This is a genomic window from Variovorax ureilyticus, from assembly GCF_037889935.1.
In the GTDB taxonomy this organism is placed as follows: Bacteria; Pseudomonadota; Gammaproteobacteria; order Burkholderiales; family Burkholderiaceae_C; genus Variovorax; species Variovorax ureilyticus.
This window is the reverse complement of sequence record NZ_JBBKZU010000022.1, coordinates 56958-103088: the sequence shown is the minus strand read 5'-3', so window position 1 is coordinate 103088 and position 46131 is coordinate 56958. Positions and strand designations below refer to the sequence as shown.

The window sequence follows — 46131 nt, the reverse complement described above, 5'->3', positions numbered from 1 at the left end:
CATCGCATGGGAGAACTTCAGGCCCAGCACCTCGGTGTAGAAGGTGGTCGTCTCGCGCGCGTCGCGGCAGCGGTACGCGGCATGGTGGAGTTTCTTGCACAGCATGGCGTCTTCCTCGATGGGGATCAGTGGGTGATGGATGTCACGTCGCCAGTCGTTTGCCAGCGCGGAGCGAAGAACGCGGCGGGCCGCAGGATGCGCGACTCCTGCCGCACCAGCAGCGGAAGCATCTTGCGCACGTAGCCTTGGAAGCCGGGGTCGGCCAGCAGCGCGGCGCGGCGCTCACTGCGCTCATCCAGACTCTCGTACGCCCAGAGATGGACGACCTGGTTGAGCTCGCCGACCTCGCTCTGGTAGTACCCGACGAGCCGGCCGAGCATGCGTAGCTGGACCGCAAGTCCCTCCGCCTCGTACAGCGCAAGGTACTCGCGCACCTTGCCCGGGTGGGTGGTGTAGGTGCGTTGCTCGACCAACACGGTTCAACCCTGCGCGACGGCGTTGTCGATCGCGCCGAAGATCGAGGCGCCCTCGGCATCAAGCATCTCGATGCGCACGCGGTCGCCGTAGCGCAGCCATGGCGTCGTCGCGCTGCCGGCGGAGAGCTCCTCGTCCGCGCGCTTCTCGGCGAGGCAGGCGTAGCCGGTCTCCGGGTCGAGGTTCGACACCGCGCCAGCGCCGATGATCGTGCCCGCGCTCAGGCTGCGCGTGCGTGCCGCATGCGCGATGAGCGTGGTGTAGGTGAAGAACATGTCGCGCGCTGTGTTGGCGCGGCCCATCGGCTGGCCGTTGATCGACGAGAGGATCGGCAGGTCGAGCTTCTCGCCGTCCCAGGCCGCGCCGAGTTCGTCCGGCGTCACGGCCACCGGCGAGAACGAGCTCGTCGGCTTGGCCTGCATGAAGCCGAAGCCCTTGGGCAGCTCGGTGCGCGTGATCGTGCGCAGCGTGAAGTCGTTGAGCAGCATCAGCAGCTTGATGTGGCCCGAGGCCTGCGCGGCGGTCGTGCCCATCGGCACGTCGCCCACCACCACCGCGAGCTCGGCCTCGTAGTCCAGGCCCAGTGACTCGTCCGGAACGACCATCGGATCGCGCGGACCGATGAAGCGGTCCGACAGGCCCTGGTACATCAGCGGGTCGGTCTTGTAGTTCGGCGGCATGTCCGCGCCGCGCGCCTTGCGTGCCTTCTCCATGTGATGCAGGTACACCGAGCCGTCGAGGAACTGGAATGCGCGCGGCAGCGGACTCGCGAGCTGCTGCGGATCGATCGCGAAGCATTGCGGCGCATCGCCCCGGGTCAGCGCGTCGTAGACCTCGCCGAGCATGGGCGCGACGCGATCCCAATCTTCGATGGCCTGCTGCAGCGTGGCGGCGATCTGCGGGACCCGCACGCCGCGCGAGAGGTCGCGGCTGACCACGATCAAGGTGCCATCACGACCGCCTACCTTGAGGCTTGCCAGTTTCACGTGAGTTTCTCCAGAAGCGTTGTTCGCGGTGAATTCTCCAAAATGCAGCGTCGCGATACGGCGAAATTTCCGGCCAGCGGAAAAGACTTGCGCGGTCGCTTCTCGACCAGGTGGTTGCGTCTGTGGCCACCGCTGCGTTTTTTATCCTGAACGTTCCGTTTTCATTTCCATCCAGCGGAAAACCAGACACTCCGCCGCCAAGCGATCCACAGAATGAGCCTCGATGAATGCCGGGGAGTCAACTGTGAGCTCGGCCTATCAATCAAGTCGGACCGGTGCCCCCTCGCCGCGTTGCTCGGGTTGCGCGGCCATGTTGGCGGCCGAGCTCAGGAGGTGAACTCCGTTTTCGGCGTTGCTCTGAATCAGGCGGCGTTCGCCTGACATATGTAAGGAGACTCAATGAAAAGACGCAATGCTCTTTGTGCGCTGGCCTCCGCCGGTGGACTCTTCGCGATACCCGCGGCATTCGCCCAAAACACAAGCAGATCCATGTTGACTCTGCTGGTCGGCTTCGGCGCCGGCTCGGTGCCCGATTTGGTGGCGCGCGTGATCGGCAGACCCATGAGCGAAACCTTGGGGCGCACTTTGCTCGTGGACAACAGGGCTGGCGTGGCGGGTCAACTGGCGCTCGTTGCGCTCAAGCAGGCTCCCGCCGACGGATCTGCTATTGCCATCACGCCGCTGGCGGCTCTGACGCTGTACCCCAGTACCTATGCGAAGCTGCCCTATGACCCTGTCACGGACTTCACCCCGATCTGCACTGTAGGGGTTACCGATTTCGCCTTCGTCGTCTCCGCCAATCATCCGGCCCGGACGTTGCAAGAGTTTGTGATCTGGTCGCGGGCCAATCCGGGCAAAGGCAGCATCGGCAATCCCGGCACGGGATCGTCCCCTCACTTCGTGGCATGGGCTTTCGCTGCGGCCGCCGGCCTGGACACCGAGCACGTTCCCTATCGACTGCCCACGCAGATCTCGCAGGAGCTGGTAGGCGGCACTGTCGCTGCCGGCATCGCATCCTCGTCACTCTTCGGCGAACTGGTAAAGGCCGGCAGGCTGCGTGTCCTGGCAACCAGCGGACCGCAACGCGGCGTGATGTACCCGGAAGTGCCAACCTTCGCCGAAGCTGGTTACCCAACGGTGATCGGCCAGGAGTGGTACACGCTGTTCACGCACAGTGGCGCGGCGCTCGGCCAGATCGCATCCATCTCAGCCGCCGCGCAAGGCTTGCGCGCCCGCGAAGAGGTACACAAGGCGATGCTCGATCTCGGGCTGGCCCTCGACATCCGCGACGCGAACTGGATAACCAAGCGCATGGCCGAGGAGACGGCGCGCTGGCGCGAAGTGGCCACGCGCGCAGGCTTCAAGGCGCTGTAGACGGGCAACCTTCTTTCATCTTCATCCAAATGGAAAAAAGAGTCACTTTTCAATCCGGAGAGTTCACCCTCGCTGGCGTGCTTCATGTTCCGGAGGGTCTATCACCTGGTGAAAGGCGGCCCGGCATCATCGTCCTGCACGGCTTCGGCGGCAACAAGGAAGGCCCGCCGCACGTGGGCGAGTGCAGGCTGCACGAGTCGCTTGGCTACGTCGCGCTGCGCTTCGACATGCGAGGCTGCGGCGAAAGCGGCGGCGCTAAGGGTCGGGTTCTCTGCGAGGAGCAGGTGCAAGACACCGCCAGCGCCGTGACGTGGCTCGGGCAGCAGGACTTCGTGGACCCCGGTGCGATCGTGGTGAGTGGCCAGAGCAACGGCGGCGCGGTGGCGATCTATTCCGGCGCGATGGATCCGCGCGTAGCGGCCGTGATCTCCATCGGCGGCTGGGGTGACCGAGCGCGCAAGCTGGAATGGCAGAACCGGGCAGACGGAGCCTGGGAGCGCTTGCTGCGGCTGATGCAGGAGGGCCGAGATCTGCGGGAGCGCACCCGCGAGACCCTGATGATCAAACGGTGGGACATCGTGCCCGTGCCGGAATCGATCCGCCACCTCTTGCCGCCCGGCTGCGTCATGGACTTCCCGGTCGATACGCCGCAGAGCATCTACGACTTCCGGCCGGAAGAGGTCGCCGCCCGCATCGCACCACGGCCTTTCCTCATTGTCCACGGCGCGAACGACAGCGTGACCCATGTCTTCGAAGCCATCCGGCTGTTTCAGGCGGTCGAGGGCAAAGCGGAGATGGCCATCCTGAAAGGCGATCACTTCCCGTTCGTGGAGCCGGACCCGCTGCTGGATGGCGTGGTGGCGCAGTGGCTCGCCAGGAACGTGCCGATCGCTGCCACCAAGTCGCCCTCTTCCGAGACTCTCGATCCGCCCCCGACCGAGCCGACCAACCGAATTCATCAACCGACACCATGAACGACTTCAAGACTTCGCCCGCAATCAATGCGGCCACGCTGCCCGGCGACTACAAACCCGTTCGCCGACTCGTCACCGGTGAAGATGCGGAGGGCCGCTCCTACTTCGTTTTCGACGGGCCGGCACCCAACTGCGTCGTCGATCCGGGTGTGCCGAAGGCACAGGTGATCTGGGCGACGGGTGAAGCTGCCGCGAAAGGCGACGATCCAGCACCCGCCGGGCAACGCTTCGGCTTCCACTCGCCCGGGGGTTCCGTATTCCGCATCGCCGAGTTTCCTCCCGACGCGCAGGCCGATCGCGAAGGACTGGCTCGCTTCCTCGATCAAGAAGGTGTGGGAGACAACAACCAGCCCCGGCACTTCTGGTTTCACAAGACGCGGACGCTGGACTACGCGATGTGCCTAGAAGGCGAGATCGTCGCGCTGCTCGACAAGGAGGAACGCGTGATGCGCCCAGGCGACGTGCTCGTGCAGCGCGCCACCAACCACAGCTGGTCGAACCGGTCGGACAAGCCATGCCGCATGGCGTTCATCCTGATCGGCCTCGCTGACGGCGAAAACCCCTGACCTCGCAGCGGCTCGCGCAACTCCCGTGCGCACCGCACACCACCAACCGTCGATCCAAAGAGTAGTCAACATGCAAGCCAACGACTTGTCTCTCCTCAGTCCCGAAACCCGCCGTGCTCTGGACATACCCGGACGCCTCTGGATTGCTGGCGAACCCCAGGAGGCGAACGAGCACCTGCCGGTCATCGACCCCAGCAGCGGCCGCCAAGTCGGCGCCATCGCTGATGGTGACGCCTGGAGCGTGGACGCCGCAATTCGGGCCGCCCGTGAGGCGTTCGATCGCGGGCCGTGGCGGCGAATGCCCGGCAGCGAACGTGAGGCGCGGCTGCGTCGCCTTGCCGATCTCATGGAGCGGGACGCGCAACTACTGGCCGAACTGGAAACTGTCGACGTCGGGATGCCGATGTGGATGTCCCGCGGTCTGAACGTCGCCGGCGCGATCGGGGTTCTCCGCTTCATGGCGAACCTTGCAGGGCGTACGTACGGCAAGACGGTTCCCGTACACACGCCGGATCCGGAAGCGGCGTACTTCGGCTACACCCGACGTGAACCTCTCGGAGTGATCGGCGCAATCATCCCGTGGAACGTGCCACTCATGCTCGCGACGTGGAAGCTTGCGCCCGCGCTTGCGGCAGGCTGCAGCATCGTACTGAAGCCGTCAGAAGACGCGAGCTGCTCCGTATTGCACCTGGCTCGCCTGGCTTCCGAGGCGGGAATCCCCTCGGGCGTGGTGAACGTGGTGACGGGACGGGGGGTGACCGCAGGGGCCGCGCTCGCGGCACACCCCGGCGTCAACAAGATTACGTTCACGGGGTCGACGGCCACCGGTAAGCAAATCGCCCGTGCTGCTGCGGAGAACGTGACTCAGGTATCGCTGGAACTGGGCGGGAAGTCCCCGCAGATCCTGTTCAGCGACGCTGATCTTGACAAGGCGATTCCCTCGATCGCGAACAGCGTTTTTCTCAACTCGGGTCAAGTCTGCGTGGCCGGCTCCCGTGTGTATATCGAACGCGCCATCTACGACGAAGCGATGGAACGGCTCGTGCGACATGTGCGCGAGCTGCGGATCGGGTGCGGCCTTGACCCGCAGACTCAGTTGGGCCCTCTGGTCAGTGCGAAGCAGCAAGACCGCGTGCTCAGATTTCTCGATGACGCTGTTGCTTCGGGCGTCCAGATGCTCACCGGCGACTACAAGGTGGACGGGCCGGGCTTCTACGTGCGGCCGACTGTCGCGGCACCAAAGGACGAGCGGACTGCGATCGTTCGCCAGGAGGTCTTCGGCCCGGTTGTGACCGCGGCGCCGTTCAGCGGCATCGATGAGGCCGTGGCACTGGCCAACGACACCGATTACGGCCTCGCCGCAATGGTCTGGACTCGCGATCTCGGCAGGATGCATTCGATCGTGCCTCAGCTCCAATGCGGACGTGTGGCCGTGAACACGGAACCCTTCCCGTACCCGGCGCTACCTGAAGGCGGCCGCAAGGCGTCCGGTTATGGCCGGGATAACGGGGAGGAGGCCTTCGAGTCCTACCTCGACACAAAGGCCGTGCTGCTGCGTTACGCGTGACTGCACGGCTCCAGGTGACGCCGCTTTAAGCGGGTGTGACTATCAACACCTCGCCGCGGACTTCTTGCATGTCGCTACTCGGCCCGAATGTGCCGGGCGCGGATGACCTCTGCCCAGCGATGCTGCTCCGATTGCCACAGTGCCTCGAAAGACCCGGGATCGGTGAATGCCGGTTCGGTGGCAGTCTTCTGGAAGAACTGCTTCATCTCGGGGCTCTGGACCGCCTTGGTCAGCGCGTGGCTCAGCTGCTTCACGAGGGTGGCGGGCATGCGCGGCGGGCCTGCCAATCCCATCCAGAAATCGGCCGGCGCATCGAAGATCCTGTCCTCGACGAGCGACGGCACGTCCGGCAGCAAGGGCGAGCGCTTTGCGGAAACGATCCCCAAGGGCGTGAGACGGCCGGACTTGCGGCACACCGGCGCTTAGTGGGAAGCCCCAATCTCCCTCATGGACTCCATGAACGGCCAGTAGACCATGACACTTTGGGTGGACCCAAGAAAGTTCAGCGCACCGCCGACGAACAGTGAACGCTTCATGGCTGATCCCGACAAGAAGCGTGCTGCTCCAGAACTTCCGCTGCCAGCCGAAGCTGTGTGAAGACGCGTTGAGTGTGGCTACCCGGTCCGGGAATCGTTTCTCTAGGAAGGAGATTCAATCATGTAGACGAGCCCAACTCGAAGAGTCCTTTGTATCTAACCCAACATCTTTACAGGAGACGTTCTTGAAAACCTCGATTCTTACAGCTTCCGTAGTGACTATTGCAATTAGTTTGAGCGCCTGCGCGTCCGGGCCCCTTGGAAAGCCAACGACCGCGCTCACGAAAGAGGAGTGCACAGCGCACCTTTCACAGCGCGTGCCTGTCGGACACAAGCAAGATCAGGCTATGCAAAAGGATTTGGCCTGCGCAGAAATCGTCAAGAAGTAAGGCTCAGAGTTGGACTCGACTTGAGAATCAAGTCCCAACCCGTCCGCGCAACAGGGTCAAGTCCAACTTCAGTTCGAAGAGTCGATCGTGCCGCTGGCCAGTCCAGAGTTCATCCGGCAGCACCGCTTGAAACAGGTCGATCAACTCCTCACCCTGAAGCTGATCCAGAGCAATGTCAGTGTGGTGCAGTGGTCCGACTGGTTCGCGCAGTTCAGCGACAAGCAAGCGCCGGACTGGTTTGCCATACGTTTTGATCGAGCACAGATGTCACTTGATGCAGCGACCCAAGGCCTGGGTGTCGCACTTGAAAGCGCGACGATCGCTGCGAAGCACATCGCCGAACGCAAGCTGAAGCCCGTGTTCGGTCTCGACCGGGCCGTGAAGGTCAAAGTCCATTTCGCGGTGTATCCACCTCGGCATGCTCAGCGACCGACGGTAAAGGCCTTCTTGGAGTGGGTTCATCGAGAGGCCGCGCTGAGCTAGTTTTCACGTTGCAATAGGTTGTTCACCGGGAAGAGTCTGGGAGACCGGAGTGACCAAGCTTCAGCACATCCCAGAGGAAACAACCAGGCGAACAGTCACAAGAATGCCGGATTGACACCGATTCGCCTCTTGAGAACCTGCATCGACTTTGCTCACCTATCAGCGGGACAGCACACTATTCCAACGCAACGCCCGCTCGCTTCGCCGCTGCGCTCCAAACGATCATGTCCTCCTGGATGCGCTTGGCCAACTGGTCGGGGCTGCCTGCTGCGAGTCGCAGTCCGTCCCTCTCAATACGAGCTTTCATATCGGCACTTTGCAAAGCGTGAACGAGAGCGTTGTTCAGCTTGGCGATTATCGGCTGTGGAGTTTTGGCCGGTGCAAGCAGGCCAAGCCAAACCATTGCATCAAAGCCGTCCACTCCGGCCTCTTTCAGCGTGGGAACTTCTGGCGCGGTCGCAACGCGCTTGTCTCCGGTGACGGCAAATCCGCGAAGCTTGCCAGAGACCACCAGCGGGTGGGCGGATCCAACACTGTCGAAGGCAAAATCGACCTCCCCGGACTGCAGCCCTGTCAAGAAGCCTGACGTGGTCTTGTAAGGAACGTGGGTCGCTTTCACCCCTGTCTTCTGCTCAAAGATCTGACCCAGGAGATGGCCACCGCTTCCCTCACCCAGCGTGCCGTAATTGAGTTTACCCGGATGTGCCCTGCCATAAGCAATCAGTTCCTGAACGTTCGAGGCGGGCAGCGAAGTTGCACCGATGAGATAGTAGGGGTACTCAACCGCCAATCCAATCGGTGCGAAGTCTTTGATCGGGTCATATGGCGGCTTCTTTCGCGCGACAGGCGCAATGACGTGGCCACTGGACGTGAAAAGCAGTGTGTACCCATCCGCGGGAGCCTGCACGACAGCCTGAGTCCCCACTATGGCGGCCGCCCCAGGGCGGTTCTCGATCACCACCGGCTGCTTCAGGGCTTCGCTGAGCTTCTGGCCCAGCATGCGGGCGTAGTTGTCGGTTGCATTCCCTGCCCCATACGGCACGATGATCCGGATGGGACGGCTAGGGTAATTGTCTTGCGCATGGGACGTCAGGAGCGATCCCATGGCAAGGATAAACAGCAGTATGCTTTTCATAGGAACATTGATGAGGTGAGGTGATGAAGGCTAGACCAGCACGTACAGCTTTCGTATCGGCTCCTTGACGACCCAGGTGCCGCGCGTATTCGGGTCAAACACGAGCGTGTCGCCGGGGTTCATCTCAATTGCATGACCCGAGTCGTCCGTAAACACGGCGCTCCCAATCAGGATATGCATGATTTCTCCGAGCTCCACCTCCCGGTTGAACGTGCCGACGGACGCCTCCCAAACCCCGAACCGCGCATGTCCGCGTCCTTCCATGGTCAATGCCTTCGATCTTCGCTCGGACACTCCCTTCTCTTCCATCACCACGTTTGGTTGGAGAGCCAATGGCATATCAAGTAGTTGCCCTTGAGTGAATTTCTGAATTTTCATTTCCGCCTTTTGAGTTACCGAGTTTGCGTTCCCACAGTCATGTCAGCCGCGTCACGCTACTGACTGGGACGCAACTCTCGGAAAGGAGAATGGCGTGTCGTCCGCAAATCTTCGCAGCACGTTCTCCGTGATTTGCGATACGTTGTTCGCGTAGCCGTTGTGCGCGAGCGCTGCGCCCCAAGTGATGGATCCGGTGGAAAAGACCGCTCCTCCGTTGAGGCATTCATAAAAGATCAGGTCGGCATGACACTTCTCGGACTCTTGTCCGTTGACGGTCGGATGGGAATACATGATCTCCTCCGGCACCAGGCTGTAATACCTCGTGTGTCCCTCGGACCGCGCCAGCACCAACGCATGAGGAGGTGTGCCGAGCCGAATGTCTGCCCGATCGATCTCGTCGCCTGCGGCGCCCCCGCCGGCGCTTCCGAAATCACCAATGACCTCGTCTTCGACGCCATCAAAGATGAACGCCACTCGCGGGTCGCGACTCTCCTTTCTTCTGCGGTAGTAGGACGATGCGTCAAAGCCGGTCGCCACCGTTCCTACACCAACAAGGGTTTGTGGCGCACGGCCGATTCGACGCCAGGTTCCCCCATACTCGCCGGTGAAACTGTGATAGCTCTCCCCCGCGGGCGTCTCCCAATATCTCGCCCCCGTCTCGGCTCGCCGCAACTCCATGACCCATGGCTTCTCAGGATGATAGGCACAGCGCCAGTAGAAGCCGTTGCCTCCCATGTACATCAGTCTGCCTCCCCGGGCCTGATATGCGACCATCGCATCCCACATCCGCGTGGTCCAGTACTCGGGATGAGCACCAGTCATGACCACGTTGTAGCCATCAAGTGCTGACATTCCGTCTTGATGCAGTAGGTCGTCACTGATGACATCAAATTCGAATGATTTTTCATCGAGCCAGTCAATAAGATGGGTGTCGCCATTCAAGGCCCATGCGCGGCCCAGCAAATGCATGCTGAAGACGGGACGCAGACGTGAAGAGTAGTAGACGCCATACCCGTCAGAGTGGGTGTCATACATCGACAGACCTAACTCTCGATGCTCTCCGAGATATTGCTCCCAGGGCTGAACGACGGCGAAGTTGCCCGATTTCATTTCCATGCCGGCTTCGTCGAGCCGATAGTGGGAGTTCGAGTAGGCCATGTACGTCGCTGTTGAAGCGAGGAAAGCGATCTTCTTTCGCTTCCCGTCTCGCTTGGGCGACACGACGAAGGCGATCCGCTCAGTCACCTCACCACTGGTACATCGCGCGGCATACAAGCCGCTTTCCAGATCGTCGGGGATCCGGTAGCTGAAATCGGTCTCCCACTGTGCATCCCCCAGACCATCATCATGAAAGTGAATTGCTGCAAAGTGGTCTGGGTTCTGGGTCCAAGCCATTGCCGTCGCGTCCCACCGGATTCCAGGCACGCCTCGGGCGGGCAGGTTGCAAAGCAGCCCGCCTCGCGACGCAAGCCGGGCGTCCTCAATATGGTCGCTGTCAATCCTCTTGCTGAAATCCCATTCCATCTGAGGCGCGACAGAATAGCGCCGCGAGTGCGGTGGCTGGAGAATCTGTCTGGCATCGGCCTCAAGAGCAATGCCGGGGAGCAAGGTCAGAGAGTCGAGACGCCCATTGAACGCGTGCAGGACCTCGTTTCGAGAGCCTCGGGTGCGCAAGGAAGCACCTAGGACGAGAGAGATGTCGCTGCAGTTCACCGAGCCCTTCAGCCCGATCATTCCCCTCGTCGATGCCGCGGTGTTCCTTGCGTGCAGCGGACTTACCGGTGTCTGCGAGATGCGCGCCTCCGAGGAGTCGTGGTCCACGACCACGGCCACGGTGTACCACTGGCGCGAGACCATCGGAACCGACATTTCAACGGTCCAGCACTTGTCTCCGTCGGCTTCCGTCCAGACGAGACATCCTGCCGGATTCAACGAGAGCTTGAAGCCCCTTTGGCATTTTTCATCCCATCGACCAAAGACCGTCTGCCAGGCTCCATTGCCCGGCAGGGTCGGCATCAGCCCGAGGATCCAACTGCGAACAACCCCACATGTTTCTGGATAAGGGTCGACCAGGGCATAGGTGCCAATGTAGGTTTCCTGCTTGCGCCCCGCTATGGGGCCAGCAATATCGCGCTCCACGACAGTTTCCTTGAGCCCTGGGGCCCCGGGCGCGGCATCTCCGCAACGTATCTTCACCAGATCAACAGAGTACTCTTCGATTCCTTGGCAGCTGACCTTGAAGTCGATTGATTCGCCTGGCATCGCAGTCCAAGATGAGGGGTATCCCAATATTTCGTACATCGCTATTTCGTGGCGTGAGAAGGTTGAAACTGGTGAGGGAGCGTCGCGTCAGCTATTCAAGATCTTCTGGCCAGGGGTGCGTCGTATGTATGGACCACCTGATCTTCAGCATCTGCCATTGCGCCTGCGCGAGCGAAGAGAAGCGACCCTCCAGGATCGTGATTGGGTCGCCGCGCCTTGCTCCTAGAACGCCGATCGCCCATTCTTTGTAGAGGACTGTGCAGACGATCACATGCTTGCCTTCCAGAGGTTCGATCCGGAGGCGGTTCAGGACGCGGTTCAGCTCCAATGGCCTGGTGTGCGTGTTCGTCGTTCGGAACTGACGCAGCAGTTGCGCGTCTTCGGCTTTGATCTCATACATGGCATCTCCTAGGAACGGACGTTGTCCACGCCGGTTCAAATGGGTTGATCGCTGACGAAGCCGAGTCGCTTCGCACCTGCTCGTTTGAATCCATGACCTGCATTCCTCACGTAAGTCCGCCTAACTGAACCGGTCCAGCAGCGAGTACCAGGCCACTCCCGCCGTGATGTAAAAGTGCTGTAGACCGTGCAGCGGGATTGGGCGGATGGGTGAGATGGGAAAGGGGAATTCATCGACGCTCCCCGTCATCCGAGTTGCCACGTGCTTTCCCATGGCAGTGGCCATGGCAATCCCGCGCCCGTTGTAGCCAAGGGCTATCGTGAGCCCCGGCGCGGGTTCGTGCACATGGGGCATCGAGTCACGGGTAATTGCCACCCGGCCGGACCAGCGGTACTGGTATCTCACCGAACCCAGCTGCGGAAAGAGCAGTTTCACGGATTGCTCCAGATGCGCGAAATCGGCCGGCCCCGTCGGGTCAGCGAAGTTGCCGCGCCCTCCCATCAGCAAGCGCCCCTGCGCATCCCGACGGAAGTACAGCAGGAGCCGCTGCGTGGTGGAGCCAGTCTCGCCCCCGGTCAGAATGGACTGCGCCGCCGCGCCCTTCAGGGGCTCGGTGGCCACGATGAAGCTGTTGGCAGCGAGCAAAGTTCGGTTGAGTTGCGGCCACAGCGCGCCCGTATAGCCGTTGGTCGCCACCAGTACACGTTCGGCGCTCACCGTCTGGCCTTCTGCGGTGTTGACGATCCATCGTCCTCCCTGACGTTGCAGACTGCTCACCGGTGTATGAGCATGGATTCGCGCGCCGCGGGCCAACGCCGCACGCGCCAAGCCGCGCGTGAAGGCCAGAGGCTGGATACTGCCGGCGCGCGGATCGAGCCACCCCCCGGCGAAAGCCTCGCTTCCGACCCGACGCGCCACCTCAACGCGATCCAGCACCTGCGTCTGAACGCCGCGACGGCGCCACTGCTCCGCGCGGGCGTGCAGGCCTGCGACGGCTTGAGAGGAATGGGCCACCTGCAGCCAGCCGCGCCGCGATGGCTGGCAGTCAATGCCATGGCGCTCAATCAAATCGAACACCAGATCACCAGAGCGACTCGCGGCTTCAATTAGCCGCTCGCCCCGACTGGCCCCAAACAGCCGCAACAGGGTATCGGGGTCGTGTTTCAACGTGGGATTGACCTGCCCACCGTTTCGACCGGAAGCGCCCCACCCTGGCTCGCAGGCTTCGAGTACGCACGCAGACACTCCGGCCTCGGCGAGATGCAGGGCGGCAGAAAGGCCGGTGAAGCCACCGCCGACGATCGCCACGTCGGTTTCTATCGATTCCTGGAGCGGTGGCGTGTGCGGCGCCGGCGGAGCGGTGGCTGCCCATACCGATTCGGCAGCAGCAGGTCGATGTTCCATTTTCATTTTTGGTGTTTCAGGACCCGCCGCAGGATTTCGCCTGCCATTGCGGGCAAACAGAGGCCAGGAGTTGCAGTCGACCGACCGTGAACCCTCGACTTGCAGGGGGCCGCAGTCAATTTCCACCCCGTTCCGCGCGTCGGATTCGCGTCCAGAACGGAACGCTGCACCCAAAGGGGCGGATGCCATTGCTTGGTCCGGCGCAAGCTGGGAAAACCACGCGATGGTGATGAAGGGCCGAACAGCCGGTGCGAATGAGCGATGTCACATTAAGAGAAGTTTGGCTTTTGTGCATCGAATATACGAAACACCGTACCGATCCTCAATGCGCTAGAATCGCATATCGATACGAATGACCTAGTGTTAACCCTCATCAGACGCAAGCCTCATGAAAAAAAGCTCCGCTTCGGACGGTTCTGACCTGCTGTTTAACCAGTCGCTCGAGAAAGGGCTGGCTGTTCTGCGCGCTTTCAATGCACAGCGCCCAACGATGACGCTCCAGGAGGTGGCTGCGTCAACGCAGATGTCCAAGAGCTCCGCCCAGCGCATGGTCCACACGCTTGAGCAACTTGGATATGTCCGCAAGCATCCACAGACGCGACGCTACCAATTGACTCCTCGCGTCATGCAGATCGGCTTCAACTACTTGGCCGCAAACGCTCTGATCGACATGGCGACACCCTTCCTGTCCGAGCTCGCGCTGCGCACTGGGGAGACGTGCAACCTCACGGAGCCCGACGGCACGGACATGACGTACGTCGCACGGTTCGTCAGCGCCAAATTCGTGCCCATTCACATGCCCATCGGTAGCCGCATTCCGATGTACTGCACTGCGTCGGGCCGCGCCTTCCTGAGCGCATTGCCCGATAACGATGCGCGCCAATTGCTGTTGCAGTCGCAGCGTATCGCGCATACGGAGCACACAAAAACCGATCTCGAGGAGATCATGGGTCTGGTTCACGTGGCTCGCCGCCAAGGCTACGCCATCAATCGGGAGGAGATTTACCTCGGCGATATGAACGTCGCCGCCGCAGTCATCGGCGCGCAAGGAATCCCGATGGGCGCGGTTCATGTGGTGGCACCGACCAGCCGTTGGAGCATGGCCGAAGCGGAGCTAAGGCTCGCGCCGGCGGCGCTCGAATGCGCGCGCGCAATCAGCAACTCTGTGCGTACCCTGGGTTGATCGGCGCGCCTCCAGGAACGACAGCGAGCATGTGCAACTAACCGATGCTGCGCAAGTCGCTCGGCCGCCGCGCATGGATTGGCCAGGATGGGCCGGGGGGCGCAGGCCGAGGCGGTGGCGCCTGAAAAGCTAGGCTCATGCGGAAATGGCCGCGCCAGCGGGTATCGGAGGCAGCAACAGACGCCGCCCCGTTCGGAGTTGCTTGCAGCACGTTCAATGTTGCACATGCCGCACGCATGGCGCATGGAACTCCCGGCCCACAAATGCGCGAGCGTAGAGGAAGTTGTTGAATGCGGTCTTGCCGAGCGCATCCATGTCGACCCGGGCCCTTCGCGTCGCATGGAAAGCAAGGGCGCGTCCAGGATTGAGCAGGGACTGATTGCGCAACTCGAAACCGGCTCGATGGATTGTCTCCGTGCTCATGGCGTGCTCCTTGATGATGAGCACAGGCCGGGCCACACGGCCATTGGAGACCAGCATGACATCCAGCGGCCAGGATTTGTTCTCGAACCCGCGCGACGAGGCCACGGTGATGGCGGCATGGCCCTCGTTCCTGACCGGCGACGAGCGACCCGCCGAGGCGCTGCGTACCCTGGTGGACGCCTCATGGCAGCGTTGCCTCGAGACGCAGGTCGGCCCTCGGGCCCGCAGCGGTCCGCTACCACTCTCCGATGGCGATCTCTACCTGCGTGCGCGAGCTTCGAAACTTGATCGAGGGCGCGGTGCTGCTGTGCGACGGCCCAAACCTGACGCACGACAAACTGCCTGCCGAGTTCCTGGAATGCCTCGGCGCCGCCACGCCCGTGCCTGTCGGCACCGGCGACACGGTGTTCAGCATGGCAGAAGGGAAAGAAGTCCTCATTCGCCGAGCCATCAGCGCCAGCGACGGCAATCTCACCTCGGCGGCACGCCGGCTGCAAATCGCCAAGAGCACGCTGTACGCCAAGATGCAACGTTACGGGATCTCGCGATGGCAGATCTTGGATGAGGTGAGCGGGGCACGGGCAATTGGGCCGTCTGCATCGCGCATCCGGCCCATCGCATGGTACCGCCACAACCAAAGAAGAAAGCCGAGGATCGATATACGCGCACATTCGTTCGCGGCGAAAGCATCCGCGCCTAGATTCGGGTGCGTCGCCTTGCGCTCACTGCGAGGGACCATCCCGTTTCGCACCATGAGCGCCGTTCTTCCTTCCGCTTCCTCCTCCAAATCTTCCAATCCCCCGCCTTTCGAGTCATCTCGCACGAATACTTCTTTGCTTGATCGACCCCTGCGCACCAGACGCATCGCCGATGCCACGGAGGGCGGCATCTCGCTCCGTGGCGGCGCCCGCCCTTGGTGGCGTTCGTCGGTGCTGCCCTGGCTGCTGCCGGTGCTGCTCATCACGGTCTGGCAGTTCCTCAGCAGCACGGGCCGGCTGCCTGCATCGGTCCTTCCCGCACCCTCGGACGTGGTGCGCGCCGCATGGGCGCTCGCGCAGCGCGGCGAGCTGCAGCGCGACATCCTCGTGAGCCTGCGGCGCGTGGCGATCGGCTTCTTCTCCGGTGCGGCGGCGGGGCTGGTGCTCGGCTTCGTCGTCGGGCTTTCGACACTGGCGCACGATGCGCTCGACCGCTCGCTGCAGATGGTGCGCACCATTCCGCACCTCGCACTGGTGCCGCTGATGATCCTGTGGTTCGGCATCGGCGAAGAGCCGCGCGTGCTGCTGGTCGCGATGGGCTCGCTGTTCCCGGTCTACATCAACACGGTGAGCGGCATTCGCAACGTGGATCCGAAGCTGGTCGAGCTCGGCCGCTCCTACGGCCTCGGCCCACTCGGCCTCGTCGCGACGGTGGTGTTCCCGGCCGCCCTGCCCGCGATCCTCACCGGCATCCGCTACGCGCTGGGCGTGGCGTGGCTCACGCTGGTGGTCGGCGAGACGATCGCATCGCGCGACGGCATCGGCTACCTCGTGCAGAACGCACGCGAGCTGCTGCGCACCGACATCATCCTGCTGGCGATCGCGCTGTATGCGATCGCCGGCTGGCTCGCGGATGCGCTGACTCGCGCGATCGAACGGCGCCTGTTGCGCTGGCATCCCAACTACGCGAAGGGGGCCGCGGCATGACCCACCGCGGTGACGAGAAGCTGGTACTGCGCGGCGTCGGCAAGCGCTTCGGCGAACGCCATGTGCTCAGGGACATCGACCTCGACATCCCCGCCGGGCAGTTCGTCTCGCTGATCGGCCCCAGCGGCGTCGGCAAGTCGACGCTGCTGCGCCTGGTGGCGGGACTGGAGCCGCCGAGCGACGGGCGGATCGACATGCTCTCCCGCGCGCCGCAGCCCGACATCCGCATGATGTTCCAGGAAGACCGACTGATGCCCTGGCGCTCGGTGCTGCGCAATGTGACGCTGGGCCTGCGCGGACGGGATGCGCAGGCGCGTGCGCTGCTTGCGGCGGTCGGCCTCGCGGGGCGCGAGAACGATTTCCCGGTGGTGCTCTCGGGCGGCCAGCGCCAGCGCGTGGCACTGGCGCGGGCGCTGATCCACGAGCCCGAGCTGCTGCTGCTCGACGAGCCCTTCGGTGCCCTCGATGCCATCACCCGCGCGGCAATGCAACTGCTGCTGGAGCAGCTGCTCGCACGACAGCCGCGCACGGTGCTGCTGGTCACGCACGACGTTGAGGAGGCGCTGATGCTGTCCGACCGCGTGCTGCTGATGCGCGACGGCCGCGTGGCGCGCGATCTCGCGATTGGGCTCGAACGGCCGCGGCATCGCGGCGACCCGGTGCTGGCGGCGCTCAAGGAAGAGCTGCTCGATGGACTGCTTGCCGCCGAGGCGGCGCGCTGAGTGCCGGCATGCGCCCTTCCCTCTTCCTTTCTCTCTCTTCTTCCTTTCTTCCTTCGAGGACTTTGCTTTCCATGAACACTCCCGACCTCCACATCCCCGGCGCGAGAAGGCGCTTTCTGACGCAGGCGGGCTCCGCGCTGCTCGGCACCGCCGGTGCGCTGTGGCTCGCGGGATGCAGCAAGGAAGGCGCACCGACGGCGGCTTCGAGCGCGCCTGCCGCACCCGCTGCGCCTCCCGCGTCGGCGCAGCCGCAGCTCACCATCGCGATCATTGGCGACGGGCGCACCGGCGTGTTCGCTTCGCTGCGTGCCGGCGAGGGCGGACGCAAGCTCGAAGAAGAGATCGGCGCCGAGGTGGTGTGGCAACCGGGCTTCACCGCATCGCTGCCGGTGATGGAAGGCATCAAGGCCGGTGGCGTAGACTTCAGCTTTGCCACCGCCACGGCGGTGGTCAACGCAGTGGCTGCGGGCGTGCCGATCGTGCCGCTGGCCGCCTATGCGCTGCCGGCCGACGAGGTCGACGTGCTGGTGGCGGCGAACTCGCCGATCCGCAGCGCCGCCGATCTCAAGGGCCGCAAGATCGCGCACCAGAACGGCACCACCGGCACCTACAGCCTCGTCAAGTACCTCGAAGGCGCGGGACTGCGCTTGTCGGACGTGGAAGCGGTGAGCCTGAGCGGCGCCGACGCGTACACCGCCTTCGCGCAGGGCAGCATCGATGCATGGATCCACTGGCAACCGGCGAGCGCACTCGCCCTCGCCAAGCTCGGCGACAAGGCGCGCACGCTACCGGCGGTCAAGACCTACGACTGGGCCTTCTACGTGGCGCGCACCGGCTTTGCCGAACAGCATCCGCAGGTCGCCGCGAAGCTGGTGCGGCTGATCCGCGAGACCCAGCAGTACATCGTCGCGCACCCCGACGACACCGTGGCATCGTGGGCCGCGCAGGGCGGCTTCGAGGCCGGCAGTACCGAGCAGAAGGTGTACCGCCAGTTGATCGTCGACCAGCGCCTGTCGGATTCCGGCGCGACCGCGCTGCGCCCCATCGACGAGGCGGCCGCCGCCTCCACCCAGGATCTCGCAGACAACTTCCATGCGCTCGGCGTGTTGCCGAACCGGACCGACGTGCGCAGCTTCCTGCTCGATCCGAAATTCGACGCGTACCGCAAGCAGGTCGCGGCGGAGCTGGGAGCCTGAACGATGCCAAGGACACAAGACAAGAAGATCCATCTCGCCGCCTTCGTGACCGCCGGGCCCGGCCGGCCCGGCGGCTGGCGCTACCCGGCGTCCGAATCGGGTTGGCTCGACGCGGCCTACTACCAGGGCATCGCGCGCACGTTGGAGCACGGGCTATTCGATCTCGCCTTCTTCGCCGACATCCTTGCGGTGCCCGACCGCTACCAAGGCAGCAACGACACACAGCTGCGCTATGGCGCGCTCGGCTCCCTGCGCCTCGATCCCGTGGTGGTGCTGTCGATCATGGCCGCGGCGACGAAGCACCTGGGGCTGGCGTCCACGCGCTCCACGAGCCACTACGAGCCGTTCGAGGTCGCGCGCTCGTTCGCGACGCTCGATCATCTCAGCGCGGGCCGTGCGGCGTGGAACGTGGTCACGTCCTTCCAGGATGCCGAGGCGCGCAACTTCTCGAAGAAGCAGCAGGTGCCGCGCAACAAGCGCTACGACCGCGCCGATGAATTCCTCGAAGTAGTGTTCAAGCTCTGGGACAGCTGGGAAGACGATGCGCTGGTGTTCGACCGCCAGACGCCGCTCTTCGCAGACCCGGAGAAGGTCAACTACATCGACCATCAAGGCGAATGGTTCAACGTGCGCGGACCGCTCAACGTGGCGAGGCCGCCGCAGGGCTATCCGGTGATCCTGCAGGCCGGTGCATCGGATCGCGGGCGCGACTTCGCGGCGCGCTGGGCCGATGCGATCTTTGTGAGCCACGATTCCTTCGACAGCGCGAAGGCGTTCTACACCGAGATCAAGGACCGCGCGCGCTCGCATGGCCGCGATCCGGATTCGCTCAAGGTGCTGCCCGCCGCCACGCCGCTCGTCGGCGAGACGCAGGCGATCGTTGAGGAGAAGGACCGGGCTTTGCGTGCACTGGTCGATCCGCATGCGGGTCTGTCGACGCTGTCGTATCACCTCGACGTGGATCTGTCGGCGTACCCGCTCGATGCCGCCTTGCCCGACATCGACGTGCCCGGCGTGCAGGGCCACTACCACGAAGTGCGCGAAGCCACCGACCGCGACCGGCTTACGCTGCGCGAGCTCGGCAAGCGCTACGGCAGCCGCTACGAGGGCGACCTGATCGGCACGCCCGACAAGGTGGCCGATGGACTGGAGCGCTGGTTCCGCGGCGGCGCCTGCGACGGCTTCATGATCAGCGCGCCCTTCCAGCCCGGCGGCTTCGAGGACTTCGTGCGCCTCGTGGTGCCCGAGTTGCAGCGGCGCGGACTCTATCGCACCGTATACGAAGGCAAGAACCTGCGCGAGAACCTCCGGCTCGCGCGCCCCGAGGTCGGCGCCTGGCGCGCACGGGCCGCGGCCCACGCATCGAAGGAGGCCGCATGACCGAGGTGGTGCAAGGCGAGGTCGTCGCAATCCGCGCGCAGGCGCTGGACACCCACGGCCGCTTCGTGATCAGCGCGCGGCACAACCATTTTGTCTCCGACGCCAAGGCGTCGGCTGGCGGCCCCGGCGAAGCGGTGCAGGCCGGCGAGCTGCTGCTGTCGTCGCTCGCGTCCTGCGGGCTCGCGCTGGTGCAGAAGGAGGCCGATGCGCGCGGCGTGCGGCTCGCGCAGGCGGAGGTGGCGGTGAGCTTCGAGCGCGATCCGGAGGACGGCACGCGCTATCGCGCGATCACGCTCGACTTCGCGCTTCGCGGCGTGCCGCAGCAGACCGCGCAGGCGCTGGTCGATGCGTTCACCGGTACCTGCCCGATCTACAACACGCTGCGGCGCGGCGGGCCGATCGCGGCCAGGGTGCGGGTGCCGGACTGAGGGCCTTCAGCACTGCGGCGCCGATCAAATGAAGGGCCGGCCAACAAGCGGTTGCGCGTGCAATACGAAGCGAAGGCCGCTCCACTATTCGGTCCGTTCGAACGATCTGCATCAGTGCGAAGCGCTCGATGGCACTGCACGGAGCTGTTGACCCTCATACGTCGGAATGTACTGCCGCGGGATGGGGCCCTTGATGCGACCTCCCTGTTGCATCTGCTCCCAAGCATGGGCAAGAACGCCAACTGACCTCGATAGGCAGAACAGCCCTCGAGCCAAAGGCGCCGGAAATCCCAGCTCGGCGTAGATGACCGCCGTGGCCCCGTCAATGTTCATCGGAATAGGCTTGCCCTTGCTCGCGCTGAGCTTCGCTTCGACGGCCCGGCCAATGCGCGCAAACCGGCCGCCAAGTTCGCCACGGGCGGTGGCCTCCTCGACCAATTCAAGCAGCGGGGCGCTGCGCGGGTCCACAGGATGGAAGCGATGCCCAAAGCCCGAGACGACCTTGCCGTGGGCGTCAACGAACGCCTGGAGCCCTGCTTCGACAGCTTCCTGTTCTGTCGAGCCGGCGTCCATGCGGGCTGCAATGTCCTCGTAGAGTTCAACGGCTTGCTCACCGGCGCCGCCATGCACGTCCCCGAGGACATTGACCGCAGAGGCCATGGCACTGTTCAGCCCCACCCCGCAGGTAGCCGCCATTCGCGCAATCGCAATGCTCGGCGCCTGGGGTCCATGGTCGACGGCGGACATGAGGGCCGCTTCCAGCAGTTGCCCCTGCGCGCGGGTTGGCAACTCCCCCCGCGTCATCAGCCAAATCATCTGAGCGAGGCTGACCTTCTGGCGAATCAGGTCTTCGATGGGGTAACCGCGGTAGCGAATGACCCCTGGAGACATGTCGATGATGCTGGTGCGCCACCAGTCTTCAGCGGTCTTTCGGGCGTCTGCAGACGTGGTGTCGCTCATATCGCCTTCTCCGCTTTGAGTGCTCTAAAATCCGCGGCTGAATATCCCAAGCTCGCGAGGATTTCCTCTGAATGCTGACCGAGCGTTGGAGGAGGAGAGTCAACTCGAGGTGCTTGCCCGTTCACCTTGAAGCCCGTGCGGACGAGGCGAATGTCGCGACCCACACCCGGCGCATCAGGGAAGGTGCCCACCATCCCGCGCTCGGCGACTTGGGGGTGCTCCAAGGCCTGAGGCACGCTGTACACGGGACCTGCGGGCACGTCGGCCTGGTTGAAGAGCTTCCACCATTCGTCCGTGGACTTCGATGCCATCGCCTCTTCCAGCACTGCCTTCAACTCAAAGCGATGCTGAAGCCGGCTCTGGCGCTCGCTGAATCTGGCATCCTGAATAAGCTCCGGCCGCCCCACGACATGGCACACGGCCTCGAACTGCTCCTGCTTGTTGGCGGCGATGTTCAGGAGGCCGTCACCCGTTCGGAAGGTCCCGGAGGGGCTGGCCGTCACGTTCTCGTTCCCCATGGGTTTGGGTTCGCGACCCGCCACCAGATGATTCGACACGGCCCAGCCCATGGTCGCCATGACGGCCTCCAGCATGGACACGTCGATGAAAGTGCCACCCTCCCGGTTTCTATCCGCGAGTGCCGCTGCGACTGCGAAGGCCGCCGTGATGCCGCCGATGGTGTCTGCCATGGGGTAGCCAACCCGATACGGCGCGTTCTCCGGTGCACCTGTGATGCTCATGACGCCGGACATGCCCTGGATGATTTGGTCGTACGCCGGCAAGTCCCGAAGTGGCCCCTCTTGCCCGAATCCGGAGATGGCGCAGTAGATGAGCTTTGGGTTCTCCTTCAACAGGTCCTCGTAGCCGAGCCCGAGGCGCTTCATCACGCCGGGACGGAAGTTCTCCACGAGCACGTCGGCAGTTCGCACGAGCTTGCGGAAGACATCCTTCCCCGACGGATGCTTGAAGTCGATGGTGATGGAGCGCTTGCCTGAGTTCTGCGCCAGGAAGGACACACCCATGTAGCGCTTGTTCAGGTCCGCGTCGGCGCCGAGCTGACGCGCGAGGTCCCCGCCATTGCGAGTCTCCACCTTGACGACGTCAGCCCCCATGTGCGCAAGCTGGTGGCAAGCGAAAGGGCCTGCCAGCACGTTGGTCAAGTCCAGGACCCGGATGCCTCGAAGGGCGTTGCTCATGGTAGTCCTCTCAATCGGCCTTGATGCCAGCCTGCTTGATGACAGCGCTCCAGCGTTGGATTTCGCTGTTCACCAGTTGCGTCGCTTGTGCGGGCGTATTGGCGACGACGGTCATCCCCATCTCGGCGAACTTCTTCTGGGCCTCGGGTTGGGCGAGAGCTGCATTGAACTCCTTGTTCAGCTTGTCCACAGTGGCCTGCGGCGTGCCGGCAGGCGCGCCAATCCCAATCCAGTAGTCCATGTCCATCTTGGGGATGCCGGCTTCCTTCGCAGTCGGCACGTCGGGCAGCATCGCATTGCGCTCGGAGCCGGTCACCATCAGCGCGCGCAGCTTGCCACTCTTGATATGAGGCAGCGCAGTGGGAACGGAAGTGATGAGGGCTTGCACCTGATTGCCCATCAAGTCCGTCAACACGGCCCCAGCGCCCTTGTACGGAACGTGCACGATGTCCACACCGGTCGTGCTCTTGAACAGCTCGCCTGCCAGGTGCGTGTTCGTGCCATTGCCCCCGGAGCCGTAGTTCAGCTTGCCGGGCTGCGCCTTGGCCAAGGCAATGAACTCCTGCACATTCTTTGCCGGCACGGCCGGATTCACAACCAGCACGTGCGGCACCTTCACGGCGGTCGTGATTTGCGTGAACGCCTTCTGCGGGTCAAAGGGAAGCGTGGGAATCAGCCCTGCCGCGATGGCGTACGACAGTTCGACCGTCAGCAGCGTGGTCCCGTCGGGAGCAGAGCGGGCGGCCGTCCCCCAGCCAACAACACCACCGCCGCCGGTCCTGTTGTCGACCACCATGGGCGCTCCCACGCCAGGGGCGGCGAACTGCGCGAGAACGCGCGTGGCAAGGTCGGCGCTTCCACCCGGTGCATACGGAACGATGATGGTGATGGGCCTTTGAGCAAGGGCCGATGCACTGAGAGCGCAGGCCGCGCCGGCGAGGACAATGGCACGACGCAATGAGCTGAACTTCATGGGTGTCTCCAGAATCTTTGAGGGAAAGGAAAGGTCAATCGAGCTTTGCGCCCGATTCACGGACAGCCGTGCCCCAACGGGCGTTTTCGGTCTTCAGGAAGGCGCCCAGTTCTGCGGGCGTTCCGCCGCGCGCGACGCTGCCTTCATCTTTCAGGCGAGTGATGACCTCGGTACGGGCCAGCGCAGCGTTCATGACCTGGTTCACCTTGTTGATGGCCTCAGGAGGCGTACCGGCCGGTGCGACCAGAGCCTTCCAGTCTTCGGCGACAAATCCGGGGTAGCCGGATTCGGCGACCGTGGGCACGTCGGGCAGGACGTCGATGCGCTTGAGAGACGTGACCGCGATGGCGCGCAGCTTGCCGGTTTTCACCATGGAGATGACGCTAGGTGGTGTGGCGAAATAGATGTCGGTCTGCCCGCCCAGCATATCGGTCGTAGCAGGGCCAGCGCCCTTGTAGGGCACGTGCATGACCTTGATGCCTGCGCGCTTGGCAAACATCTCACCGCCGACGTGACCGACGGTCCCCGTACCCGCTGAGGCCATGGTGAGTTGCTTCGCTTGACCCTGGGTCTTGAGGTCCGCCAGATTCTTGATGGGCGATTCCGCCCGCACCACAAGCACCAGGGGCTGCGAGGCGAGCAGCACCACAGGCTCGAAGTCCTTCAATGCATCGAAGGGCATCTTTGTGTAAAGCGTCGGGTTGATGGCCAGGTTGGCCGTCTGACCGGTGCCGAAGGTGTAGCCGTCTTTCTTGGCCTTGGCGACGGCATCCATGCCGATGTTTCCGCCAGCGCCGGGCTTGTTGTCGACGATGAAGGTCCACTTGTTGTCCTTCAGGGTTACTTCATTCGCGACCAGACGGGTCAGTACGTCCGTGCCTCCGGCAGGAGGGAATGGCACAACGACCTTGATGGGCTGTGACGGGTAGTTGGCGTGGGCGCTGGCGACCGCTCCGCAAAATACGAGTGTGGCGTACACGGCGAGGCGCAAAGGGTGCTTCTGTGCTTTCATTGAGAGTCTCCTGATGGATGTGGGACAGCTGAAAAGGCGAAAGGGCCGGGGCTCAGCCGAGTCGGTACACGCGACTCGCCGTCCCTTCGAACAACGCTCGCCGCTCGTCGGCACCCGCGCCGGAGGTCAGTCGTTTGAAGGCGTTCCAGCACGTGGCGTAGCTGTAGGAACCCTTGTCCACAGGGAAATTGCTTTCGAACATGCAGCGGTCTGCACCGAACAGTTCGATGCACGGCTCCATCCATGGGCGCCAGGTGTCGGCCAGCTCGTGGGAAGTGGGCGGCGTTGCCCCTTTCTCGAACTCGAAGCCGTTGATGCGCATGCCGAGTCCGCCGAGCTTCACGAAGACATTCGGGAGCCGTGCGAGTTGCCGCATGCCCTGGAGCCAAGTGTCGAAGACCGCGGAGCGCAGTGCTTCATAGGCGCCGATTCGGACGATGCCGCCGCAGTGGTTGATGACCACTGGCGTGTCTGGCATTTTCTTCGCCAGGTCGAAGAGCTCAGGCAACTGGTGAAAGAACAGCCAAGCGTCATAGGACAGCTTGAACTCCGCCAACTGGCGCGCGGCCTGGCGATAGGCCTTGTCCAGCAGCAAGCCTTTGGGCGCCGCCGACAGTGGATTAACGAGGCTGGAATCGGCGTCCCACGTACTGAGGTGCCGCACACCTTTGAAGCGACCTTGTCCCGCCTGGACGTGAGCCTCGAGCACTTCGCAAACCTCGCTTCCGAGGCGAAGGTCAGCATGGCCGACGATGCCCTTGGCCACTTCAGGAACGCTTCCGCCGTGCGTCTGCGCCACCCCGGCTACGAATTCGGTTTCCCCGACCGCCTTGAGAGCGGCAGGGCCTTCCCGTCGATACCGGGTCTGCGCCTGCATATAGACGGAGGCAATGACGTTGTGGCCCGAGCGGGCGTCAGCCAAGTAGGCAGGTGCGAGATAAGTCCAACCTGGGCGCTCGTAGAAGTGGTGATGGGCGTCAATGATGGGAAGACCAGGCTCCAGAACACCTTCCTCGTGCAGCGCGAGCCATTCCTTTCGAACAGCGAGGTAGTTGCTGCTGGACATTGGTGTGTCTCCTGAATTCGAGATTAAGTTCTCTCGGATAGAACTATGATCTGTTGGATAGAACTATAAGGGCGCAGGCCGGCCCAATTGATGAGGGTAAACCCGCATGTCGAGTGCTTGGGCACGGCCGTGTCACACTCGGATCCGCAGTTCCGATAGTGGTTTTTTTCCTGCTTGCCCCGTATTCCCATGTCCAACCCTCCCACTGCTTCCCAATCTGCAGAGAGCGCCGAATCCAGCGGCGTTGCGGTCCTGGACCGGGCCTTCTCGCTGCTCGCTGCGTTCGGAGCGACGGACTCAGCGCTGACGTTGACCGAGTTGTCGAAACGGACAGGGCTCTACAAGAGCACGGTGCTGCGCCTGCTCGCGGCACTCGAGCATGGGGGGTTCATCCGGAAAGTGCCCGACGGGCAGTACACCATCGGCCCACAGCCACTTCGGCTTGCCTCGATTTACCAGCGCTCCTTCCAGGTGGGCCATGTCATCGAGCCAATCCTGAAGGAACTCAGCGCCGCGACGGGAGAGACAGCCTCCTTCTACGTGAGGCACGGCGACAAGCGCATCGCGCTGTTCCGGGTCGAGCCGTCCAGGGCTGTTCGAGCCTCGGTACAGATTGGTCAGGAATACGCCATAGGGCAAGGTGCATCCGGCAAGGTGTTGCTCGCGTTCTCGCCGCCCTTCACACCCGAATACCAGGCGATCCGGGAACAGTTCTGGGCCGTTTCGTATGGAGAGCGGGACCCGGAGACTGCGTCGACTGCCGCCCCGGTATTTGGCGTCACCGAAGAACTCCAGGGGGCTCTGGCCATTTCGGGGCCGCGAGGGCGACTCGGCCCGCCTGAAGCGATGTATGCAGCGTGTCGCCAGCTACTCGAGGCCGCTCGCGAAGCGACAACGGCGCTTGGCGGAATCGCGACCCCGTATGCACGGGCGCTTGAGCGCCTGTCTCCCGATCACTTCAACAAAGAAGCTGTGGCTTAAATGAATACCGCTTTGTCGCAGGAATGACGCGCTAGCTTCCTTGCGAGCACAGGCGGTGCGGTGCACATCGGTCCGATGCTTTCGAGTGCCCGTACATCCCCTGGGAGATCGCAGGCAGAGTGCGGCGATGGCCGCGACATCAGCACCTGAATGGTCTTCCAGTCTTCCACGAGCAGCAGTTCCCCCGAAAGACGTCACGCCAGATGGGGTTCAGGCCCGGTCGGTCCATTGTCCGTTGAAGACGCCGCCCAAGTCAGTGGTCCCTCGGCTCATTTCGGCGCGGGCACTTGCTGCGCCCACGGGAACCTCGCGACCTCAGCCTTTGCCGCCGCGCAGCATCCGCAGTGGTGTCAGTGCCGCCTTCAGGCGGTCGCTCGATCGACCTGTATGGGCCAGGGTTTCATCCAACCGATTCGCCAACGTGTCGATGTGCGCGCGCATCAAGTGTTCTGCTCGGTGCATGTCACCGTCTGCCAGAGCCTCGACGATGGCCGCGTGGTCCTCGTTGCTATGCTGCGCCTCGTTCTGGGACTGGTACAGGGCTGACACCAGCGTCGTGCGGGCCGAGAGATCTTCCATCATCTGCGTCAGGAAGCGGTTGCCGAGCGCCTGGGCCAGGCAGACGTGGAACTCGGCCAGGAGCACGCTGCGCTCGCCGGCGTTGCTGTTCTTCGCGATGACGGCACGTTCCTGCGCCACATGCTGGCGCAGTCCGCGGATGACTGATTGCAGTGGCGCGCCCGCATCGCGCAGCATGCCGGGCTCCAGGATGCGCCGCGCGGCGTAAGTCTCGCGTGCCTCCTCGAAGGAAGGCTCCACCACGTACCAGCCGAGCCGCGAGCGCACCTCGACGAATCCGCGTGCCTGCAGTTGCAGCAGAGCCTCGCGCACTAGCGTGCGGCTGACACCGAACAGCTCGGCCAGCTCCTTTTCGCCCAATCGTTCGCCGGGCCGGAGTTTGCGCGCGAGAATCGAGCGCATCACGCGATCGGCGATGGTGACCTTGGCGCTCATCGGATCTCCGTCGCAGCGTGCGGCCAATGATCAATGGTCATCTTGGATATTGGAACACTGTTGAGGCTGGCTGTTCAGCCGTTGGCAACGACACGGCTGGACGGGGCCGCGGCACGAGGACGAAGGGTCGCCATGGCCAGGTAAATGGCGCCGCCGACACCCACACCGATGAACCAGCCATAGGTGTTCCACCAGGACGGCAACAGGCTGGTGAAGTTGGGCAGGAAAGTGGAGAACATGCTTCCGACACCCACGGCCACCAGGGCATTGACATTCCAGCCACCCTCGTAGCGGTACTCGCCATGCTCGTCGTACAGTGCTGCGACGTTGATGCGGCCTTTCGCCACGAGGTAGTAGTCGACCAGGATGATGCCCAGCAGAGGACCCATCGTGGCACCGATGGCATTGACGAAATGCGCGGCGTTGCCTTCCCAGGGCGCAAAAGGATAGAGCACCAGTGCGATGGCAGCCGCGATGTACCCGCCCTTCTTGAAGTCGATCGTCTTCGGGAAGACGTTGGAGATATCGAACGCTGCAGAAACGAAGTTCGCCACCACGTTGATGCCCAGCGTGGCCACCGCGAACGTGAGCGCGGCGATCAACGCCAGGACCCAGCTGTCGAACTTCGCGGAGATCTGCTCGGGGTGCAGGAGCACCTCACCGTACACCTTGTAGGCAGCGATGGTCGTGATGCCAGCCACCAGTGAAAAGGCGATCAGGTTGACGGGCAGTCCCCAGAGGTTGCCCTTCCTGACCGCGTCCTTGTTCCTGGCGTAGCGCGAGAAGTCGCAGAAGTTCAGGTACAGCGCCGCGAAGTAGGTGATCCAGGTCGCGCCCACCGCCATCAGGGCCCAGAAGGAGCCGGGCTCTCCACTCACGCCGGCGTCCTTGGTCTTGTCGAGCAGCACGGACATGGGGATGCCGTGGTCGAAGCTGAAGCCGCCCGCCTTGACGCACAGGCCGATGGCCAGCGCCAGCATGGCCACCCACACCGCAGGGCCCGCCCAATCCTGGAACTTGCGTACGGTCTCCATGCCCCTCTGGATGATCAGCAGCTGCAAAGCCCAGATGATCACATAGCAGATCACCTCCAGCCCGGAGTGGCCGAGGAAGTGCACTGTCTTGTGAAACTCCAGCATGCTCTCGTGGCGCACCAACAATGCCACGACAGCCCCTGAAGCGGCTGCGGTCTGGGCCCCGTACCAGAAGCAGGCCACCACCGCGCGCACCATGGCAGCGAGGTTGGCGCCCCAGATGCCGAACGAGGCCCGGGCGAGCACCGGGTATGGCACACCGGTCTTCTCGCCGGCATAGCCGATGAGGTTCATCAGAAAGAAGATCACCAGCGAACTCAGGCCGATGGCGACGATGAAGTTGGTAAAGCTGCCGCACAGCAGGAACAGGCTCGCCGCCAGGTAGTAGCCCCACAGGCTGTGCACGTCCGAGGTCCAGACATTGAAGATGCTGAAAGCGCCCCAATTGCGCTGTTTCGCGGGTGCCAGGTCCTCGTTGTAGAGGCCGGGGCTCGGGTTACGGATGTCCATGATGTCTCCTTGGGCGTGTTGGCAGCCGCGAGCACCGTCTGATACTCAAGCTGGTATGCAAGCATCGTATACAGTTGCCCTAAGGGTCGATCTCGGGTTTACCCGTGGAGTGAGCCACAGAGCTGACAAGGAGCGCTGGTCACCGCTCGGCCGCCGCCGCGACTGTCAGTCGGTTGGGACCGTCGATCTACGCAGGTTCCAAACCGGAGATGGTGCTCTGCCAGCTCTGTCTGTTCCGCGATCACGCACTGCAAGTCGTGCAAGGAGTCGGAGCAGGCACTAGCGGCAACACTTGACATAGCGTTCCAGGGGCACCACCTTGATCCGCGAGGCCATTCCGGCGCAGCCGAACGCCTCGAAACGATCGACGCATAGATCGCGCGCCGCCGCAGTCGCATCCTTCAGGAACCTTCGCGGATCGAATTCATCGGGATCCTTGGCCATGGCACGGCGCATCGCTCCAGTCATCGCCAGGCGTATGTCCGTGTCGATGTTGATCTTGCGCACCCCGTTGCGGATTCCCTCCTGGATCTCAGCGACCGGCACGCCGTAGGTTTCCTTGATCTCGCCGCCGTGATCCCGAATGATCTGCAGCCACTCCTGAGGCACGGACGAAGAGCCATGCATCACGAGATGGGTGTCCGGCAGGCGGGCATGGATTTCCTTGATCCGGTCGATCGCGAGGATGTCACCCGTCGGCTGACGGCTGAACTTGTAGGCGCCATGCGAGGTCCCGATGGCGATCGCAAGCGCATCGACACCGGTCCGGGAGACGAAGTCGGCCGCCTGGCCCGGGTCCGTCAGCATCTGGTCGTGCGAGAGTATTCCGGCGGCACCGACGCCGTCTTCCTCCCCCGCCGCTCCCGACTCGAGCGAACCCAGGCAGCCCAGTTCGCCCTCCACCGACACGCCCACCGAATGCGCCATTTCCACGACCCGCCGCGTGACCTCCACGTTGTACTCATAGCTGGCGGGCGTCTTGGCGTCCTCTTCCAGTGAGCCGTCCATCATCACGCTGGTGAAGCCGGAGCGGATGGACTGGAGGCACACGGCGGGGCTCGCGCCGTGGTCCTGATGCATCACGATCGGAAGGTCCGGGTACATCTCGGCCGCCGCCTCGACCATCTTGCGCAGAAACGGTTCGCCCGCATACTTGCGCGCGCCGGCAGACGCCTGGAGGATGACGGGGCTGCAAGTCTTCTGCGCCGCCTGCATGATGGCCTGGATCTGCTCCAGGTTGTTGATATTGAAAGCCGGTACGCCATAGCGGTGCTCCGCGGCGTGGTCCAGAAGTTGACGCAGGGAAATCATGGCCATCTCAATCTCCGTTCGGGTCCAGGTTGTCAAAGTTGACCAGTCCGCGCTCTTCGAGCGCGCGCACTGCAGGCAAGGTCTTGCCTTCGAGAAATTCGAGGAACGCGCCGCCGGCGGTGGATACGTAATCGATGCACTTGGCAACGCCGAAGGCGTTGATGGCAGCCACGGTATCGCCGCCCCCGGCGATGGTGAAAGCTCGCGATCGAGCGACCGCCTCGGCCAGACGTCTCGTCCCGGAGGCAAACGGCGCCATTTCGAATACGCCCAACGGGCCGTTCCACACGATGGTCTTGCACCGATCGAGTTCGAGGATCAGTTGCCGCATCGACTCGGGACCGAAGTCCAGCACCATGTCGTCCCCTTGAATCCTGTCGATCGACCGCACGCAGGACACGGCATCCTCGGACAACTCGGTGGCCGTCACCACGTCACTGGGCATGAAGAGCCTCGCCCCTCGCGCGCGAAGCGCGATCACCACTTCGCGGGCCTGCTCGACCATTCCCGGTTCGCACAGCGAGCGGCCAACCGGGTGGCCGGCCGCGAGCAGGAAGGTGTTGGCCATGCCACCGCCGACCACAAGCAGTTCGACCCAGGACGACAGCGCTTTCAGCACCGATAGCTTCGTCGACACCTTGGCACCCCCAACGATGGCAGCCATCGGCCGTTCCGGTGTCGCCAGCGCGCGACCTAATGCCGCCATCTCGGCCGCCATGAGCGGCCCGGCGCAAGCCTCGCCGGCGAGCCGCGCCAGGGCTTCCGTGGTGGCCTCCGCGCGATGGGCCGTGCCGAACGCATCGTTCACGTAGACGTCGAAGTGCTTGGCCATCTGCGCCGCGAGCGCATGCGAGTTGGCCTTCTCGCCCACATGTGCCCGGCAGTTCTCCAACAGGACGACGCCTCCCGGTCGCTGGTCGAAGCCGCCATGGAGCCAGTCCACGACCAGGGGCACGTGCATGCCAAGCAGCTCGCCCAGCCTTGCCGCGACCGGCGCCAGCGAGTCTTTGTGCGTCAACGAGCCTTCGACCGGACGTCCGAGGTGCGATGCGATCATCACGCTGGCACCTTGTTGCAATGCATATCGGATGGCGCCGAGGCTGGCGCGGATACGCGAGTCGTCAGTGATCTGGCCGGCTGCGTCCATCGGAACGTTCAGGTCGCAACGGATGAAGACGCGTCGGTCGCGCAGCGCAACCTGCTGCATCGTCTTGAAAGTCGTCATGCCGGCACTCACGCCTGCGCCATGGCGAGCGCCGTATCGATCATGCGATTGGAGAAGCCCCACTCATTGTCGTACCATGCACAGACCTTCACGAGGCGCCCGGATACCTTGGTGCAGGTGGCGTCGAAAATGCTCGAACGCGCGTCGTGGTTGAAGTCAACCGACACCAGCGGCTCGTCCGTGTAGCCGAGCAAGCCGTGCAGCGGCCCGGATGCGGCCGCTTCGGCCACCAGTCGATTCACCTCGTCGACGGAGGTGTCCCGCTCTGCGATGAACACCAGGTCCACCAGGGAGACATTCAGCGTCGGCACCCGCACCGAGAAACCGTCCAGCCGGCCGGCCAACTCGGGCAGCACGAGGCCGACCGCGGCAGCCGCGCCCGTTCGCGTCGGGATCATCGACTGCGTCGCTGATCTGCCTCGGCGCGGATCCGGGTGGTACATGTCGGCGAGCACCTGGTCGTTGGTGTAGCTGTGGACCGTGGTCATCAGGCCCGACACGATGCCGACGCCATCGTTCATGACCTTCGCCAAGGGCGCCAGGCAGTTCGTTGTGCATGAAGCGTTCGACACCACGGTGTGCGACGCGCGCAGGATCTGATGATTGACGCCATAGACGATGGTGGCATCGACATCGGTGCCGCCCGGCGCACTGATGAGCACCTTTCTTGCGCCAGCTTCGAGGTGGGCCTTCGCCTTGGCCTTGCTCGTGAACAGGCCGGTGCACTCCATCACGATGTCGATGCCGAGCGCTTCCCACGGAAGCTCGGCAGGGTTGCGCATCGAGAACACCTTGATTCTCCGCCCGTCCACCACGAGGTCATTGCCTTCATGCGAGACCCGCAGGTCGAGACGTCCATGGGTCGTGTCGTAGCGCGTCAGGTACGCATTGGTGCGCGCATCGCCCAGGTCATTGATGGCCACGATCTCAAGCGTATCGGACGAGGTGGACCGACCCGATTCGAACAGGGCGCGAAGCGTGTTGCGTCCGATGCGGCCGTAGCCGTTGATGGCGATTCTCGTAGTCAATTCATTCTCTCCACGTTGCAAAGGGTGCGGTCGGACCGCTGGACCAGTGCCATGGCGCGCGCCGCGACCATGTCGGCGCCAATGCCAAAAAGTTTGAAGAGCGCCGTGGCAGGCGCTGAGTCGCCGAAGCGATCGATGCCGACCACGTCACCGTCCTCCCCGACGAATTTCCACCACAAGCCGGTACTGCCCGCCTCGACCGCGATGCGCGGCAGATGGCGCGGGATGGTCTCGCACCGATAGGCGGCATCCTGGCGCTCGAACACGTCCAGGCAGGGAACCGAGACGATGCGCGCCTCGACGCCCTGCTCCGCCAGCAGCCGGGCGGCGGCGACGGCTACAGCGAGCTCGGAGCCGCTGGCCAGGAGCACCACTCTTTCATCGTGCGACCGCCGCAACACGTACGCCCCTCTGGCGATGGCCTCCAGGCGTGGCGTGGCATCGCCGGCGTGCGGCAGAGCCTGACGCGAGAGAAGCAGACAGCTCGGTCCATCGGTTCGGCGCATCGCTTCGCGCCAGGAAACGGCTGTTTCGGTTGCATCGGCGGGCCGCCACACATCGACACCGGGAATCAGCCGCAGGCTCGACGCGTGCTCCACCGGCTGGTGCGTCGGCCCATCCTCGCCCAACCCGATCGAGTCGTGCGTGAACACATAGACGACGGGCAGCTTCATGAGGGCGGACATGCGCACGCCGTTGCGGGCATAGTCCGAAAACGCGAGGAAGGTCCCACCGAACGGCCGGAAGCCACCGTGCAGCGCGATGCCGTTCATGACGGCGGCCATGCCGAATTCACGAACACCGTAATGAATGTGGTTTCCCGTCCCCTTGGCCAGCAGCGGCCGGTGACCTGCCCAGTCGGTGAGGTTTGAACCCGTCAGGTCGGCCGAGCCGCCAAGCAGTTCCGGCGTCCCCGGTCCCAGGCGTTGAAGCACGTCCTGCGAGGCCTTGCGCGTGGCCACGGTGGCGCGTGCCGATTCGGCCGCTTCGCACGCGGCGGCCAAGGCAGTCTCCGTGGCGCGACCCAGTTGCGGGGACTTGCTGCAGCGTCGCAGCAATTCCGCCGCGAGCGCGGGATGGGCGCGGGCATAGTCGTCCAGCCGCTCCCGCCATGCGCCGTGGACAACCGCCCCGCATTCGACCGCGGACCAGGCGCGCCGGATCGGCTCCGGCATCACGAAGGCTTTCTCGCTCCAGCCGAGGGCGGCCCGGGTCTTCGCGATCTCCTCGTCGCCCAGCGGGGAGCCGTGGACCTCGGCGCTCCCGGCGCGGTTGGGCGAGCCACGCCCGATCGTCGTTCGGCAGCAGATCAGCACCGGCTTGTCCGCGGCATGGGCGATGCCGATCGCGCGATCCAGCGCCGCGCTCTCATGGCCATCGACCTGCCGCACGACGGTCCAGCCATAGGCCTCGAAACGCGCCGGCGTGTCGTCGCCAAACCAGCCGCTCACGTCGCCGTCGATCGAAATACCGTTGTCGTCGTAGAAGGCGACCAGCTTGTTCAGACCCCAGGTGCCCGCCAGGGAGCAAGCTTCGTGGCTGATGCCTTCCATGAGGCAGCCGTCGCCCAGGAACACGTAGGTGCGGTGGTCGATGATGCAATGCCCAGGCCGGTTGAACTCCGCCGCCAGCAGCTTCTCGGCCAGCGCCATGCCGACCGCATTGGCCAAGCCCTGCCCGAGCGGCCCGGTGGTGGTCTCGACGCCCGGGGTCAGGCCGAGCTCCGGATGCCCGGGCGTGCGGGAATGCAGTTGCCGGAAGCGCTTGAGCTCCTCCATGGGCAGGTCGTAGCCGCTCAGGTGCAGCAGCGCGTAGAGCAGCATCGACCCGTGGCCGTTGGACAGCACGAAGCGGTCGCGGTCGATCCAGCCGGGGTCGGCAGGGTCGTGGCGCAGGTGATGACGCCACAGCGCTTCGGCGATGTCGGCCATGCCCATCGGCATGCCGGGATGGCCCGAGTTGGCCGCTTGCACCGCATCCATCGCCAGCACCCGCAGGGCGTTGGCGCAGGTGGTGCGGTCGGGGCTCGTCGTATTGGCTTCGATCATGATTTTTTCCGGAGCGTGGATTCAGCTGCCGAGCAGGTTCTTGCGGCGCTCGACAAGGCGCATCACCATGGGTGTGAAGATCAGCTGCATCGCGAGCTCCATCTTTCCGCCGGGAACGACGAGGGTGTTGGCCCGCGACATGAACGAGTCGTGCAGCATCGACAGCAGGTACGGGAAATCGAAGCCGCGAGGGTTGGCGAAGCGGATCACGACCAAGCTCTCGTCGGCGGTAGGGATGGTCCGCGCCACGAACGGATCCGAGGTGTCGACCACCGGAACGCGCTGAAAGTTGATGTGGGTGCGGGTGAACTGCGGACAGATGTAGTGCACGTACTCGTGCATGCGGCGCAGGATCACGTCGGTGACCGCTTCGGTGCTGTAGCCGCGGGTGCTGCGATCGCGTTCGATTTTCTGGATCCACTCGAGGTTGATGACCGGCACCACACCGATCAGGAGATCGGCGAAGCGGGCAACATCCACGCTCGAGGTGGTCACGCCGCCGTGCAGCCCTTCGTAGAACAAGAGATCGCTGGCCGGCAGCGGCTCCCAGGGCGTGAAGGTGCCCGGTGGCTGGGCAAAGGGCCGCGCCTCTTCTTCGTTGTGAAGGTACTTTCGGCTCTTGCCGCTGCCGCTTTCGCCGTAGCTGGCAAACAGTTGCTGCAACTCGTCAAAGAGATTGGCGTCTTCGCCGAAATGACTGAAGTGCGGCTTGCCTTCGGCTCCGGCCCTCTCCATGGCCTGCTTCATGGCTTGGCGGTCGTAACGATGGAAGCTGTCGCCCTCGACGATTGCGGCCTGGACGCCCTCGCGGCGAAAAATGTTCTCGAAGGTTCGGGTCACCGACGTGGTTCCCGCACCGGATGATCCGGTGATGGCGATGATGGGATGCTTGGCTGACATGCTGGATTCGGGTGAGTGGGTGGGCGGGTCAGGTCGTCGCGAACAGGCCGCGGTGGCCGAACAGCGGTGAATCGAATCGTTGCGGCGCGTCTTCGCGGTGGTAGCTCTCGATGCGGGCAACCTCCTGCGCAGACCCGAAGACGAAGCCGATGCGCTGGTGCAACGCCTTGGGCTGCACGTCCAGCAGGCGCGAGCGCCCGGTACTCGCTCCGCCTCCCGCCTGCTCCACCAGGAACGAGATCGGGTTGGCTTCATAGAGCAGGCGCAGCCGCCCTTCGCGCCCGGGCTCCTTGGTGTCCCGCGGATAGAGGAACACCCCGCCGCGCATCAGGATGCGGTGTGCTTCGGCGACCAGCGAGGCGATCCAGCGCATGTTGAAATCCGCGCCGCGTGGGCCGGCCACGCCCGCCAGGCATTCATCGACGTAGCGCCTGACCGCCGGCTCCCAGAAGCGGCTGTTGGACGCATTGATCGCGAATTCCTGCGTGCGCTCCGGGATCTTCAGATCCGGATGGCTCAGGACCCATTCGCCCAGCCATGGGTCCAGCGTGAACGCATGAGTGCCCCGGCCCATGGTCAGCACCAGCATGGTCGAGGGGCCGTAGATCGCGTAGCCCGCACAGACCTGGCAGGCGCCGGGCTGCAGGAAGTCGCCCGGCGCCGGGTCCTTCCCCGGCGACACCGCCCGCAGTACCGAGAAGATGCTGCCGACAGAGACGTTGACGTCGATGTTCGAAGAACCGTCCAGCGGATCGAAAAGGAGCAGGTATTTGCCGCGCGGATGTTCTGGCGCCAGTGCATACGGCGCTTCCAGTTCCTCCGACACCATGCCAGCCAGGTGACCACCCCACTCATTCGCCCGCAGGAACATGGTGTTGCTGAGCAGGTCGAGGGTCTTCTGCTCCTCGCCTTGCACGTTGCCCGTGCCGGCGCTGCCGAGTACGCCGCCCAACGCGCCGTATGCAACCTTGCGTGCGATGGCCTTGCAGGCCAGTGACACGTCCGTGACGATCGCGTTCAGATCCCCGGTCGCGTCCGGAAAACGCCGTCGTTCCTCGATCAGGAACTGGGTAAGAGTGGACTTTCCTCCAGTTGGCATGGTGCTCGTCTCCTGTTTTGTGAATTCAATGGCACTGAGCTCGAGCCGATGTCAGCAGAGCGATCAAGTCGGCAGGCGTGTCCAGGTGCCAGCAGACCGCGGCAGGGCCCGAGGCCGGCTGGCCGTAGCCCCACGCAGCCCACGCGCCCTTGCAGCCGGCCGCGAGCGCGGCTTGCATGTCGGTGCTCGCATCACCCACCATCAGCATGTCGGCCGGCTTCGCAGCGAGCGCCCGCGCCGCCTGCTCGATCAGCCAGGGCGATGGCTTGCGCTGCGTGGCCATGTCAGCCCCGTGCACACTGCTGAAACGATGAAGCAGCCCGGCTCCCTCCAGCACGGCGCGTGCCAGCACGGTCGGCTTGTTCGTGACCACCGCCAGAGGCAGGCTCGGTGCAAGGTCCTCGAGCAGCGCCTCGATGCCCTCGAAGATCGAACAGTGGGCGAAAGGCGCTTCCAACGTGGCGGCGTCGAAGCCGCGCCGGACACGGCCCATCAGTCCCGCTACACGCAGTTCCGGCAGGTCGCTCGCTCGCAGTGCGCGTGCGATGAGCGCGTCCGGTCCATCGCCGATCCAACCGCGAACCGTGGCCACGTCGAAAGGCGCCAGCGTGGCATCGGCGAGCGCGGCATTCAACGCGTTCGCAACGCCCCCTGCACTGTCGACCAGGGTGCCGTCGAGGTCGAAGGCGATGGCGCGGATGGCCTTCATGCTTCTCTCCCCAGCGCCGCCTCGGCGCGGATCGCATCGATTGCCTCGCGGTAGTCCGCGCCGCCAAAGACGGCCGATCCGGCCACCAGCGTGTCGGCGCCGGCATCCGCGACACGCCGGGCATTCGAAGCATTGATGCCGCCGTCGACCTCCAGCCAGACATCCCGCCCGCTGGCGTCGATGCGCTTTCGCACGGCCGCGACTTTCGGCAGGACCGCCTCGATGAAGCGCTGCCCGCCGAAGCCGGGATTGACCGACATCAGCAGCACCAGGTCCAGCTCGTCCAGCACATGGTCGAGCCAGTGCAGTGGCGAGGCCGGATTGAGCACCAGACCGGCCTTGATGCCGAACGACCGGATCAAACGAATCGTCCGATCGACGTGTTCGGTGGCTTCGGGATGAAAGGAAATGATCGACGCACCCGCTTCGGCGAACAAAGGCACCAGCGCGTCGACCGGACGGACCATCAGGTGGACGTCAATCGGCACCGGAATGTCTGCGCGCCGGCAATACGGCCCAATCGCCTGGCACACCATCGGGCCCATGCTCAGGTTCGGCACGTAATGGTTGTCCATCACGTCGAAGTGGATGAGGTCGGCGCCGGCCTCGACGACAGCCCCCACCTCGTCGCCCAGACGCGAGAAGTCCGCGGCGAGCAGGCTGGGCGCAATCCGGATTTGGCCGTTCATGGCGCGCTCCCTTCGTAGAGTGCCGCCAGTCGCGACTTGGGTCGGGGTGTCACCTGCGCGGCCAACTCGGCGAAGCTCAGCCACGCCGCAATGCGCAATCGCGCGCCGGGTTCGCCTTCAAGTGGCGACGCGGGGTCACCCAAGCCCGGCAGTACGAGTTCGGCGCCGTCGAAGTCGGAACCCTCGGTCCAGAAGGTCGGCGTCACGAGCGTCCAGAGTCCCGCCGCCTGGGCCGAACGCAAGCCGTTTGCGGAGTCCTCGATGGCTACCGCGGATTCGGGACCGAGGCCCAGCGTGGTCAGCGCCAGCCGGTAAATGTCGGGTGCGGGCTTCTTGCGACGCACCTGGTCGCCGCAGGCGATCACGCTGAAGAGATCGAGGCCGCGTGGTCCGAGCGTCGCCTGCAGCAGTGCGTCGATGTTGGCCGCGCTGGTCGTGCTCGCGATTGCGAGGCGACAGCCCGCGTCCAGCGCTTCATGAATGAGCCGCTCGACACCGGGGCGCAGGTGGATGCCGCTGTCGCGGACGATGCCGGTGTAGATGCGCGTCTTGTCCTCGTGCAGCGCAGGCACCCGTTCCAGCAGGCGGCGGCGCTCTGCGCCTGAAAGAGGCAGCGCATCGATGTAGCTGCGGATGCGTTCCTTGCCGCCGGTGACTTCGAGGAGCCGCCGATAGTCCTCCGGCTGCCAGCGCCAGTCGAGGCCGTGCCGTTCGAACGCCACGTTGAACGCGTGGCGGTGCGCTTCCTCGGTGTCGGCCAGGGTGCCGTCGACATCGAACAGCAAGGCATCAATGCCCATCTTTTTCTCCTTCACGCAGGCCATCTCCGAACACACGGCTGGCCAGGATGTCCTCCGCCGCGAGCGTGCGCAGTTGGTCGGGTGTGAGTGCGGCATTTAGGCCGAACAGGCGAGTCGCATGGCGCAGCCGGATGCGGTCGAGCGCATTGCGGATGGATCGCGCATTGGCAAAGTGCGCCTGCCGCCGGCGCAGGCTGACATAGCGGTTGAAGGCAGGAACCGCCGGTTCGTCGAAGCGGTAGTTCAACTGCGCCAGCATCAGCTGGGCAATCTGCATCAACTCGTCTTCGCTGTAGTCGGGGAAATCGATGTGGTGGGCGATGCGCGACGCCATGCCCGGGTTGCTGCCGAAGAAAGTATCCATGCGGTCGCGGTAGCCGGCCAGGATCACCACGAGGTCGTCGCGGTGGTTCTCCATGGCCTGCAACAGGATCTCGATCGACTCCTGACCATAGTCGCGTTCGTTTTCCGGCTTGTACAGGTAGTAGGCCTCGTCGATGAACAGCACGCCGCCCATCGCCTTCTTCACGATCTCCTTGGTCTTGGGCGCTGTGTGGCCGATGAATTGCCCCACCAGGTCGTCCCGCGTCACGGCCACCAGGTGGCCCTTGCGCACGTAGCCCAGTTGCCTGAGCACCTCGGCCATGCGCAATGCCACTGTCGTCTTGCCGGTGCCGGGATTCCCCGTGAAGCACATATGCAGCGACGGCGGCGTGGACTGCAGGCCGACATCGGCACGGAGCCGATCGATCAGCAGCAGCGCCGCAATGTCGTGGATACGCGATTTAACGGGGGCCAGGCCGACCAGCTCGGCATCGAGCCGGTCGAGCACGGCGCGTGCGCCGGAGGCTTCCAGCAGCGTGCCTGGGGTGCGGTCGCAGGAGGTGTCCATGATGGCGGCCGGATCCTGCGGTTCAGTAGCGCATGCTTTCGGGGTGCGCCTGGACCGCGTAGCTCTCGATGCTGTAGCGCAGCGTGCGGCCGGGCTCTTCGGTCCGGATCAGGCGGAAGCCCGGTTCGTCGTCCGGACGGTTGACGATGAACGACAGCACCACAGATTCGGTGCCGTGCGTCGAATCGAATGCGGTGAGGCGGATGTAGTGCTGCGGGAAGGCCTTCCGGCAGTCGGCCAGCTCCGCCATGATCCCCGCGGCATCGCGCAGATCGAACATCGGGTTGCCGTACATCTCCCAGTAGGTGTTGCGCGGATGCGGGTCGTCGGTGTATTCGAGCCCGACGGCCCAGCCCTTTGCTAGGCAGTACTCGAGTTGGCGGGCGATCTGGTCGTTACCGAGATCGGGGAGAAACGAAAAGGCGCCTTGCGTGATTCGCATGTGTTGCTCCAGCGTGAAAAGAGGGTGGGTGGCGGACCGGGCCGATCAGGCGACCGATGCCGTTGCGACGTAGTCCGAGGTGTCGGTCGAGGCGTAGTTGAAGGTGATGTCGCCCCAGGTATCGAGCGCCGCCTTGAGCGGCGTGCACCAGCGCGCGGCCTCGCGCAGGATCTGCGGTCCTTCGTTCTGGATGTCCCGCCCCTCGTTGCGTGCCAGCACCATCGCCTCCAGCGCCACACGGTTGGCAGTCGCCCCGGCCTGGATGCCCTGCGGGTGGCCGATCGTGCCGCCGCCAAATTGCAGCACGACGTCGTCGCCGAAGAGATGCAGCAGTTGGTGCATCTGCCCCGCGTGAATGCCCCCGGAAGCAACCGGCATTACCTTCTTGAGCGCACCCCAGTCCTGATCGAAGAAGATGCCGCGCGCGAGGTCGACCTGCGTGTGCGTGTCGCGGCAGATGTTGTAGTAGCCCTGCACCGTCATCGGATCGCCTTCGAGCTTGCCCACGGCAGTGCCGGTGTGCAGGTGGTCGACGCCAGCCAGACGAAGCCACTTGGCGATCACCCGGAAACTCACGCCGTGGTTCTTCTGCCGCGTGTAGGTCCCGTGGCCGGCGCGATGCATGTGCAACACCATGTCGTTCTGCCGGCACCATTGGCTCATCGACTGGATCGCAGTCCAGCCGACCACGAGATCAACCATCACGATCACCGAACCGAGCGATTTCGCAAACTCGGCGCGCCGATACATCTCCTCCATCGTCCCGGCAGTGACATTGAGATAGCTGCCCTTGACTTCTCCGGTGGCCGCGCTCGCCTTGTTGACGGCGTCCATTACGCACAGGAAGCGATCGCGCCAATGCATGAAAGGCTGCGAATTGATGTTCTCGTCGTCCTTCATGAAGTCGAGCCCGCCCTTCAGGCCCTCGTAGACCACACGGCCGTAGTTGCGACCCGACAGGCCGAGCTTGGGCTTGGTAGTCGCGCCGAGCAGCGGCCTTCCGAACTTGTCGAGACGCTCGCGCTCCACCACGATGCCCGTGGGTGGTCCGGCGAAGGTCTTCACGTACGCGACCGGAAACCTCATGTCCTCCAGTCGCGCCGCCTTCAGAGGCTTGAAGCTGAAGACGTTGCCGATGATCGATGCCGTCACGTTGGCGATCGAGCCTTCCTCGAAGAGCGAGAGGTCGTAGGCCACGTAGCAGAAGTACTGGCCCGGGTTGTTCGGCACCGGGTCGATGCGATAGGCCTTGGCGCGGTACATGTCGCAGGCCGTGAGGCGATCGGTCCACACGACGGTCCAGGTGGCCGTGCTGGATTCACCGGCCACGGCGGCGGCAGCCTCGATCGGGTCGACGCCCTCTTGCGGCGTGATACGAAAGAGCGCCAGCACGTCGGTCGACTTCGGTTCGTAGTCGCCGTCCCAATAACCCATCTGCGCATACTTCAACACGCCCGCGGCGTAGCGCCTGGCGCTGTCGGTGATCTGCTTCGGTTCGTTCATCTGTCCCATGGGGTTCTCCGTCTCCGGTTGATCGCTGGTGGTGTGAGGAGTCCAATGTACGAACGCGATTGCATTTGCAATAGTTAATAATTTTCTTGAACTCATTTGCAATGACTAATGAATAAGAACGCAACGTTCCGTCAGCTGGCGGCCTTCCATTCCGTGGCAAGGCTCGGCAGCGTCTCGCGCGCAGCGAACGAGCTGCACCTCACCCAGCCCGCGATCTCCATCCAGATCAAGCTGTTGGAGGAAAGCGCCGGTACGCCGCTGCTCGAACGCGAAGGCCGGGGCATCCGGCTGACCGGAGCTGGAGAGCTGATGGCCGAATACGCCGCGCGGATTCTCGATCTGTGGCGGGAGGCCGGCGACGAGATGGCGGCCCGGAGTGGTGGCTTCTCGGGCACCTTGCGTGTCGGTGCGGTGACGACGGCCGAATACCTCCTGCCGCCGCTGTTGGTGGCCTTTGCCGATGGACGCCCGGAGGTCAAGATCAAGCTCCGGGTCGGCAACCGCAACGAGATCGTTCACATGCTCGCTGGCCAGGAAATCGATATCGCGATCATGGGCCGACCGCCTGCCGAGCTGAAGACGACCGCCCTCCCCTTCGCCAAGCATCCGATGGCCTTCCTGGCTTCCCCGAAGGACCCGCTCATGACGCGACGCCGATTGACCGTTGCCGATCTCGCAGAGGCCAAGCTGCTGGTGCGCGAGCGCGGGTCAGGCACGCGCACCACGCTCGAAACCCTCTACAAGGAAGCCGGGATGGCACTTCGCGTCGGCTCCGAACTCTCGAGCAATGAGGCCATCAAGCAGATGTGCGCGGCGGGCTTCGGCGTGGCCTTTCTCTCGATGCACACATGCCGCCTCGAACTCGAGGCCGGCTTGCTCGCGCTGCTGCCAATGAGCGTCAACCCGATCGAGCGCGACTGGTACGCCATGCATCTGGCCACGCGCCGGCTGCCGCAGCTCGCGTCCGCGTTCATGCACTTCCTCACCACCCATGGCCAGAGGCTGATCCTTGCGCAGCTTCGGTCAACGCCCCCGTCTTCGAAACAGCCCGGGCGGAAGTCGCGCACCAGATAGCGCGACGCACGAGGCCGATAGCGCGAGCAAGCGATGCGGCATCTGCCGCCTTGCCCGGCACCGGCGAGCCGCGACAGTTTCGCCTGACGCTCCGACGGAACCTGTGAGCCGCGCACTTGGTGGAAGCGGTGCTTCCATTCCGGCACGCGCACTGAAAGGCACACATCACCCCGGGTGCGTGCCGAGGCGCACCGTCCGCTGTGATCGCCTTTTTTCTCCAATCGGATCAAGCACTTGGCATTGACATTCCGGGTTTACCCGCGTCGGCGCGAAGCTGGTCCGCGAGTTGCAAACGAGGAGTTGCCGCATCACCAAAACATTCGCCACCGAGGCAAGGAGACACGATGGAAACGTTCTACGACGTCATGCGACGTCAGGGCATCTCGCGCCGCAGCCTGCTCAAGTACTGCTCGCTCACTGCCACGTCGCTCGGCCTCGGGCCGGCATTCGTGCCTCAGATCGCCCATGCCATGGAGACCAAGCCGCGCACGCCGGTGCTCTGGCTGCACGGTCTGGAATGCACCTGCTGCTCGGAGTCCTTCATCCGCTCGGCGCATCCGCTTGCGAAAGACGTGGTGCTTTCGATGATCTCGCTGGACTATGACGACACGCTGATGGCGGCCGCCGGACACCAGGCCGAGGCGATCCTCGAAGAGATCATGACCAAGTACAAGGGCAACTACATCCTCGCGGTGGAAGGCAATCCGCCGCTCAACCAGGACGGCATGAGCTGCATCATCGGCGGCAAGCCCTTCATCGATCAGCTCAAGCACGTGGCCAAGGATGCCAAGGCGATCATCAGCTGGGGCTCGTGTGCTTCCTGGGGCTGCGTGCAGGCCGCCAAGCCGAACCCGACGCAGGCGACGCCGGTCCACAAGGTGATCTTCGACAAGCCGATCATCAAGGTGCCGGGCTGCCCGCCCATCGCCGAAGTTATGACGGGCGTGATCACCTACATGCTGACCTTCGACCGTATTCCCGAGCTTGATCGACAGGGTCGGCCCAAGATGTTCTACAGCCAGCGCATCCACGACAAGTGCTACCGCAGGCCGCACTTCGACGCCGGCCAGTTCGTCGAAGCCTTCGACGATGAATCCGCGCGCAAGGGCTACTGTCTCTACAAGGTCGGGTGCAAGGGGCCGACCACCTACAACGCGTGCTCGACCGTGATGTGGAATGAAGGCACGAGCTTCCCGATCAAGGCCGGCCACGGCTGCATCGGCTGTTCGGAGGACGGTTTCTGGGACAAGGGCTCGTTCTACAACCGCCTGACGGACATCCACCAGTTCGGCATCGAAGCCAACGCCGACCGGATCGGGGCCACTGCCTCGGGCGTGGTGGGCGCCGCCGCCGTCGCCCATGCCGCCGCGTCCGCCATCAAGCGCGCCGCCCAGAAGAAGGGCGAGCGCCAGGCCACCGCCGAAACCGATCGCTGAGCGAGGAAGATCAATGAGTGCATACGAGACACAAGGCTTCAGGATGGACGACTCGGGCCGGCGCATCGTCGTCGACCCGGTGACGCGGATCGAGGGCCACATGCGTTGCGAGGTCAATGTCGACAGCAACAACGTCATCCGCAACGCGGTGTCCACCGGCACCATGTGGCGCGGCCTGGAGGTCATCCTCAAGGGACGCGACCCGCGCGACGCCTGGGCCTTCGTCGAGCGCATCTGCGGCGTGTGCACCGGCTGCCATGCGCTCACATCGGTGCGCGCCGTGGAGGATGCACTGGGCATCACGATCCCGAAGAACGCCTACCTGATCCGCGAGATCATGGCCAAGACGCTGCAGGAACACGACCACGCGGTGCACTTCTATCACCTGCACGCCCTCGACTGGGTGGACATCGTCTCGGCGCTCAAGGCCGACCCGAAGCGGACCTCGGAGCTCCAGCAGACGGTCTCGCCTTCGCACCCGCTGTCTTCGCCCGGCTATTTCCGCGACATCCAGAACCGACTGAAGAAGTTCGTCGAAAGCGGGCAGCTCGGACCCTTCATGAACGGCTACTGGGGCAGCAAGGCCTACGTGCTCCCGCCGGAAGCCAACCTGATGGCCGTGACCCACTACCTCGAAGCGCTCGACCTCCAGAAGGAATGGGTCAAGGTGCACACCATCTTCGGTGGCAAGAACCCGCATCCGAACTACCTGGTGGGCGGCGTCCCCTGCGCCATCAACATCGACAAGGATGGTGCGGCCGGCGCGCCGGTCAACATGGAACGGCTGAACTTCGTGGAAGCGCGCATCCGCGAAATGATCGAGTTCAACAACAACGTCTATGTTCCCGACGTGCTGGCCATCGGCACCATCTACAAGCAGGCCGGATGGCTCTACGGAGGCGGCCTCTCCGCCACCAACGTGATGGACTACGGCACCTACGAGAAGGTCATGGGCGACCGCAACACCCAGCAGCTGCCGGGCGGCGCGATCCTCGACGGCAACTGGGACGTCATTCACCCGGTGGATCCACGCGACCCCGAGCAGGTGCAGGAATTCGTGGCGCACAGCTGGTATCGGTACGCTGACGAGACCAAGGGTTTGCATCCCTGGGATGGCGTCACCGAGCCCCACTACGTGCTCGGCGCCAAGACCAAGGGCACGCGCACCGCGATCCAGGAACTGGATGAAAGCGCCAAGTATTCATGGATCAAGTCGCCGCGCTGGCGGGGCCATGCGATGGAGGTGGGGCCGCTCTCGCGCTACATCCTGGGCTATGCCCACGCGCTCAAGGGCCACCCGCACTGCCAGCGCGTGAAGGAGCAGGTCGAGTCGTCGGCGACGATCATCAACCGGAGCTTCCCCAAGGCGCTCGGCCTGCCTGAGACGCAGTACACCGCCAAGCAGCTGCTGCCCACGACGATCGGCCGCACCCTGGCGCGGGCCCTCGAGGCGCAGTACTGCGCCGAGATGATGCTCGATGATTTCCAGGCGCTCGTGGCCAACGTCAAGGCAGGGGACAGCAGCACGGCCAACGTCGAGAAATGGGACCCGGCCAGCTGGCCCAAGGAAGCCAAGGGCGTGGGCACCGTGGCGGCACCGCGCGGCGCACTAGGCCACTGGGTCCGCATCAAGGACGGACGCATCGAGAACTACCAGTGCGTGGTGCCCACGACCTGGAACGGCAGCCCGCGCGACACCAAGGGGCAGATCGGCGCCTTCGAAGCCAGCCTGATGAACACGCCCATGGTCAACCCGGAGCAGCCGGTCGAGATCCTGCGCACGCTGCATTCATTCGACCCCTGCCTGGCCTGCTCGACGCACGTCATGAGCCCGGACGGCCACGAACTCACCCAGGTCAAGGTCCGCTGAACGGACCGATGCATTGCGCCCATTTCATTCGGAGACATCATGTTCACCAAGACCTTGATTCGCCCCTTCGCCCTTGCCGTTCTGCTGGCCACGGCGGCGTCAGCCTCGCAAGCGCACCCGGGCCATGGCACGGAAGGGCTGGCCGCAGGCTTGGCCCACCCCTTCATGGGGATGGACCACCTGCTCGCGATGGTCGCAGTCGGCCTCTGGTCGACCGCCGCGCTGCCCGAGGGCCGTCGCCATCTCGGACCGGTCGTTTTCATGGCGTCGCTGCTTGTCGGCGCCACGCTGGCCTTGGCGGGATGGGAGCTGCCGATGGTCGAGGCCGGCGTTGCCGCAAGCGTGCTGCTCCTGGCCGCGCTGATGCTGGGCGCGCGCCGCATCCCCTCCGCAATCGGCCTGACG

At 64.1% G+C, this 46131-nt stretch carries 44 protein-coding genes and 2 pseudogenes (1 of these 46 cut by a window edge); 17 read left to right on the top strand and 29 right to left on the bottom strand.

Features of this window, described 5'->3' with window-relative positions:
• The 3 genes from WKW77_RS31840 to WKW77_RS31830 all read right to left on the bottom strand — a co-directional run.
• Positions 1–105 (bottom strand): VOC family protein (locus tag WKW77_RS31840; protein WP_340360897.1); only part of this gene is annotated, 105 nt, incomplete at its 3' end.
• A 20-nt stretch (positions 106–125) separates the two neighbouring features.
• Positions 126–476: an NIPSNAP family protein gene (locus WKW77_RS31835; protein ID WP_340360889.1), complete on the bottom strand. Its 351-nt coding sequence runs from the start codon at positions 474–476 to the stop codon at positions 126–128.
• Positions 477–479: 3 nt separating this feature from the next.
• Positions 480–1460: a fumarylacetoacetate hydrolase family protein gene (locus WKW77_RS31830; protein ID WP_340360888.1), complete on the bottom strand. Its 981-nt coding sequence runs from the start codon at positions 1458–1460 to the stop codon at positions 480–482.
• 399 nt (positions 1461–1859) lie between these two features.
• Here WKW77_RS31830 and WKW77_RS31825 point away from each other — a divergent pair, with 399 nt between their 5' ends.
• The 4 genes from WKW77_RS31825 (at position 1860) to WKW77_RS31810 (ending at position 5941) form a co-directional block, all read left to right on the top strand.
• Positions 1860–2834 (top strand): Bug family tripartite tricarboxylate transporter substrate binding protein, encoded by a 975-nt coding sequence (locus WKW77_RS31825; RefSeq protein ID WP_340360887.1) that lies wholly within the window; start codon positions 1860–1862, stop codon positions 2832–2834.
• Between the two features lie 29 nt (positions 2835–2863).
• Complete coding sequence (locus tag WKW77_RS31820; protein WP_340360886.1) at positions 2864–3808, top strand: alpha/beta hydrolase; 945 nt, start codon at positions 2864–2866, stop codon at positions 3806–3808.
• Complete coding sequence (locus tag WKW77_RS31815) at positions 3805–4374, top strand: cupin domain-containing protein (protein WP_340360885.1); 570 nt, start codon at positions 3805–3807, stop codon at positions 4372–4374. Before WKW77_RS31820 ends, WKW77_RS31815 begins: the two co-directional genes overlap by 4 nt.
• Before the next feature lie 70 nt (positions 4375–4444).
• A complete protein-coding gene (locus WKW77_RS31810; RefSeq protein WP_340360884.1) occupies positions 4445–5941 on the top strand; it encodes an aldehyde dehydrogenase family protein in 1497 nt (498 codons plus the stop codon).
• 74 nt (positions 5942–6015) lie between these two features.
• Here the strand turns inward: WKW77_RS31810 and WKW77_RS31805 are convergent, their stop codons facing one another.
• Positions 6016–6357 (bottom strand): Bug family tripartite tricarboxylate transporter substrate binding protein, encoded by a 342-nt coding sequence (locus tag WKW77_RS31805; protein ID WP_340360883.1) that lies wholly within the window; start codon positions 6355–6357, stop codon positions 6016–6018.
• A gap of 569 nt (positions 6358–6926) precedes the next feature.
• On the opposite strand from WKW77_RS31805, the pseudogene WKW77_RS31800 reads away from it, so the two are divergent.
• Positions 6927–7349: pseudogene (locus WKW77_RS31800) on the top strand (LysR substrate-binding domain-containing protein); the annotation flags it as partial.
• A gap of 175 nt (positions 7350–7524) precedes the next feature.
• On the opposite strand, the gene WKW77_RS31795 reads toward WKW77_RS31800, so the two are convergent.
• The 5 genes from WKW77_RS31795 to WKW77_RS31775 form a co-directional block, all read right to left on the bottom strand.
• On the bottom strand, positions 7525–8484 hold the full coding sequence (locus tag WKW77_RS31795; RefSeq protein ID WP_340360882.1) for a Bug family tripartite tricarboxylate transporter substrate binding protein: 960 nt from the start codon (positions 8482–8484) through the stop codon (positions 7525–7527).
• Positions 8485–8514: 30 nt separating this feature from the next.
• Entirely contained in the window at positions 8515–8862 is a 348-nt protein-coding gene (locus tag WKW77_RS31790) for a cupin domain-containing protein (protein ID WP_340360881.1), read from the bottom strand.
• 51 nt (positions 8863–8913) lie between these two features.
• Positions 8914–11163, bottom strand: a complete 2250-nt coding sequence (locus WKW77_RS31785; protein ID WP_340360880.1) for a N,N-dimethylformamidase beta subunit family domain-containing protein — start codon at positions 11161–11163, stop codon at positions 8914–8916.
• Positions 11164–11215: 52 nt separating this feature from the next.
• Positions 11216–11524, bottom strand: a complete 309-nt coding sequence (locus WKW77_RS31780; RefSeq protein WP_340360879.1) for a N,N-dimethylformamidase alpha subunit family protein — start codon at positions 11522–11524, stop codon at positions 11216–11218.
• 120 nt (positions 11525–11644) lie between these two features.
• The gene (locus tag WKW77_RS31775; protein ID WP_340360878.1) at positions 11645–12934 is read right to left on the bottom strand and encodes an NAD(P)/FAD-dependent oxidoreductase; all 1290 of its coding nucleotides are present in this window, start codon (positions 12932–12934) and stop codon (positions 11645–11647) included.
• A 382-nt stretch (positions 12935–13316) separates the two neighbouring features.
• On the opposite strand from WKW77_RS31775, the gene WKW77_RS31770 reads away from it, so the two are divergent.
• Positions 13317–14111, top strand: coding sequence for an IclR family transcriptional regulator (locus WKW77_RS31770; protein ID WP_340360877.1), 795 nt, complete (start codon positions 13317–13319; stop codon positions 14109–14111).
• Between the two features lie 213 nt (positions 14112–14324).
• Here WKW77_RS31770 and WKW77_RS31765 read toward each other — a convergent pair whose 3' ends face one another.
• The gene (locus WKW77_RS31765; protein ID WP_340360876.1) at positions 14325–14639 is read right to left on the bottom strand and encodes a hypothetical protein; all 315 of its coding nucleotides are present in this window, start codon (positions 14637–14639) and stop codon (positions 14325–14327) included.
• 143 nt (positions 14640–14782) lie between these two features.
• Here WKW77_RS31765 and WKW77_RS31760 point away from each other — a divergent pair.
• The 6 genes and pseudogenes from WKW77_RS31760 to WKW77_RS31735 form a co-directional block, all read left to right on the top strand.
• Positions 14783–15058: pseudogene (locus tag WKW77_RS31760) on the top strand (helix-turn-helix domain-containing protein); the annotation flags it as partial.
• A gap of 309 nt (positions 15059–15367) precedes the next feature.
• A complete protein-coding gene (locus WKW77_RS31755; protein ID WP_422823305.1) occupies positions 15368–16219 on the top strand; it encodes an ABC transporter permease subunit in 852 nt (283 codons plus the stop codon).
• On the top strand, positions 16216–16941 hold the full coding sequence (locus tag WKW77_RS31750; protein ID WP_340360875.1) for an ABC transporter ATP-binding protein: 726 nt from the start codon (positions 16216–16218) through the stop codon (positions 16939–16941). Before WKW77_RS31755 ends, WKW77_RS31750 begins: the two co-directional genes overlap by 4 nt.
• Positions 16942–17012: 71 nt before the next feature.
• Positions 17013–18137 (top strand): ABC transporter substrate-binding protein, encoded by a 1125-nt coding sequence (locus WKW77_RS31745; RefSeq protein ID WP_340360874.1) that lies wholly within the window; start codon positions 17013–17015, stop codon positions 18135–18137.
• 3 nt (positions 18138–18140) lie between these two features.
• Positions 18141–19517: an LLM class flavin-dependent oxidoreductase gene (locus WKW77_RS31740; RefSeq protein WP_340360873.1), complete on the top strand. Its 1377-nt coding sequence runs from the start codon at positions 18141–18143 to the stop codon at positions 19515–19517.
• Positions 19514–19945: an OsmC family protein gene (locus WKW77_RS31735; RefSeq protein ID WP_340360872.1), complete on the top strand. Its 432-nt coding sequence runs from the start codon at positions 19514–19516 to the stop codon at positions 19943–19945. The genes WKW77_RS31740 and WKW77_RS31735 overlap by 4 nt, the downstream gene beginning before the upstream one ends.
• 111 nt (positions 19946–20056) lie before the next feature.
• On the opposite strand, the gene WKW77_RS31730 is transcribed toward WKW77_RS31735, so the two are convergent.
• Genes WKW77_RS31730 through WKW77_RS31710 form a run of 5 tightly spaced genes read right to left on the bottom strand, consistent with a single transcriptional unit; the run spans position 20057 to position 25152 of the window.
• A complete protein-coding gene (locus tag WKW77_RS31730; protein WP_340360871.1) occupies positions 20057–20905 on the bottom strand; it encodes a citryl-CoA lyase in 849 nt (282 codons plus the stop codon).
• Positions 20902–22101, bottom strand: coding sequence for a CaiB/BaiF CoA transferase family protein (locus WKW77_RS31725; protein ID WP_340360870.1), 1200 nt, complete (start codon positions 22099–22101; stop codon positions 20902–20904). Before WKW77_RS31725 ends, WKW77_RS31730 begins: the two co-directional genes overlap by 4 nt.
• A 10-nt stretch (positions 22102–22111) precedes the next feature.
• Entirely contained in the window at positions 22112–23074 is a 963-nt protein-coding gene (locus tag WKW77_RS31720; RefSeq protein WP_340360869.1) for a tripartite tricarboxylate transporter substrate binding protein, read from the bottom strand.
• Positions 23075–23108: 34 nt separating this feature from the next.
• Positions 23109–24086 (bottom strand): Bug family tripartite tricarboxylate transporter substrate binding protein, encoded by a 978-nt coding sequence (locus tag WKW77_RS31715; protein WP_340360868.1) that lies wholly within the window; start codon positions 24084–24086, stop codon positions 23109–23111.
• 52 nt (positions 24087–24138) lie between these two features.
• Positions 24139–25152 carry an amidohydrolase family protein gene (locus WKW77_RS31710; protein WP_340360867.1) on the bottom strand — a complete coding sequence of 338 codons (1014 nt, stop codon included), beginning with the start codon at positions 25150–25152 and terminating at the stop codon, positions 24139–24141.
• A gap of 189 nt (positions 25153–25341) precedes the next feature.
• On the opposite strand from WKW77_RS31710, the gene WKW77_RS31705 reads away from it, so the two are divergent.
• Positions 25342–26133, top strand: a complete 792-nt coding sequence (locus WKW77_RS31705; RefSeq protein ID WP_340360866.1) for an IclR family transcriptional regulator — start codon at positions 25342–25344, stop codon at positions 26131–26133.
• Between the two features lie 315 nt (positions 26134–26448).
• Here the strand turns inward: WKW77_RS31705 and WKW77_RS31700 are convergent, their stop codons facing one another.
• From WKW77_RS31700 to WKW77_RS31635, 14 genes are all read right to left on the bottom strand, one after another.
• The gene (locus WKW77_RS31700; RefSeq protein WP_340360865.1) at positions 26449–27147 is read right to left on the bottom strand and encodes a GntR family transcriptional regulator; all 699 of its coding nucleotides are present in this window, start codon (positions 27145–27147) and stop codon (positions 26449–26451) included.
• 74 nt (positions 27148–27221) lie between these two features.
• Positions 27222–28691 (bottom strand): NCS1 family nucleobase:cation symporter-1, encoded by a 1470-nt coding sequence (locus tag WKW77_RS31695; protein ID WP_340360864.1) that lies wholly within the window; start codon positions 28689–28691, stop codon positions 27222–27224.
• Positions 28692–28970: 279 nt separating this feature from the next.
• Complete coding sequence (gene fba, locus WKW77_RS31690) at positions 28971–30008, bottom strand: class II fructose-bisphosphate aldolase (RefSeq protein WP_340360863.1); 1038 nt, start codon at positions 30006–30008, stop codon at positions 28971–28973.
• Position 30009: 1 nt separating this feature from the next.
• Entirely contained in the window at positions 30010–31227 is a 1218-nt protein-coding gene (locus WKW77_RS31685) for a phosphoglycerate kinase (protein ID WP_340360862.1), read from the bottom strand.
• 8 nt (positions 31228–31235) lie between these two features.
• On the bottom strand, positions 31236–32255 hold the full coding sequence (gene gap, locus WKW77_RS31680) for a type I glyceraldehyde-3-phosphate dehydrogenase (RefSeq protein ID WP_340360861.1): 1020 nt from the start codon (positions 32253–32255) through the stop codon (positions 31236–31238).
• Positions 32252–34303 (bottom strand): transketolase, encoded by a 2052-nt coding sequence (tkt, locus tag WKW77_RS31675; RefSeq protein ID WP_340360860.1) that lies wholly within the window; start codon positions 34301–34303, stop codon positions 32252–32254. Before tkt ends, gap begins: the two co-directional genes overlap by 4 nt.
• Positions 34304–34324: 21 nt before the next feature.
• Complete coding sequence (locus tag WKW77_RS31670; RefSeq protein ID WP_340360859.1) at positions 34325–35203, bottom strand: phosphoribulokinase; 879 nt, start codon at positions 35201–35203, stop codon at positions 34325–34327.
• Positions 35204–35231: 28 nt separating this feature from the next.
• Entirely contained in the window at positions 35232–36302 is a 1071-nt protein-coding gene (locus WKW77_RS31665; protein WP_340360858.1) for a class 1 fructose-bisphosphatase, read from the bottom strand.
• Between the two features lie 25 nt (positions 36303–36327).
• A complete protein-coding gene (locus WKW77_RS31660) occupies positions 36328–37011 on the bottom strand; it encodes an HAD family hydrolase (protein WP_340360857.1) in 684 nt (227 codons plus the stop codon).
• The gene (rpe, locus tag WKW77_RS31655; protein WP_340360856.1) at positions 37008–37700 is read right to left on the bottom strand and encodes a ribulose-phosphate 3-epimerase; all 693 of its coding nucleotides are present in this window, start codon (positions 37698–37700) and stop codon (positions 37008–37010) included. The genes WKW77_RS31660 and rpe overlap by 4 nt, the downstream gene beginning before the upstream one ends.
• Positions 37697–38500: an HAD-IA family hydrolase gene (locus tag WKW77_RS31650; RefSeq protein WP_340360855.1), complete on the bottom strand. Its 804-nt coding sequence runs from the start codon at positions 38498–38500 to the stop codon at positions 37697–37699. Before WKW77_RS31650 ends, rpe begins: the two co-directional genes overlap by 4 nt.
• Positions 38490–39392, bottom strand: coding sequence for a CbbX protein (gene cbbX / locus WKW77_RS31645; RefSeq protein ID WP_340360854.1), 903 nt, complete (start codon positions 39390–39392; stop codon positions 38490–38492). The genes WKW77_RS31650 and cbbX overlap by 11 nt, the downstream gene beginning before the upstream one ends.
• A 22-nt stretch (positions 39393–39414) precedes the next feature.
• Positions 39415–39834, bottom strand: a complete 420-nt coding sequence (locus WKW77_RS31640) for a ribulose bisphosphate carboxylase small subunit (protein WP_340360853.1) — start codon at positions 39832–39834, stop codon at positions 39415–39417.
• 45 nt (positions 39835–39879) lie between these two features.
• The gene (locus WKW77_RS31635; RefSeq protein WP_422823304.1) at positions 39880–41346 is read right to left on the bottom strand and encodes a form I ribulose bisphosphate carboxylase large subunit; all 1467 of its coding nucleotides are present in this window, start codon (positions 41344–41346) and stop codon (positions 39880–39882) included.
• A gap of 108 nt (positions 41347–41454) precedes the next feature.
• Between WKW77_RS31635 and WKW77_RS31630 the strand changes: the two genes are divergently transcribed.
• The 4 genes from WKW77_RS31630 to WKW77_RS31615 all read left to right on the top strand — a co-directional run.
• Complete coding sequence (locus WKW77_RS31630; RefSeq protein ID WP_340360852.1) at positions 41455–42420, top strand: LysR family transcriptional regulator; 966 nt, start codon at positions 41455–41457, stop codon at positions 42418–42420.
• A gap of 344 nt (positions 42421–42764) precedes the next feature.
• On the top strand, positions 42765–43856 hold the full coding sequence (locus tag WKW77_RS31625) for a hydrogenase small subunit (protein ID WP_340360851.1): 1092 nt from the start codon (positions 42765–42767) through the stop codon (positions 43854–43856).
• Between the two features lie 13 nt (positions 43857–43869).
• Entirely contained in the window at positions 43870–45726 is a 1857-nt protein-coding gene (locus WKW77_RS31620; protein WP_340360850.1) for a nickel-dependent hydrogenase large subunit, read from the top strand.
• Between the two features lie 39 nt (positions 45727–45765).
• On the top strand, positions 45766–46131 hold the 5' portion of the coding sequence (locus tag WKW77_RS31615) for a HupE/UreJ family protein (protein ID WP_340360849.1). It continues 228 nt past the right edge of the window; 366 of the gene's 594 nt are visible here — the first part of the coding sequence; it begins with the start codon at positions 45766–45768; its stop codon lies off the right edge, out of view.

Bases quoted from the DNA above. Each gene is read 5' to 3' on its own strand.
- WKW77_RS31640 (WP_340360853.1), bottom strand. From the start codon at position 39,834: ATGCGAATCACGCAAGGCGCCTTTTCGTTTCTCCCCGATCTCGGTAAC.
- rpe (WP_340360856.1), bottom strand. From the start codon at position 37,700: ATGAACGGCCAAATCCGGATTGCGCCCAGCCTGCTCGCCGCGGACTTC.
- WKW77_RS31790 (WP_340360881.1), bottom strand. From the start codon at position 8,862: ATGAAAATTCAGAAATTCACTCAAGGGCAACTACTTGATATGCCATTG.
- WKW77_RS31745 (WP_340360874.1), top strand. From the start codon at position 17,013: ATGAACACTCCCGACCTCCACATCCCCGGCGCGAGAAGGCGCTTTCTG.
- WKW77_RS31775 (WP_340360878.1), bottom strand. From the start codon at position 12,934: ATGAAAATGGAACATCGACCTGCTGCTGCCGAATCGGTATGGGCAGCC.
- WKW77_RS31750 (WP_340360875.1), top strand. From the start codon at position 16,216: ATGACCCACCGCGGTGACGAGAAGCTGGTACTGCGCGGCGTCGGCAAG.
- WKW77_RS31710 (WP_340360867.1), bottom strand. From the start codon at position 25,152: ATGTCCAGCAGCAACTACCTCGCTGTTCGAAAGGAATGGCTCGCGCTG.
- fba (WP_340360863.1), bottom strand. From the start codon at position 30,008: ATGGCCATGATTTCCCTGCGTCAACTTCTGGACCACGCCGCGGAGCAC.
- WKW77_RS31795 (WP_340360882.1), bottom strand. From the start codon at position 8,484: ATGAAAAGCATACTGCTGTTTATCCTTGCCATGGGATCGCTCCTGACG.
- WKW77_RS31730 (WP_340360871.1), bottom strand. From the start codon at position 20,905: ATGAGCGACACCACGTCTGCAGACGCCCGAAAGACCGCTGAAGACTGG.
- WKW77_RS31630 (WP_340360852.1), top strand. From the start codon at position 41,455: ATGAATAAGAACGCAACGTTCCGTCAGCTGGCGGCCTTCCATTCCGTG.
- WKW77_RS31785 (WP_340360880.1), bottom strand. From the start codon at position 11,163: ATGTACGAAATATTGGGATACCCCTCATCTTGGACTGCGATGCCAGGC.
- WKW77_RS31685 (WP_340360862.1), bottom strand. From the start codon at position 31,227: ATGACGACTTTCAAGACGATGCAGCAGGTTGCGCTGCGCGACCGACGC.
- WKW77_RS31620 (WP_340360850.1), top strand. From the start codon at position 43,870: ATGAGTGCATACGAGACACAAGGCTTCAGGATGGACGACTCGGGCCGG.
- WKW77_RS31720 (WP_340360869.1), bottom strand. From the start codon at position 23,074: ATGAAGTTCAGCTCATTGCGTCGTGCCATTGTCCTCGCCGGCGCGGCC.
- WKW77_RS31815 (WP_340360885.1), top strand. From the start codon at position 3,805: ATGAACGACTTCAAGACTTCGCCCGCAATCAATGCGGCCACGCTGCCC.
- WKW77_RS31665 (WP_340360858.1), bottom strand. From the start codon at position 36,302: ATGCCAACTGGAGGAAAGTCCACTCTTACCCAGTTCCTGATCGAGGAA.
- WKW77_RS31650 (WP_340360855.1), bottom strand. From the start codon at position 38,500: ATGGGCATTGATGCCTTGCTGTTCGATGTCGACGGCACCCTGGCCGAC.
- WKW77_RS31715 (WP_340360868.1), bottom strand. From the start codon at position 24,086: ATGAAAGCACAGAAGCACCCTTTGCGCCTCGCCGTGTACGCCACACTC.
- tkt (WP_340360860.1), bottom strand. From the start codon at position 34,303: ATGATCGAAGCCAATACGACGAGCCCCGACCGCACCACCTGCGCCAAC.
- WKW77_RS31705 (WP_340360866.1), top strand. From the start codon at position 25,342: ATGTCCAACCCTCCCACTGCTTCCCAATCTGCAGAGAGCGCCGAATCC.
- WKW77_RS31810 (WP_340360884.1), top strand. From the start codon at position 4,445: ATGCAAGCCAACGACTTGTCTCTCCTCAGTCCCGAAACCCGCCGTGCT.
- WKW77_RS31740 (WP_340360873.1), top strand. From the start codon at position 18,141: ATGCCAAGGACACAAGACAAGAAGATCCATCTCGCCGCCTTCGTGACC.
- WKW77_RS31700 (WP_340360865.1), bottom strand. From the start codon at position 27,147: ATGAGCGCCAAGGTCACCATCGCCGATCGCGTGATGCGCTCGATTCTC.
- WKW77_RS31780 (WP_340360879.1), bottom strand. From the start codon at position 11,524: ATGTATGAGATCAAAGCCGAAGACGCGCAACTGCTGCGTCAGTTCCGA.
- WKW77_RS31635 (WP_422823304.1), bottom strand. From the start codon at position 41,346: ATGGGACAGATGAACGAACCGAAGCAGATCACCGACAGCGCCAGGCGC.
- WKW77_RS31735 (WP_340360872.1), top strand. From the start codon at position 19,514: ATGACCGAGGTGGTGCAAGGCGAGGTCGTCGCAATCCGCGCGCAGGCG.
- cbbX (WP_340360854.1), bottom strand. From the start codon at position 39,392: ATGGACACCTCCTGCGACCGCACCCCAGGCACGCTGCTGGAAGCCTCC.
- WKW77_RS31725 (WP_340360870.1), bottom strand. From the start codon at position 22,101: ATGAGCAACGCCCTTCGAGGCATCCGGGTCCTGGACTTGACCAACGTG.
- WKW77_RS31625 (WP_340360851.1), top strand. From the start codon at position 42,765: ATGGAAACGTTCTACGACGTCATGCGACGTCAGGGCATCTCGCGCCGC.
- WKW77_RS31660 (WP_340360857.1), bottom strand. From the start codon at position 37,011: ATGAAGGCCATCCGCGCCATCGCCTTCGACCTCGACGGCACCCTGGTC.
- WKW77_RS31670 (WP_340360859.1), bottom strand. From the start codon at position 35,203: ATGTCAGCCAAGCATCCCATCATCGCCATCACCGGATCATCCGGTGCG.
- WKW77_RS31825 (WP_340360887.1), top strand. From the start codon at position 1,860: ATGAAAAGACGCAATGCTCTTTGTGCGCTGGCCTCCGCCGGTGGACTC.
- WKW77_RS31695 (WP_340360864.1), bottom strand. From the start codon at position 28,691: ATGGACATCCGTAACCCGAGCCCCGGCCTCTACAACGAGGACCTGGCA.
- WKW77_RS31770 (WP_340360877.1), top strand. From the start codon at position 13,317: ATGAAAAAAAGCTCCGCTTCGGACGGTTCTGACCTGCTGTTTAACCAG.
- WKW77_RS31820 (WP_340360886.1), top strand. From the start codon at position 2,864: ATGGAAAAAAGAGTCACTTTTCAATCCGGAGAGTTCACCCTCGCTGGC.